The sequence below is a fragment of the Streptomyces sp. M92 genome (assembly GCF_028473745.1).
GTDB lineage: Bacteria > Actinomycetota > Actinomycetes > Streptomycetales > Streptomycetaceae > Streptomyces.
This window is the reverse complement of sequence record NZ_CP101137.1, coordinates 3866738-3924208: the sequence shown is the minus strand read 5'-3', so window position 1 is coordinate 3924208 and position 57471 is coordinate 3866738. Positions and strand designations below refer to the sequence as shown.

Annotated in this window: 44 protein-coding genes, 2 pseudogenes and 1 riboswitch (2 of these 47 only partly in view); of the genes and pseudogenes, 13 read left to right on the top strand and 33 right to left on the bottom strand. The window is 73.9% G+C overall.

Annotated features, from left to right (window positions below; translation table 11 throughout):
* Together M6G08_RS17790 and M6G08_RS17785 are read right to left on the bottom strand one after the other, a co-directional pair.
* Window positions 1-2163, bottom strand: partial view of a bifunctional salicylyl-CoA 5-hydroxylase/oxidoreductase gene (locus tag M6G08_RS17790; protein WP_272588137.1) — the 5' portion only. 243 nt of this gene lie to the left of the window's left edge; 2163 of the gene's 2406 nt are visible here — the first part of the coding sequence; its start codon is at window positions 2161-2163; its stop codon lies beyond the left edge, outside the window.
* A gap of 3 nt (window positions 2164-2166) precedes the next feature.
* Window positions 2167-2994, bottom strand: coding sequence for an enoyl-CoA hydratase family protein (locus M6G08_RS17785; RefSeq protein WP_272588136.1), 828 nt, complete (start codon window positions 2992-2994; stop codon window positions 2167-2169).
* Between the two features lie 182 nt (window positions 2995-3176).
* Here M6G08_RS17785 and M6G08_RS17780 point away from each other — a divergent pair, with 182 nt between their 5' ends.
* The gene (locus tag M6G08_RS17780; RefSeq protein WP_272588135.1) at window positions 3177-3617 is read left to right on the top strand and encodes an ATP-binding protein; all 441 of its coding nucleotides are present in this window, start codon (window positions 3177-3179) and stop codon (window positions 3615-3617) included.
* Here M6G08_RS17780 and M6G08_RS17775 read toward each other — a convergent pair.
* The 4 genes from M6G08_RS17775 to M6G08_RS17760 all read right to left on the bottom strand — a co-directional run bounded on the left by M6G08_RS17775 (window position 3574) and on the right by M6G08_RS17760 (window position 8386).
* Window positions 3574-5022 carry an amino acid permease gene (locus M6G08_RS17775; protein ID WP_272588134.1) on the bottom strand — a complete coding sequence of 483 codons (1449 nt, stop codon included), beginning with the start codon at window positions 5020-5022 and terminating at the stop codon, window positions 3574-3576. The genes M6G08_RS17780 and M6G08_RS17775 overlap by 44 nt on opposite strands.
* A 106-nt stretch (window positions 5023-5128) precedes the next feature.
* Window positions 5129-6136 (bottom strand): ornithine carbamoyltransferase, encoded by a 1008-nt coding sequence (argF, locus tag M6G08_RS17770; RefSeq protein ID WP_272588133.1) that lies wholly within the window; start codon window positions 6134-6136, stop codon window positions 5129-5131.
* Window positions 6137-6198: 62 nt separating this feature from the next.
* Window positions 6199-7422, bottom strand: coding sequence for an arginine deiminase (locus M6G08_RS17765; RefSeq protein WP_272588132.1), 1224 nt, complete (start codon window positions 7420-7422; stop codon window positions 6199-6201).
* A gap of 73 nt (window positions 7423-7495) precedes the next feature.
* On the bottom strand, window positions 7496-8386 hold the full coding sequence (locus tag M6G08_RS17760) for a hypothetical protein (RefSeq protein WP_272588131.1): 891 nt from the start codon (window positions 8384-8386) through the stop codon (window positions 7496-7498).
* Between the two features lie 176 nt (window positions 8387-8562).
* Between M6G08_RS17760 and M6G08_RS17755 the strand changes: the two genes are divergently transcribed.
* Window positions 8563-9879, top strand: a complete 1317-nt coding sequence (locus M6G08_RS17755; RefSeq protein WP_272588130.1) for a cation:proton antiporter — start codon at window positions 8563-8565, stop codon at window positions 9877-9879.
* A 343-nt stretch (window positions 9880-10222) separates the two neighbouring features.
* Here M6G08_RS17755 and M6G08_RS17750 read toward each other — a convergent pair.
* From M6G08_RS17750 to M6G08_RS17735, 4 genes and pseudogenes are all read right to left on the bottom strand, one after another.
* A pseudogene (locus M6G08_RS17750) lies at window positions 10223-11016 on the bottom strand (IS481 family transposase); the annotation flags it as partial.
* Window positions 11017-11117: 101 nt separating this feature from the next.
* Complete coding sequence (locus M6G08_RS17745) at window positions 11118-13715, bottom strand: polynucleotide kinase-phosphatase (RefSeq protein ID WP_272588129.1); 2598 nt, start codon at window positions 13713-13715, stop codon at window positions 11118-11120.
* Window positions 13712-15208, bottom strand: a complete 1497-nt coding sequence (locus tag M6G08_RS17740) for a 3' terminal RNA ribose 2'-O-methyltransferase Hen1 (protein ID WP_272588128.1) — start codon at window positions 15206-15208, stop codon at window positions 13712-13714. The genes M6G08_RS17745 and M6G08_RS17740 overlap by 4 nt, the downstream gene beginning before the upstream one ends.
* Before the next feature lie 149 nt (window positions 15209-15357).
* Window positions 15358-16281 (bottom strand): LLM class F420-dependent oxidoreductase, encoded by a 924-nt coding sequence (locus M6G08_RS17735; protein ID WP_272588127.1) that lies wholly within the window; start codon window positions 16279-16281, stop codon window positions 15358-15360.
* 248 nt (window positions 16282-16529) lie between these two features.
* Between M6G08_RS17735 and M6G08_RS17730 the strand changes: the two genes are divergently transcribed.
* Entirely contained in the window at window positions 16530-16706 is a 177-nt protein-coding gene (locus M6G08_RS17730) for a hypothetical protein (RefSeq protein WP_272588126.1), read from the top strand.
* A 40-nt stretch (window positions 16707-16746) separates the two neighbouring features.
* On the opposite strand, the gene M6G08_RS17725 is transcribed toward M6G08_RS17730, so the two are convergent.
* The 4 genes from M6G08_RS17725 to M6G08_RS17710 all read right to left on the bottom strand — a co-directional run bounded on the left by M6G08_RS17725 (window position 16747) and on the right by M6G08_RS17710 (window position 19387).
* Window positions 16747-17217, bottom strand: a complete 471-nt coding sequence (locus M6G08_RS17725; protein ID WP_272588125.1) for a DUF6099 family protein — start codon at window positions 17215-17217, stop codon at window positions 16747-16749.
* 185 nt (window positions 17218-17402) lie between these two features.
* Window positions 17403-17747 carry a nucleotide pyrophosphohydrolase gene (locus M6G08_RS17720; protein ID WP_272588124.1) on the bottom strand — a complete coding sequence of 115 codons (345 nt, stop codon included), beginning with the start codon at window positions 17745-17747 and terminating at the stop codon, window positions 17403-17405.
* Entirely contained in the window at window positions 17744-18898 is a 1155-nt protein-coding gene (locus M6G08_RS17715) for an AAA family ATPase (protein WP_272588123.1), read from the bottom strand. Before M6G08_RS17715 ends, M6G08_RS17720 begins: the two co-directional genes overlap by 4 nt.
* A 96-nt stretch (window positions 18899-18994) precedes the next feature.
* Window positions 18995-19387: a cell division protein SepF gene (locus tag M6G08_RS17710; RefSeq protein ID WP_272588122.1), complete on the bottom strand. Its 393-nt coding sequence runs from the start codon at window positions 19385-19387 to the stop codon at window positions 18995-18997.
* Window positions 19388-19583: 196 nt separating this feature from the next.
* Here M6G08_RS17710 and M6G08_RS17705 point away from each other — a divergent pair, with 196 nt between their 5' ends.
* Entirely contained in the window at window positions 19584-22715 is a 3132-nt protein-coding gene (locus M6G08_RS17705; RefSeq protein ID WP_272588121.1) for an FAD-binding and (Fe-S)-binding domain-containing protein, read from the top strand.
* A 95-nt stretch (window positions 22716-22810) separates the two neighbouring features.
* On the opposite strand, the gene M6G08_RS17700 is transcribed toward M6G08_RS17705, so the two are convergent.
* Window positions 22811-23260: a DUF7144 family membrane protein gene (locus M6G08_RS17700; protein WP_272588120.1), complete on the bottom strand. Its 450-nt coding sequence runs from the start codon at window positions 23258-23260 to the stop codon at window positions 22811-22813.
* A 265-nt stretch (window positions 23261-23525) separates the two neighbouring features.
* Between M6G08_RS17700 and M6G08_RS17695 the strand changes: the two genes are divergently transcribed.
* The 6 genes from M6G08_RS17695 (at window position 23526) to M6G08_RS17670 (ending at window position 28375) form a co-directional block, all read left to right on the top strand.
* Entirely contained in the window at window positions 23526-24929 is a 1404-nt protein-coding gene (locus tag M6G08_RS17695; RefSeq protein WP_272588119.1) for a chloride channel protein, read from the top strand.
* 26 nt (window positions 24930-24955) lie between these two features.
* Window positions 24956-25468, top strand: coding sequence for a potassium channel family protein (locus tag M6G08_RS17690; RefSeq protein ID WP_272588118.1), 513 nt, complete (start codon window positions 24956-24958; stop codon window positions 25466-25468).
* Window positions 25469-25524: 56 nt separating this feature from the next.
* Window positions 25525-25710, top strand: a riboswitch (cobalamin riboswitch).
* A gap of 30 nt (window positions 25711-25740) precedes the next feature.
* Entirely contained in the window at window positions 25741-26454 is a 714-nt protein-coding gene (locus M6G08_RS17685; RefSeq protein WP_272588117.1) for an energy-coupling factor ABC transporter permease, read from the top strand.
* Window positions 26451-26792 carry an energy-coupling factor ABC transporter substrate-binding protein gene (locus M6G08_RS17680; protein ID WP_272588116.1) on the top strand — a complete coding sequence of 114 codons (342 nt, stop codon included), beginning with the start codon at window positions 26451-26453 and terminating at the stop codon, window positions 26790-26792. Before M6G08_RS17685 ends, M6G08_RS17680 begins: the two co-directional genes overlap by 4 nt.
* Window positions 26793-27542: a cobalt ECF transporter T component CbiQ gene (gene cbiQ, locus M6G08_RS17675; protein ID WP_272588115.1), complete on the top strand. Its 750-nt coding sequence runs from the start codon at window positions 26793-26795 to the stop codon at window positions 27540-27542.
* Window positions 27539-28375, top strand: a complete 837-nt coding sequence (locus M6G08_RS17670; protein ID WP_272588114.1) for an energy-coupling factor ABC transporter ATP-binding protein, CbiO family — start codon at window positions 27539-27541, stop codon at window positions 28373-28375. The genes cbiQ and M6G08_RS17670 overlap by 4 nt, the downstream gene beginning before the upstream one ends.
* A 16-nt stretch (window positions 28376-28391) precedes the next feature.
* On the opposite strand, the gene M6G08_RS17665 is transcribed toward M6G08_RS17670, so the two are convergent.
* The 3 genes from M6G08_RS17665 to M6G08_RS17655 all read right to left on the bottom strand — a co-directional run bounded on the left by M6G08_RS17665 (window position 28392) and on the right by M6G08_RS17655 (window position 32447).
* Window positions 28392-30002, bottom strand: coding sequence for an MFS transporter (locus M6G08_RS17665; protein WP_272588113.1), 1611 nt, complete (start codon window positions 30000-30002; stop codon window positions 28392-28394).
* Between the two features lie 233 nt (window positions 30003-30235).
* Entirely contained in the window at window positions 30236-30946 is a 711-nt protein-coding gene (locus tag M6G08_RS17660; RefSeq protein WP_272588112.1) for a TetR/AcrR family transcriptional regulator, read from the bottom strand.
* Between the two features lie 106 nt (window positions 30947-31052).
* The gene (locus M6G08_RS17655; RefSeq protein ID WP_272588111.1) at window positions 31053-32447 is read right to left on the bottom strand and encodes an APC family permease; all 1395 of its coding nucleotides are present in this window, start codon (window positions 32445-32447) and stop codon (window positions 31053-31055) included.
* A 169-nt stretch (window positions 32448-32616) separates the two neighbouring features.
* On the opposite strand from M6G08_RS17655, the gene M6G08_RS17650 reads away from it, so the two are divergent.
* Complete coding sequence (locus tag M6G08_RS17650; RefSeq protein ID WP_272588110.1) at window positions 32617-33585, top strand: threo-3-hydroxy-L-aspartate ammonia-lyase; 969 nt, start codon at window positions 32617-32619, stop codon at window positions 33583-33585.
* Window positions 33586-33608: 23 nt separating this feature from the next.
* Here the strand turns inward: M6G08_RS17650 and M6G08_RS17645 are convergent, their stop codons facing one another.
* The 4 genes and pseudogenes from M6G08_RS17645 to M6G08_RS17630 all read right to left on the bottom strand — a co-directional run bounded on the left by M6G08_RS17645 (window position 33609) and on the right by M6G08_RS17630 (window position 38623).
* Window positions 33609-34634: a MerR family transcriptional regulator gene (locus tag M6G08_RS17645; protein ID WP_272588109.1), complete on the bottom strand. Its 1026-nt coding sequence runs from the start codon at window positions 34632-34634 to the stop codon at window positions 33609-33611.
* Window positions 34635-34828: 194 nt separating this feature from the next.
* Window positions 34829-35560, bottom strand: a pseudogene (locus M6G08_RS17640) (HEAT repeat domain-containing protein); the annotation flags it as partial.
* A 1064-nt stretch (window positions 35561-36624) separates the two neighbouring features.
* Complete coding sequence (locus M6G08_RS17635) at window positions 36625-37380, bottom strand: HAD-IB family hydrolase (protein ID WP_272588108.1); 756 nt, start codon at window positions 37378-37380, stop codon at window positions 36625-36627.
* A complete protein-coding gene (locus tag M6G08_RS17630) occupies window positions 37370-38623 on the bottom strand; it encodes an acyl-CoA dehydrogenase family protein (protein ID WP_272588107.1) in 1254 nt (417 codons plus the stop codon). Before M6G08_RS17630 ends, M6G08_RS17635 begins: the two co-directional genes overlap by 11 nt.
* Before the next feature lie 98 nt (window positions 38624-38721).
* On the opposite strand from M6G08_RS17630, the gene M6G08_RS17625 reads away from it, so the two are divergent.
* The gene (locus M6G08_RS17625) at window positions 38722-39315 is read left to right on the top strand and encodes a TetR family transcriptional regulator (protein WP_272588106.1); all 594 of its coding nucleotides are present in this window, start codon (window positions 38722-38724) and stop codon (window positions 39313-39315) included.
* A gap of 46 nt (window positions 39316-39361) precedes the next feature.
* On the opposite strand, the gene M6G08_RS17620 is transcribed toward M6G08_RS17625, so the two are convergent.
* Entirely contained in the window at window positions 39362-40327 is a 966-nt protein-coding gene (locus tag M6G08_RS17620; RefSeq protein ID WP_272588105.1) for a ScbA/BarX family gamma-butyrolactone biosynthesis protein, read from the bottom strand.
* Between the two features lie 335 nt (window positions 40328-40662).
* On the opposite strand from M6G08_RS17620, the gene M6G08_RS17615 reads away from it, so the two are divergent.
* Complete coding sequence (locus tag M6G08_RS17615) at window positions 40663-41322, top strand: ScbR family autoregulator-binding transcription factor (RefSeq protein WP_272588104.1); 660 nt, start codon at window positions 40663-40665, stop codon at window positions 41320-41322.
* A gap of 56 nt (window positions 41323-41378) precedes the next feature.
* On the opposite strand, the gene M6G08_RS17610 is transcribed toward M6G08_RS17615, so the two are convergent.
* From M6G08_RS17610 to M6G08_RS17565, 10 genes are all read right to left on the bottom strand, one after another.
* Complete coding sequence (locus tag M6G08_RS17610) at window positions 41379-42932, bottom strand: MmgE/PrpD family protein (protein WP_272588103.1); 1554 nt, start codon at window positions 42930-42932, stop codon at window positions 41379-41381.
* 124 nt (window positions 42933-43056) lie between these two features.
* Window positions 43057-43425 (bottom strand): nuclear transport factor 2 family protein, encoded by a 369-nt coding sequence (locus tag M6G08_RS17605; RefSeq protein ID WP_272588102.1) that lies wholly within the window; start codon window positions 43423-43425, stop codon window positions 43057-43059.
* A gap of 82 nt (window positions 43426-43507) precedes the next feature.
* Window positions 43508-44473, bottom strand: a complete 966-nt coding sequence (locus M6G08_RS17600; protein WP_272588101.1) for a diacylglycerol/lipid kinase family protein — start codon at window positions 44471-44473, stop codon at window positions 43508-43510.
* Between the two features lie 476 nt (window positions 44474-44949).
* Window positions 44950-45780 (bottom strand): alpha/beta fold hydrolase, encoded by an 831-nt coding sequence (locus tag M6G08_RS17595; protein WP_272588100.1) that lies wholly within the window; start codon window positions 45778-45780, stop codon window positions 44950-44952.
* Window positions 45781-45810: 30 nt separating this feature from the next.
* Window positions 45811-47283: an MFS transporter gene (locus tag M6G08_RS17590; RefSeq protein WP_272588099.1), complete on the bottom strand. Its 1473-nt coding sequence runs from the start codon at window positions 47281-47283 to the stop codon at window positions 45811-45813.
* A gap of 60 nt (window positions 47284-47343) precedes the next feature.
* Complete coding sequence (locus M6G08_RS17585) at window positions 47344-48597, bottom strand: cytochrome P450 (protein ID WP_272588098.1); 1254 nt, start codon at window positions 48595-48597, stop codon at window positions 47344-47346.
* A gap of 285 nt (window positions 48598-48882) precedes the next feature.
* Window positions 48883-49650, bottom strand: a complete 768-nt coding sequence (locus M6G08_RS17580) for a thioesterase II family protein (protein ID WP_272591365.1) — start codon at window positions 49648-49650, stop codon at window positions 48883-48885.
* Window positions 49651-49694: 44 nt separating this feature from the next.
* Window positions 49695-50699 carry an LLM class flavin-dependent oxidoreductase gene (locus M6G08_RS17575; protein ID WP_272588097.1) on the bottom strand — a complete coding sequence of 335 codons (1005 nt, stop codon included), beginning with the start codon at window positions 50697-50699 and terminating at the stop codon, window positions 49695-49697.
* A gap of 38 nt (window positions 50700-50737) precedes the next feature.
* Window positions 50738-52348 (bottom strand): fatty acid--CoA ligase, encoded by a 1611-nt coding sequence (locus tag M6G08_RS17570; RefSeq protein ID WP_272588096.1) that lies wholly within the window; start codon window positions 52346-52348, stop codon window positions 50738-50740.
* An 18-nt stretch (window positions 52349-52366) separates the two neighbouring features.
* Window positions 52367-57471, bottom strand: partial view of a type I polyketide synthase gene (locus tag M6G08_RS17565; protein WP_272588095.1) — the 3' portion only. 604 nt of this gene lie beyond the right edge of the window; only the last 5105 of its 5709 coding nucleotides appear in the window; its start codon lies beyond the right edge, outside the window; it ends in the stop codon at window positions 52367-52369.

Below are 57471 nucleotides of genomic sequence, written 5' to 3'. Positions count from 1 at the left end.
CGCGCCGACGGCGATCACCGGGACACCCGCCTCGTGCCGGATGCGGTCGGCGTACGGGGCCTGGTACGAGCGCCCGAACTCCGGCCGCTCCTCGGCCACGACCTGCCCCGTGGACACGTCGACGGCGTCGGCGCCGTGCGCCGCGAAGGCGCGGGCGATGGCCACGGCCTCCTCGGGGCTCGTGCCGCCCTCGGCCCAGTCGGTCGCGGAGACGCGCACGGTCATGGGCCGGTCCTCTGGCCATTCGGCGCGTACGGCGTCGAAGACCTCCAACGGGAAGCGGAGCCGTTTCTCCGTTGAACCGCCGTAGGCGTCGGTGCGGCGGTTGGTGAGCGGGGAGAGGAACCCGGAGAGCAGGTAGCCGTGGGCGCAGTGCAGTTCGAGCAGGTCGAACCCGGCCCGTGCGGCGCGGCGGGCGGCGGCCGTGAACTGCTCGCGGACGTCCGTGAGCTGTGCCCGGGTCAGCTCGCGCGGGACCTGGCCGCCCGGCTTGTACGGCAGCGGGGAGGGGGCCACCAGGGGCCAGTTGCCCTCGGGGAGCGATTCGTCCATGCCCTCCCACATCAGCCGGGTCGAGCCCTTGCGGCCGCTGTGCCCGAGCTGCACCCCGATCGCGGTGCCGGGCGCCTGGGCGTGCACGAAGTCCGTGACCCGCCGCCACGCCTCCGCCTGGCGTCCGGTGTAGAGGCCCGCGCAGCCCGGGGTGATGCGGCCCTGCTCGCTGACGCACACCATCTCGGTCATCACCAGTCCGGCGCCGCCCAGCGCCCTCGCCCCCAGGTGGACCAGGTGGAAGTCGCCGGGGACGCCGTCGGTGGCCGAGTACATGTCCATCGGGGAGACGACGACGCGGTTGCGCAGGGTCAGCCCACGCAGCCGGAACGGGGTGAACATCGGGGGTGTGCCGGGCGGGCAGCCGAACTCACGCTCGACGGACTCGGTGAAGCGGGCGTCGCGCAGCCGCAGGTTGTCGTGGGTGACGCGGCGGCTGCGGGTGAGCAGGTTGAAGGCGAAGCGGCGGGGCGGCTGGTCCAGGTACCGGGACACGTCCTCGAACCACTCCAGGCTGGCCTTGGCCGCCCGCTGGGTGGAGGCGACGACGGGGCGCCGCTCCTCCTCGTAGGCGGTGAGCGCCTTTCCGAGCGTGGGCTGTTCCTCCAGGCAGGCGGCGAGCGCGAGGGCGTCCTCGACGGCGAGCTTGGTGCCGGAGCCGATGGAGAAGTGGGCGGTGTGGGCGGCGTCGCCGAGGAGGACGACGTTGCCGTGCGACCAGTGTCCGTTGACGACCGTGCGGAAGGTGGTCCAGGCCGACTTGTTGGACTTCAGCGGGCGGCCGCCGAGGGCGTCGGCGAAGATCTTGGCGCAGCGGGCGGTGGACTCGGCCTCGTCGAGCCCGTCGAAGCCGGCCGCCTTCCAGACCTCCTCGCGCATCTCGACGATGACGGTGGAGGCGTCGGGGGCGTAGGGGTAGCCGTGCAGCTGCATCACGCCGTGCTCGGTCTCGGCGATGTCGAAGCGGAAGGCGTCGAAGGCGAAGTCGGCGGCCAGCCAGATGTAGCGGCAGCGGTGGGGGGCCAGGCGGGGCCGGAACACGTCGCGGTAGGTGTCGCGGGTGGTGCTGTGTACGCCGTCGGCGGCGACGACCAGGTCGTACTCCCGCGCCAGCCGGTCCGGGTGCGGGGCCTCGGTACGGAAGCGCAGGTCGACGCCGAGGGAGCGGCAGCGGTCGTGCAGGATCTCCAGGAGGCGGCGGCGGCCGAGGGCGGCGAAGCCGTGTCCTGTGGAGGTTTGCCGGGTGCCTCGGTGGGTGATGTGGACGTCGTCCCAGCGGACGAAGTCCTGACGCAGGGCCGCGTAGACGACCGGGTCGGCGTGTTCGATGCCGCCCAGGGTCTCGTCGGAGAGGACCACGCCGAAGCCGAAGGTGTCGTCGGGGGCGTTGCGTTCCCAGACGGTGACCTCGCGGTCGGGGGCGAGGCGTTTGAGGAGGGCGGCGGTGTAGAGGCCGCCGGGGCCTCCGCCGATGATCGCGGTGCGCAGGGGGTGGCTTGTCGTCGCGGGCGGGTGCGGCTTCGTTGTGGTTGCTCGCGCCCCGCGGCGGAGCCGCGGATCGGCACTGCCCCGCGCCCCTGAGACCGGCACGCCCCCCTGCGTTGAGGACATGCCCTACCTCCCTTGCCACTTCGGGGGGCGCTTTTCCGTGAAGGCCGCGTGGAACTCGGCGTAGTCCTCGCCGTTCATCAGGAGGGCCTGGGTCGAGGCGTCCAGCTCCACCGCTGCCGCGAGCGGCATGTCCAGCTCTGCCGTGAGGAGGGCCTTGGTCTGGGCGTGGGCGAGGGCCGGGCCGTCGGCCAGGCGGCGGGCGAGGCTCTGGGCGGTCTCGTCGGCGCGGCCCTCGTCGGTCAGCTCGCTGATCAGGCCGATCCGCTCGGCCTCCGGCGCCCGCACCGCGTCGCCGAGCATCAGCAGCCGGGTCGCGTGGCCGAGGCCCACCACCCTGGGCAGAAGGTACGCCGCGCCCATGTCGCCGCCGGAGAGGCCGACGCGGGTGAAGAGGAAGGCGAAGCGGGCGGACGGGTCGGCGACGCGGAAGTCGGCGGCCAGCGCGAGGACCGCACCCGCCCCGGCGGCGACGCCGTGCAGGGCGGCGATCACCGGGAACGGGCACTCCCGTACCGCCCGCACCACCTGGCCCGTCATGCGGTTGAAGTCGAGGAGCTGGGCGGTGTCCATGGAGAGCGTGGCGCCGATGATCTCGTCGACGTCACCGCCGGAGCAGAAACCGCGCCCCTCCCCCGCCAGCACCAGCGCCCGCACGGACCGCTGTCGGGACAGCTCGGCGAGCAGGTCGCGCAGGTCGGCGTAGGCCTCGAAGGTGAGCGCGTTGAGCTTGTCGGGGCGGGCGAGGGTGACGGTGGCGACGCCGTCGGTGAGATCGACGCGCAGGTGCCGCCAGTCGGGGGTGGGGGCGGCGGAGCCGGTGAAGGGACTCATGACACTCGAAGTTATCACCGTTCTGTGACTGTCGTCACGGGTGCGCGATAGAGACGGCGGGCCCGTGAGTGCCGGGCCGAAGGTCCCGTTCGGTGCCCGTCGAACGGCTCTGCCGGTGGCGCCGTACCATTCATAAGGTTGAAAGCAGGACAGGACCGCCTGCTCCACGAAACGGACCCGCCGTGCACGATCACCCTTCCGCCCCCACCTCCTGGCGCATCGCGCTGCCGCACTCCGCCGCGGCCGTGCCGGTGGCCCGTGCCCTGGTGCGTACGGCGCTGGCCGAGCGGGAGCACACGGCCGACGGCGACACCGCGGAGCTGCTCACGGCGGAGCTGGTGGCGAACGCCGTCGAGCACACCGCGGGCGGGTCGCCGATCGAGCTGGTCGTGGAGCTGATGCCGACCAGCTGCCAGGTGGAGGTCCACGACCCGGATCCGTCGCCGCCCGGCGACCTCACCCGGCCCGGCATGGAGCCGCCCGATCCCTGGCAGGAGCACGGGCGCGGTCTGCTGCTGATCCGCGCCCTCAGCTCGTCCTGCGGTCACCGGCCCACCGGGGCGGGCAAGGCGGTCTGGTTCAGGCTTCCTGCGATACCCGCTCAGCGGGGTCCCGCGGAGTGACGTCCGCGTCCGTCCGGGCCAGGCGGGAGTGCCGGCGCCCGTAGGCGGCGTACACCAGCAGGCCCACGGCGAGGAACACCGCGAACTGGAGCCAGGTCGCGGCGCCCGTCTCGTAGATCAGGTACAGGCAGAAGCCGACGCCGAGCAGCGGCGTCACCGGGTACAGCGGCACGCGGAAGGTGCGGGCGAGGCCCGGCTCGCGGCGGCGCAGCGCGATCACGGCGACGTTGACGGCGGCCATGGTGGCCAGCGTGCCGATGGTGCAGAGGTTGACCACCGCGTCGAGCGGGGCGAAGGCCGCGGGGAGGGCGAAGAGCACGCCGACGATGAGCGTGCCGGCGACGGGGGTCGCGGTGCGCGGCGAGACCTTCTCGAAGACGCGCGGGATCAGGCCGTCCCGGGACATGGACATCAGGATGCGGGTCTGGCCGTACATGACCGCGAGCACGACCGAGGCGATGGCGACGACCGCGCCGAAGGCGACCACGCCGCCGCCGACGGTGGAGCCGGTGACCTCGTTCACGACGTAGGAGAGGGCCGCGGGCCGGTCGCCGACCTGGTCGCCGCCGACGGCGCCGATCGCGGCCACGGCGACCGCGCAGTACAGCAGGGTGACCAGGCCGATGCAGACCAGGATGGCGACGGGGATGTCCCGGCGCGGGTTCTTGGCCTCCTCGCCGGCCGTGGTGATCGCGTCGAAGCCGATGTACGAGAAGAAGGCGGCCGTGGTGCCGGCGCCGATGCCGCCGAGACCGGCCGGGGAGAACGGGCTGAGGTTGCCGTCCTTGAAGGCGTGGAAGCCGATGGCGCAGAAGGCGATCAGGACGGCCAGCTTGAGCACGGCCATCGCGGCCGTGGCGCGGGCGCTCTCCCGTACCCCGCGCACCAGGAGCACGCAGGCCAGCGCGATGACGATCACCGCGGGGAGGTTCACCGCGCCGCCGTCGCCGGGGCCGGCGGAGAGGGCGTGCGGGAGCTGGAGGCCCAGGACGCTGTCGAGCAGCTCGTTGACGTACTGGCTCCAGCCGACGGCGACCGCGGAGACGGAGACTCCGTACTCCAGGAGCAGGCACCAGCCGACGAGGAAGGCGGTGCGCTCGCCGAGTCCGGCGTAGGCGAAGGAGTACGAGGAGCCGGAGACCGGGATCGCGCCGCCCAGCTCGGCGAAGGCGAAGGCGGTGAAGACGCAGGTGATCGCGGCGAGGACGAAGGAGACGACGACTGCGGGGCCGGCCTCGGCGACCGAGTCGGACAGCCCGACGAAGATGCCGGTGCCGACGATGGCGCCGACGCCGAAGCAGACGAGCTGGAACAGGCCCATCGTGCGCTTGAGCCCGTGGCCTTCGCGGTCGGCGCCGGATTCGGCCACCAGGAGGTGGGGGGACTTGATGCGGGAAGCGGGCATTGCGGGTGGTGCTCGTTTCTGGTGGTGCGGGGGGCGCGACGGTGGTCGCGGCCGGTGGCGCCGGAAGGGGTGGCTCCGGGGCCGCCGGTCAGGATAACGGTCCTGGTCAGGCCAGCGTGGCGACGAGGACCGCCTTGATGGTGTGCAGCCGGTTCTCCGCCTCGTCGAAGACGACCGAGTGCGCGGACTCGAAGACCTCGTCCGTGACCTCCAGGGAGTCGAGCCCGTGGGCCTCGAAGATCTCCTGGCCGACCTTGGTGCCCAGGTCGTGGAAGGCGGGCAGGCAGTGCAGGAACTTCACGTCCGGGTTGCCGGTGGCGCGCAGGACGTCCATGGTCACCGCGTACGGGGCGAGGGCCTTGATCCGCTCGGCCCAGACGTCCTTGGGCTCGCCCATGGAGACCCAGACGTCGGTGACGACGAAGTCGGCGCCGCGCACACCCTCGTCCACGGTCTCGGTGAGGGTGACGCGCGCCCCGCTCGACTCGGCGAGCGCCGTCGCCCGGTCGACGACCTCCTGGGCGGGCCAGTAGGCCTTCGGGGCGACGATGCGCACGTCCATGCCGAGCAGGGCGCCGGTGACCAGGTAGGAGTTGCCCATGTTGAAGCGGGCGTCACCGAGGTAGGCGAAGGCGGTCTCGTGCAGCGGCTTGTCGCTGTGCTCGGTCATCGTGAGCACGTCGGCGAGCATCTGGGTGGGGTGCCAGTCGTCGGTCAGGCCGTTGTAGACGGGGACGCCGGCGAAGGCGGCCAGTTCCTCGACCTTCTGCTGGCTGTCGCCCCGGTACTCGATCCCGTCGAACATGCGCCCCAGCACCCGCGCGGTGTCCTTCACGGACTCCTTGTGCCCGATCTGCGAACCGGCCGGGTCGAGGTAGGTCGTCGAGGCGCCCTGGTCGGCGGCGGCGACCTCGAACGCGCACCGCGTGCGTGTCGAGGTCTTCTCGAAGATCAGCGCGATGTTCCGGCCCTGGAGATGGCGTGTCTCGGCCCCGGCCCGCTTGGCCGCCTTCAGCTCCGCGGCCAGCTCGACCAGGCCGCGGAACTCGTCCGGGGTGAAGTCGAGCTCCTTGAGGAAGTGGCGGCCGGCGAGGGCGATCGGGACTGTCGCCATGGGGTGCTCCAGAAAGTACGGTGGACGGGACTCAATGGAACAGTATACGAGAGATTGAATTCTTATACGGACTGCCGTTCCACCGGGCAGCTCATGCAGCGCGGGCCGCCCCTGCCCCGGCCCAGTTCGCTGCCCGGGATCTCGATCACCTCGATGCCCTGTTTGCGCAGGTGGGTGTTTGTGGTGGCGTTCCGCTCGTAGGCGACGACGACGCCGGGTTCGACGGCCAGCACGTTGCAGCCGTCGTCCCACTGCTCGCGCTCGGCGGCGTGCACGTCCTGCGTCGCGGTCAGCACCCGGATCTCGTTGAGGCCGAGACCGGCGGCGATCGCGCGGTGCATGTGCTCCGGCGGGTGGTCGGTGACCTTCAGCTCCTTGTCCCCCGCGCCCGGCTCGATGGTGTAGGAGCGGAGCATGCCGAGCCCCGCGTACTGGGTGAAGGTGTCGCCGTCGACCATCGTCATCACGGTGTCCAGGTGCATGACGGCCCGTCTCTTCGGCATGTCCAGGGCCACGATGGTGCGGGCGGAGCCCGCCGCGAACAGCTTGTGCGCGAGCATCTCGACGGCCTGGGGCGTGGTCCGCTCGCTCATGCCGATGAGGACGGCGCCGTTGCCGATGACGAGGACGTCGCCGCCCTCGATGGTGGAGGGATAGTCGGCCTGGCCCTCGGACCAGAGGTGGAAGGTCTCGTCGCGGAAGAGGGGGTGGTGCCGGTAGATCGCCTCGAAGTGCACCGTCTCGCGCTGCCGGGCGGGCCAGCGCATGGCGTTGATGGAGACGCCGTCGTAGATCCAGGCCGAGGTGTCCCGGGTGAAGAGGTGGTTGGGCAGCGGTCCGAGCAGGAAGTCGTCCAGTTCCATGACGTGGAAGCGCACGGAGGTCGGCTCCGGGTGCGCCTCCAGGTACTCCCGCTTGGTCATGCCGCCGACCAGGGCCTCGGCGAGCTCGCGGGCGGGCAGCGTCTCGAAGGCGGCCCGGAGGTGGTCCGTGGCCAGCACTCCGTACTCCTTCTCGTCGAAGACCCGGTCCAGGACGAGGCGGCGGGCGGCCGGGACGTCAAGGGTCTCGGTGAGCAGGTCGCCGAAGAGGTGCACCGCCACCCCGCGGTCGCGGAGCACGTCGGCGAACCCGTCGTGCTCGGCGCGCGCCCGGCGCACCCACAGCACGTCGTCGAAGAGGAGGGCGTCCTTGTTGCTGGGGGTGAGCCTTTTGAGCTCGAGATCCGGCCGGTGCAGTATGACGCGGGTGAGCCGCCCGGCCTCGGAGTCGACTTGGAATCCCATGACTCCATCCTGACCATTCGGGCGCCTGTTCACCCCCTGCTTGCGTGGAACCGTGTCCTCGTGTCCGCCCCTGTCAGCCGCCGGGCCCGGACCGGTGCGGCTCCGGGCGGACCAAGGGCCGCCGGGTGGCGCGCCCCGGGTCCAGGGCCGCGCGGGCGACGATCCAGCCGGAGAGCGCGTGCGGGTCGGCGGGGTCGTGGGCCAGGTCCTTGGCGTAGCCGTCCAGCGCGGTGGCCGGGGCGCCGGCGGCGAGGTGCTCGTCGGCGGTGCGCGGTACGGCGGGGCGGACGGCGAAGGCGTGGGTGCGCACGTCGGGCCGGAAGCCGCTCCGTCCCGCGGGCGGGTGCCCCGAGGGCTGCGGCGAGCCGGCCGGCGACGGCGACCGGGGTGGCGCCGACGGGCACGAGGGGCGCGTCCGAGTCGAGGGGGCCGGCGACGACCCGGGCGGTCGGACAGCGGGACGGGCCTCGGCGAGGCCGTCCGGGGCGAGGGAGGCGGCCGCGGCGGCGAGCAGCGGGTGGGCCGCCAGGTCGGCGGTGGCTCGGGCCAGGCCGGGCCCCAGCCCGGCCGCCGGTCCGTCGCCCTCGGCGGCGAGGGCGACCAGCCGGGTCCGCAGGCGCTGGCCCGGTGGCAGGAAGCCGGGCGGCAGTTCCGCGGCCGGGGGCGAACCGGCGGCGGCGAGCGCCAGTTCGGCGTACGGGTCGGCGTAGAGGGCCGCCCAGCCGGTGGTGTCGTCGTCGCCGGGGGCGTCCGCCGCGAGCGGGCCCCGGCGGCCGGTGCCCGAGGCGGGAGGCAGGCTCGCTCCGCCCGCGGCCAGCGTGGCTCCGTGCTCGCCGTCCCAGTAGTACGGGACGACGCGCAGGCCGTCGCGCAGTGCCGTCACTCCGGCGGAGAAGCGCCCCGCGAGCGCAGAGAAGCCCGGTGCACGCACTCGCGTGCCGTGGATGAAGACGACCGCCGTCATGTGCCCCACGTGACCCTGGTCGTTCCCCGTGTACGACTTTCGATGACCCGTCAGATCGCTTTTATTCTGGCCGAGTTGAGCGCGCCCACGGGTACGCCTCGAACGCGGGGCCGCCGAACAGCGGACCGCCGGACATGTCTGCGGGCCGGACGGCCACCGGACCAACGGGGGACAGGATGAGCCCTGACGCGCTGATCACGCACTTCGTGGGGGCATCGGCCCTCGTCCTGGTGGCGGCCCACACGGCGGGCTGGCTGGCCCGGAGGCTGAAGCAGCCCTACATCGTGGGCCAGTTGTCGGCGGGCATCGCGCTCGGCCCCTCCCTGCTCGGCGCGGTGGCTCCGGACGCGTACGCGACGCTGTTCCCCGCGGAGATCGGGCCCGCGCTGACCGGCTTCGCGCAGTTCGCGCTGGTGGTCTTCCTGTTCGCGGTGGGCTACGAGCTGGATCTTAAGATCCTCGGCGACCGGGCCCGCACCTCGCTGACCGTGGCCCTGGCCTCCTTCGTGGTGCCGATGGCGGTGGGCTGCGGGGGCGCGCTGCTCTTCCGGGAGCAGCTGCACGGCCTGGGCATGCCCCGTGATCCGTCCCCCGCCGTGGTGGTGTTCGCCGGCATCGCCCTGTCGATAACGGCGGTGCCCGTGCTGACCGCCATCGTGCGGGAGAACGAGCTGTCCCGGTCCGTTCCCGGGGTGGTGGCGGTGTCCGCGGCCGGGGTGCTGGACGCGGTCTGCTGGACGGTGCTGGCCGCGGCGCTGATGGACGGCGCCGAGGCGACGGCGCTGGACTGGCCGTGGCGGGTGGCGCTGGCCGTCGGCTTCGTCACCGTGATGCTGCTGGCGGCCCGGCCGGTACTGCGCCGGCTGCTGTGGCGGACCCGGCTGGAGCCCTCGCTGCGGCTGGCGCTGCTCATCGGGTTCGCCCTCGGGTCGGCCTGGGTGACGCACTCCCTGGGCCTGCACGTGATCTTCGGCGCGCTGCTCGCGGGGGTGGTGGTGCCCCGCGAGGAGGGCGGCACGCTCGATCCGGACCTGCTGCGTCCGCTGCACGAGGTCAGCTCGCTGCTGCTGCCGTTCTTCTTCGTGCTCTCGGGTCAGTCGGTGACGCTGAACGGCATGGACGGCACGGGCTGGGGCGTCCTGCTGGTGGTGACGGTGCTGGCGGTGGTGACGAAGGTGGGCGGCGGGACGCTTGCCGCCCGGCTGGGCGGACTGGACCGGCACGACGCGCGGACCGTCGGCGTGCTCCTCAGCGCGCGGGGCCTCACCGAGCTGATCGCCCTCGACGCGGGCCTGCGAGCGGGCCTGCTCTCCCCCGCGCTGTACACGGTGCTGGTCATCATGGCCCTCGCCACCACCCTGTTCACCCAGCCGCTGCTGCTCCTGACCCGGCGCCTGGCCGAACGCGACCGCGCCCGCCGGCCTCCCCCGCCCCGCCCCACGTCCCCGCCCTCCCAGGACGGCACGACCACAGCACCGGCGGACCTGGGCTGAGCCGCTGCCCCGCACCGGGGGCAGCGCCCGCTTCTCCGGAACGCATGGCATCAACCACGTACCGCCGGACACCACGCTGCCGGGCGGGCCCGGCAACGGCGCGCACCCACCGCCGAACCGCGGCGCACTCCGCCCGCTGCCCGGCCGCACGCCGCGTCCCACGCCGGGCCCGGCACCGCCGCCCAGCCGCCGGGGGCCACAGCGGCATCGGAGCGATTCGCACTCGCTGCGCCGGTGGCGGCGTGCGGCGGTGAGCCAGGGGCGGTCGGCGGGTCCGGTCGAAGTCCCGCCGGACATGGGCGTGTTGGCCTCTCCCGTGACGGTGGTCAGCGTGGTGATGTGGCAGGGTGCGGTTGTAGCGTTCGACGTTGCCGTTGGTCTGCGGCCGGTAGGCGCGGGTGAGTTCACCGGCCGCGCCGAGGCCGGTCAGGGCGTTGCGTCAGGCGAAGCTCTTGCGGTAGGGCCAGACGTTGCCGGTCAGGACTCGTTCGACGCGGTCGATGCCGCGGGCGGTGAGGAAGGCGGCGGCCCGGCGGAGGAAGGCGGCGCAGGTGGAGGCCTTCTCGTCGCCGTGGACCTCGCTGTAGGCGAGACGGGTGTGGTCGTCGACGGCGGAGTGGATGTAGTCGAAGCCCATGTTGCCGCGGGTGGCGCGGCCGACTTGGCGGCCCAGGGCCTTGTGGCCGCCGCCGTCGGGGATCCGGCGGGTTTCCTGACGTCGACGTGGACGAGTTCGCCGGGCCGGTCGCGTGCGTAGCGGCGGATGGTCTCTCCGGTGGGCCGGTCCAGGAAGGCCAGACGGTTCAGCCCGTGGCGGGTCAGGATCCGGTGGGTGGTCGAGGCGGGCAGGCCCAGGACCGGGCCGAGGCGTGCTGGCCCGAGCTTGCGGTCCCGGCGGAGCCGGCATACCTGGGCCTCGGTCGCCGCCGGGGTGCGGTGCGGTGTCGTCAGGGGCCGGCTCGAGCGGTCGTGCAGCCCTTGCTCGCCTTCGGGCCTCCAGCGGTGAACCCACCTGTGGGCCGTGACGCGCGAGATGCCCGTCCCGACTGCGACGTGCGCGACGGGACGGCCAGTGCGGACACGCTCGACGAGCAGTCGCCTGCCATGAACAGTCAGCCGGGCATTACGGTGGGACACGAAGACCTCCGTGCGGTGCAGTCCTGGACAGCTCCACCACACCGGAGGTCTTCGCCATGATCAAGCCTCGCCGGCGTTGACAACGCTCGTGATCGATACAGCTAGAGCCTCGGGTCGACGGGCTCCGACTCCAGCGCCAGCACCCCGAACACCGCCTCGTGCACCCGCCACAGCGGCTCGCCGTCCGCCATGCGGTCCAGGGCCTCCAGGCCGAGGGCGTACTCGCGGATCGCCAGGGACCGCTTGTGGCCCAGGAACCGCTGGCGCAGCCGGGCGAGGTTGTCCGGGCGCGTGTACTCGGGGCCGTAGATGATCCGCAGGTACTCCCGGCCCCGGCACTTGATGCCGGGCTGCACCAGACGGCCCTTGCCGTCCCGCACCAGCGCGCCGACCGGCTTGACGACCATGCCCTCGCCGCCGCGGCCGGTCATCTCCAGCCACCAGTCGACGCCGGCGCGCACCGACTCGGGGTCGGCGGTGTCGACGTACAGCCGCCGGGTGGTGCGCAGCAGGCCGCTGCCGTCGTGCTCGACCATCCGGTCGATCAGGGCCAGCTGCTCGTCGTGCGGCACGGCGGCCAGGCTGCGGCCCTGGACGGCGAGGATCTGGAACGGGGCCAGGTGGACGCCGTCCAGGCCGTCGGTGGGCCAGCAGTAGCGCCGGTAGGCGTCGGTGAACGCGGCGGCGTCGGCCGCCCGTTCGCGCTGGCGGTCGAGGAGGTCCTTCACCTCGACGCCGCGCGCGGCGGCGCCCTCCAGGGCGGCCAGCGCACCCGGGAACACCGCGCCGGAGGCGGCGCCCACGGCGGCGTACTGGGAGCGGAGCAGCCCGGCGGCCTTCAGCGACCAGGGCATCAGCTCGGTGTCGAGGAGCAGCCAGTCGGTGGCCAGTTCGTCCCACAGGCCGGCCTCGCCGATCGCGGTGCGCAGCCGGTCCAGAATCGCCTCGGTGACCGGGGCGTCGTCGAGGAAGGGACGGCCGGTACGGGTGTAGAGGGAGCCGGTGGGGCCTCCCCCACTCTCGGCTGCGCTCGAGCGGGAGCTACCCCCACCGCCGAAGCGGGTGCGGGCCGCCTCCGCGTCGCGGCAGACCAGCGCCACCGCCCGCGATCCCATGTGCTTCTCCTCGCACACGACCCGCGCCACACCGTCCGCCGCGTACTGCGCGAAGGCCTCCTCGGGGTGCTCCAGGTAGCCGTCCACGCCGGAGGTGGCGGTCGGCGCCATGGTCGGCGGGAGGTACGGCAGCAGCCGGGGGTCGGTCGCGAAGCGGCTCATCACCTCCAGGGCAGCAGCCGCGTTCTCCTCGCGCACGGTGATCCGGCCCGCGTGCCGGGTCTCCACCACCCGGCGGCCGTGCACGTCGGCCAGGTCGAGCGGGCGGCCGTCGTGTCCGCCGGGCGCCTCGGTGCGCAGCGGCTTGGCCGGCTCGTACCAGACCCGCTCGGCCGGTACGTCGACCAGCTCGCGCTCCGGCCAGCGCAGCGCGGTGAGCTTGCCGCCGAAGACGGCGCCGGTGTCCAGGCAGATGGTGTTGTTGAGCCAGGTCGCCTCGGGGACCGGGGTGTGGCCGTAGACGACGGCGGCGCGGCCCCGGTAGTCCTCGGCCCACGGATAGCGCACCGGCAGCCCGAACTCGTCGGTCTCGCCGGTGGTGTCGCCGTACAGGGCGTGGCTGCGGACCCGGCCGGAGGTGCGGCCGTGGTACTTCTCGGGCAGGCCCGCGTGGCAGACCACCAGCTTGCCGCCGTCGAGGACGTAGTGGCTGACCAGGCCGTCGATGAACTCGCGCACCTCGGTGCGGAACTCCTCGCTCTCGCCCTCCATCTGCGCGATCGTCTCGGCGAGTCCGTGGGTGTGCTGGACCTTGCGGCCGCGCAGGTGGCGGCCGTACTTGTTCTCGTGGTTGCCGGGTACGCACAGGGCGTTGCCCGACTTGACCATGGACATCACACGGCGCAGGACGCCGGGGCTGTCCGGGCCGCGGTCGACCAGGTCGCCGACGAAGACGGCGGTGCGGCCCTCGGGGTGGACGCCGTCGGTGTAGCCGAGCCTGCCGAGCAGGGTCTCCAGCTCGGACGCGCAGCCGTGGATGTCGCCGACGATGTCGAAGGGGCCGGTGAGGTGGGTGAGGTCGTTGTACCGCTTCTCGGTGACGACGGTGGCGTGCTCGACGTCCTCGGCACCGCGCAGCACGTGCACCTTGCGGAAGCCCTCGCGCTCCAGGTGGCGCAGGGAGCGGCGGAGTTCGCGGGTGTGGCGCTGGATGACCCGGCGGGGCATGTCGGCGCGGTCGGTGCGGGTGGCGTTGCGCTCGGCGCACACCTGCTCGGGGACGTCGAGGACGACGGCGATGGGCAGGACGTCGTGCGTGCGGGCCAGCTCGATCAGCTGGCGGCGGGCGTCCTGCTGCACGTTGGTCGCGTCGACGACGGTGCGGCGGCCGGCGGCGAGGCGCTTGCCTGCGATGTAGTGCAGGACGTCGAAGGCGTCCCGGCTGGCGCTCTGGTCGTTCTCGTCGTCGGAGACCAGGCCCCGGCAGAAGTCCGAGGAGATGACCTCGGTGGGCTTGAAGTGGCGCCGGGCGAAGGTGGACTTGCCGGAGCCGGAGGCGCCGATCAGCACGACGAGGGAGAGGTCGGTGACCGGCAGGGCACGGCCCCGGGCGGGGGTGGCGGTGGTGTCGCCGGTGGTGGTCATGCGGCCTTCGCCTCCTTCTCGGTCGAGCTCGCGGTGGTGGTCGCGGCGGTGGTCGTGGTCAGGGTGAAGAGGGCCAGCTGCGTGGGCGGGCCCACCTCGGGGTCGTCGGGGCCGACGGGGCGGAACTCGACGGCGTACCCGTAGCGTTCGGCGACCGCGCCCGCCCAGGTGCGGAACTCCTCGCGGGTCCACTCGAAGCGGTGGTCGCGGTGGCGGACGTGGCCGGCCGGGAGGGTCTCCCAGCGCACGTTGTACTCGACGTTGGGGGTGGTGACGACGACGGTGCGCGGGCGGGCGGAGCCGAAGACGGAGTACTCCAGGGCGGGCAGCCTCGGCAGGTCGAGGTGCTCGATCACCTCGCTGAGCACGGCGGCGTCGTAGCCTCCCAGGCGCTTGTCGGTGTAGGCGAGGGAGCCCTGGAAGAGCTGGACGCGCGCGGCCTGCCGCTCGCCCATGCGGTCCAGCTTGAGCCGCCGGGAGGCGATGGTGAGCGCGCGCACCGACACGTCCACGCCGACGACCTCCGTGAAACGCGGCTCCTTGAGCAGCTCGCGCACCAGGTGGCCCTCGCCGCAGCCGAGGTCGAGGACGCGGGCGGCGGCGCCGTCCCGCAGCGCGGTGAGGATCGCCTCGCGGCGCTGGACGGCGAGCGGGGTCGGCTTCTCCTCCTGCTCGGCCTCGGCCGCGACGGCGTTGTCGATCTCCTCGACGTCGCTGTCGTCGGTCTCGGCGAGCCGGAGCAGCTCCAGCCGGTCCATCGCCTCACGGGTCAGCGACCAGCGGCGGGACAGGTAGCGGCTGGTGATCAGCTTCTGCTCCGGGTGGCCCGGCAGCCAGCCCTCGCCGGCCCGCAGCAGCTTGTCGACCTCGTCCGGGGCGACCCAGTAGTGCTTGGCGTCGTCGAGCACCGGCAGCAGGACGTACAGGTGGCGCAGGGTCTCGGCGAGGGTGTTGGCCGCGGACTCCAGTTCGAGGCGGACGTAGCGGGAGTCGCCCCACTCGGGGAAATCGGTGTCCAGGGGGAGGGGCTCGACGGTGACCGTCCAGCCGAGCGGTTCGAACAGGCGCCGTACGAGGTCGGGGCCGCCGCGGGCAGGCAGCGCCGGGGTCTGGACGCGCAGCGGCAGCGGCTCGGCCGCGCGCTCGGGGCGGGACTTGCACACGCCGCGCATCGCGCTGGAGAAGACGTTGCTCAGCGCCACGGCGAGGAGCGAGGAGGCCGCGTACGGGCGGTCGTTGACGTACTGCGCGAGGGCCGCGTCCGGGGCGCCGCCGCGGCCCTTGCCCTTGCCGCGCCGGACCAGCGCCACCGCGTCGACCTCCAGCAGCAGCGCCGCCGTGCAGCGCTGCTCCTCCGCCTCCGGGTAGAGCACGTGGGCCGTGCCGAAGGAGGTGGAGAACGCCTGCGCCTTGTCGGGATGCTTGTGCAGCAGGAAACCGAGGTCGGTCGCGGGGCGGTCGGGAGTACCGGTGGTGGTGAGGGTCAGGAACATGCGGAGGGCCTCTCCGGCTGGGTGGATGTGAAAGAGCGTCCTACGTGCGGGAGCCCCCGGGCGGCTTTCCCCGGGGGCTCCGGCGGGACGACCGTCACACCATCGCACAGGGCGGGTGACCGGCGCCTTCGGTTATTCGGACGGCTGTCTCAGGCCAGCTGGGACTGGACCTGGGAGGAGATCAGCTCCAGGTGGTCCAGGTCGTCGAGGTCCAGGATCTGGAGGTAGATCCGCCGGGCGCCGACCGCCGCGTACCGGCCGATCTTGTCAACGACCTCGGCCGGGGAGCCCGCCAGTCCGTTGGCCTTCAGTTCGTCGACCTCGCGGCCGATGACGGCGGCGCGGCGGGCGACCTCGGCGTCGTCCTTGCCGACGCAGGCGACCAGGGCGTTGGAGTAGGTGAGGGCGTCGGCCGGGCGGCCGGCTTCCGCGGCGGCTGCCCGCACCCGGCCGAACTGGCGCTCGGTGTCCTCGACCGAGGCGAAGGGGATGTTGAACTCGTCGGCGTACCGCGCGGCGAGGCGCGGGGTGCGGGTGGCACCGTGGCCGCCGATGAGCACCGGAACCTTCGCCTGCGCGGGCTTGGGCAGCGCGGGCGACTCGGTGAGGTCGTAGAACTTGCCGTGGAAGTCGAAGGTCTTGCCCGTCTCGGTGCCCCACAGCCCGGTGACGATCTCCAGCTGCTCCTCCAGGCGCGCGAACTTCTCCTTCGGGAAGGGGATGCCGTACGCCTTGTGCTCCTCCTCGAACCAGCCCGCGCCCAGGCCCAGCTCGACGCGGCCGCCGGACATCTGGTCGACCTGGGCGACCTGGATGGCGAGGACACCGGGCAGCCGGAAGGTGCCGGCGGTCATGAGGGTGCCGAGCCGGATGCGCTTGGTCTCGCGGGCGAGGCCGGCCAGGGTGATCCAGGCGTCGGTGGGGCCGGGGAGGCCGTCCACGGAGCCCATGCGGAGGTAGTGGTCGCTGCGGAAGAAGGCGTCGAAGCCGAGGTCCTCGGTGGCCTTGGCGACGGTGAGCAAGGTGTCGTAGGTGGCCCCCTGCTGGGGCTCGGTGAAGATACGGAGATCCATGTCTCCATCCTGCCCGCTCGGCGCGGGTGCGCCGCACCGGCTCCGGGTACCCCGGGGGTGCTTCCCGGCCTCCGGGGGGTGAATTCGCGTCAACCGCGGGCCCGGTGCGCGGCAGGGCCAGTGACCGGGCCGGACGGTGATCGTTTGGCGGGGCGGAGCCGGATCGTCCGGCATCCGCGCCGGGGCGTGTGCGCCGGTGCGTCAACCGTGTCGGCCTCCCCGTGGGGGCTGGGGCCGAGGAGGCCGCCATGTCCGAAGAGACCGTGCCGCAGCAGAACGGGGCGGATTCCCCGCCCAAGGGGCTGCTCCAGCAGATGGAGGAACTCATGGCGGCGCTGAACGCGGACCTGTCGGCCCTGGACGCCGACCTCCAGTCGGCCGGGGACCCGGGGCGGCCGGCGGGCGAGGAGCGGCGCGCCGACTGAGCTGTACGCGGGTGCGAGGGGCGGGTGGCCGGCGGCGTGGCTAGCCCGCCTCCCGCTCCGGTAACTCCGCTTCCCCGTCCGCCAGCTTGCGCAGCATCTCCAGCACCCGGTCCCGGGACTCGTCCGCCGCGTCGATGGCCTCCATGCACTGCCAGTACGTGGCCTCGTCGTCCGCGGCGCAGGCCACGCCGACCAGGGCGATGCCGGTCTCGCCGAGCAGGGTGCCGAGGCGCATCAGCGCCTGGCGGGCGTCGCCCAGCTCGGTCAGCTGGGCGGCGCGCAGCTCGCCCGGCGCCAGCTCGGGGGTGCGCAGCACTCCGCAGCCCCGGCCCGCCAGCTCGGTCAGCCCGATCGCCTCGCCGCGCAGTTCCGGTGGTCCGTAGACCGCCAGCCGGCTGCCGATCGCCTGCGCCAGGGCCTGCACCTGCCATACCTCCGTCAGGACGTCCGGCACCTCACCGCCGGCCGCCAGGGCACGCCCACTCGTCACGATGAGCCGCACAGCGTCCATGCGCTGCCCCCGTCTTTGTCCGACGCGCCCAGGGCGCGTCCGCCCGAACTCCGTTGTCCACTACCCAGAGTGAAGGCGTGTGGGACGAAAAGCTAGAGGAAGGTGGAAATCTTCGGACAACAAATTGATTTCCGGCCCGTTCTTGACTCCGGAGAGTGATAGCGGAGTTGGACACTCCTCCTCGTTCAGCCTTCCGGTTCACCGCGCACCGGGAAGCGCAGCTCGTTCCGCTCGATCTTGGCCTCCAGCGCGGCCAGCGGATCGACGTCCAGCACCTCGCAGAACTGGAGCAGGTACGCCAGTACGTCGGCGACCTCGTCCCGCACCCGGTGGGCGGTGTCCGGGTCGCTCATGACGCGGGCCGACTGCTCGGGCGTCAGCCACTGGAAGATCTCGACGAGTTCGGAAGCCTCCACGCTGAGCGCGGCGGCCAGGTTCTTGGGGGTGTGGTACGGCTGCCACTGCCGCGCGGCCGCGAACTCGGCCAGCCTGCGCTGCAGTGCCGCGAGGTCCAGGGGGTGATCGGTCACGGCTCCAGGTGTACCACCGTGACACCGTCCGCCCCGGCCGCCCAGGAGGCGTCGGCGACCGCCGCGACGAGGCGGATGTGCCCGCGGTCGCACATCCGGGCCGCCAGCCGCAGCAGTTCCGCCCGCTGCCGCGGGTCCAGGCCGCGGTCGAAGCCGTCGGCGAGGACGGTGAGCGTCTGCAGGGCGGCGGGCACCTCGCCGGCCGGGTCGACCTCCAGCACGCCGGGTCCGGTGAACAGCACCAGCGCGAGGGCGAGGTAGCGCAGTTCGCCGTAGCCGAGGCGGGTGAGCCCGGTGCGGACGCCGTCGCCCCGGTCCAGCAGGGCGCGCACCACGCCGCCGACGACCGGCTCGGCCAGCACGTCCGCGACGGGGCCCGCGCAGCCGGCGCGTACCGCCGCGACGAACCGCGCGTGCCGCCGTGCGCACTCGGCGCGGGTGCGCCACAGCACGTCGGCGAGGTTGTCGCAGCCGCCGAGCAGGCGCCCGGAGCCGGTCGGCACGGGCTCCCGCATCCGGCCGGGCCGCGGATCGCAGGCGAAGACGGAACGCAGGGCGACCACCATCTGCTCGGCCGCGGCCAGCACCCTGCGCTGGCCGTCCGTCTTGCCGGCCACCCTGAGCGGCAGCAGCGGCGTGCCGAGCCGGTCGTCCGGCAGCGGGGCGCGGGTCACCGGCGCCGCCCCGGCCGTGTGCCAGGCGGCCTGCACGGCGCGACGGCCCGGGTCGCGCAGGGCCGTCTCCAGCAGCACGACCCCGTCGGCCGTCAGCCGTTCGCCCACGATGCGCAACTCGGGCTCCGCCTGCACGGCGACGTCCAGGCGGACCGGGCCCGCCGCCCCGTCGGCCGTGCAGCCGATGCGGAAGCCGCGGCGGTGCTGGGCGTCGGGCCGGGCCCGCTCGGGAACGCAGGCGACCGGGTCGGGGAACGCCACCGCGAGCTCGGCGCCGCCGCCGAGCCGCGCGAGAGCGTCGTACGCCCTGAGCGCGGTGGTCTTGCCGCAGCCGCTGGGGCCGGCGAGCACGGTGAGCGGCCCGAACGGCAGCACGGCGCGCCGGTGCCCGGCGAAGGCGGACAGCCGCAGCTCGGTGACCCGGGGCCGGTCCGGGAGCGGGGTGTCGGACGCCGTCGACGCGGGTGACGCTGCCATGTCCGGACCGTAGGACGGCACCGGTACGCCGAACCGTTTTGCCCGGAACGCGTTCCTACGATCGGGGGACGCGGCCGTCAGGACCGGGCGGGGCCGTCACACTCCGGGAACGTCCGCGGCGCCCTCCATCAGCCCGTTCACCTCGGTCCCGGCCGGGGTCAGCAGGAACACGTTGCGGTCCACCCGGTGCATCCCGCTGGCCAGGCCGAAGACGACGCCGGTGCTGAAGTCCAGGACCCGCTTGGCCACCTCGCCCTCGGCGCTGGTCAGGTCAAGGAGGACCGGGATGCCAGACATCAGGGTCTCGGCGACCTCACGGGCGTCCGCGAACACGTTGACCCGCAGGACGACGAACCGGCGACGGGTCTCGGTCACCGCCTCCGGCAGCGCCCGGTGCCCGACCGAGGACGGCCAGGCGTCGCGCCCGCGCAACGGAACGACCTGGGCGAGCCCCTCCCACTGTTCATCGGTGACGTCGTGGCTGTTCACCGGTCCCCCCGAAATCCACTCGCCTTCATTGCGTGCACCAGCCAATTCTTACGCCAAGTCACCCGTTCGGCCCAACACCGACACGGTTCGCGACGCTCCGTGTCCGGTGGTTGCCGCCGCGGGGGCCGGGGTACTCAGCGACGGCCGCGCCACCCGCGCGATGCCGTTGCCGCGCCGACCGCCGAAGGAGAGTTCCATGGGAGCGCTGGACCTGCCCGAACCCGTCGTCCGCGAGGGCGCGCCCGCGCCCGTCGACGTCCGAGGGCTCGAGGCCGCGCTGCGCGAACGGGTCGACGGGGAGGTCCGCTTCGACGCCGGGAGCCGGGCCGCGTACTCCACGGACGCCTCGAACTTCCGGCAGACGCCCATGGGAGTGGTCGTCCCGCGCACCCCCGAGGCCGGCGCGGAGGCGGTGGCCGTGGCGCGGGAGTACGGGGCGCCCTTGCTGTCGCGGGGCGGCGGGACGAGCCTGGCCGGGCAGTGCACCAACGCCGGGGTGGTGCTCGACTGGTCGAAGTACTGCACCCGCGTGGAGTCCGTGGACACCGACGCCCGCACCTGTGTGGTGCAGCCCGGCATCGTGCTGGACGACCTCAACCGGCAGCTCGCGCCGTACGGCCTGCGCTACGGGCCGGAGCCCGCCACCCACGCCAACTGCACCGTCGGCGGCATGATCGGCAACAACTCCTGCGGCGCCACCGCGCAGGCGTACGGCAAGGTCGTCGACAACATCGCCCGGCTGGAGGTGCTGCTCTACGACGGGACCCGCTTCTGGTGCGGGGAGACCGGCGACGAGGAGTACGCCGGGATCGAGCGGCAGGGCGACCTGCGGGCGACCGTCTACCGGCGGCTGCGCGCGCTGCGCGACACCTACGGGGACGAGATCCGCCGCCGGTTCCCACAGATCCCGCGCCGGGTGTCCGGCTACAACCTGGACTCGCTGCTGCCCGAGCACGGCTTCGACGTGGCCGGGCTGCTGGTGGGCAGCGAGTCCACGCTGGTCACCGTCCTGCGGGCGGAGCTGGAACTGGTGCCGGTGGTGAAGGAACGGGTGCTGGTGGTCCTCGGGTTCGACGTCATCGACAAGGCCGCCGACGCCGTGCCCGACATCCTGCCGCACGAACCGATCGCGCTGGAGGGCGTGGACGCCCGGCTGGTCCGGGACCAGCGGATCAAGCGCCTCAACGACAAGGCGCTCGCCGAGCTGCCCGACGGCAACGCCTACCTGATGGTGCAGTTCGGCGGCGACACCGTCGAGGAGGCGGGCGCGCAGGCGCACCGGATGCTGGAGGCGGTGCACCGCTCCGAGCACGACGCGGACTGCTCGTTCCTCGACGACCCGGCGAACGAGCAGGCGCTGTGGCAGGTCCGGGAGGCCGGGCTCGGCGCCACCGCCCACATCCCGGGCAAGCCCGACACCTTCGAGGGCTGGGAGGACTCGGCCGTCGCCCCCGAGAAGCTGGGCGACTACCTGCGGCGGCTGCGCGCGCTCTTCGAGGAGTTCGGCTACCTGAGCGACACCGGGCCCAGCCTGTACGGGCACTTCGGGCAGGGCTGCGTGCACACCCGGATCCCGTTCGACCTGTACACCGCCGACGGGGTGGCGACGTACCGGAGGTTCATGCAACGGGCGGCCGACCTCGTCGTGGAGTTCGGCGGGTCGCTGTCCGGGGAGCACGGCGACGGGCAGAGCCGGGGTGAGCTGCTGCCGCGGATGTTCGGGGACGAGCTGGTCGAGGCGTTCGGGCGGCTGAAGGCCGTCTTCGACCCGCTGGACCGGATGAACCCGGGGAAGGTCGTCGCACCCTACGGGCTGGACGAGAACCTGCGCCTGGGCGGTGACTGGGCCCCGTACGAGCCCCGCGACCTGCGTTTCCGCTTCCCGCACGACGGGGGGTCGTTCTCGCAGGCCGCCAACCGGTGCGTCGGGGTCGGCAAGTGCCGGCAGCACACCAGCGACGGCACGGTGATGTGCCCGTCGTACCAGGTGACCCACGAGGAGGAGCACTCGACGCGGGGTCGGGCCCGGCTGCTGTTCGAGATGCTCGACGGGCACGGGGACGGCGCCCTGCGGGACGGCTGGCGGTCGGAGGCGGTCAAGGACGCGCTCGATCTGTGCCTGGCCTGCAAGGGGTGCAAGAAGGACTGTCCGGCGGACGTGGACATGGCCACGTACAAGGCGGAGTTCCTGTCCCACCACTACGAGGGCCGGCCGTGGCGCAGGCCCCGCTCGGACTGGTCGATGGGCTGGCTGCCCGCGCTCGCGCGGATGGTGGGCCGCACCCGGCTCGCGCCGGTCGTCAACGCGCTCACCCACGCCCCGCTGCTGTCGAAGGCGGCCGTGCTGGCCGCCGGGGTGGCGGACCGGGAGGTGCCGCTGTTCGCGGAGCAGACGTTCGAGCAGTGGTTCGAGCGCCACGAACCGGAGGGCGACGGGCGGCGCGGGTCGGTGCTGCTGTGGCCGGACACCTTCACCAACCATTTCCACCCGCACATCGGACGGGCCGCGGTCCGGGTGCTGGAGCACGCCGGCTGGCGGGTGGAGCTGCCGTCCGAACCGCTGTGCTGCGGGCTGACCTGGATCTCCACCGGACAGCTCGGGACGGCGCAGAAGGTCCTCACCCGGACCGTGCGCGGCCTCGCCGAGCACGTGCGGGCGGGCGGCCTGGTGGTGGCGCTGGAGCCGAGCTGCACGGCGGTGTTCCGGGCGGACGCGGGCGAGATGTTCCCCGGCGACCAGGACGTGCGCCGGCTGGCGGAGCAGACGGTCACGCTGTCCGAGCTGCTGACCGAGCACTCCCCCGGTTACGAGCCGCCGCGGGTGCCCGAGCGGTCCGCGAAGGCGCTGGCCCAGGTGCACTGCCACCAGCACGCGGTCATGGGCTGGGAGGCCGACCGGGAACTGCTGCGCCGGGCCGGGGTCGACGCCGAGCGGCTGGACTCCGGCTGCTGCGGGCTGGCCGGCAACTTCGGTTTCGAGCGGGGCCACCTGGACGTCAGCGAGGCGTGCGCGGAGCGGGTGCTGCTGCCGCGGCTGCGGGAGGAGGACGAGGCGACGGTCGTCCTCGCCGACGGGTTCAGCTGCCGCACGCAGATCCACGAGTTCGACAGCGGCGGCCACGAGGGCGTGCACCTGGCGGAGCTGCTGGCCTCGGCGCTGCCCCGGCCCGCCGGGGACACCGACGTCCCGGGCAGCGCGTACGGCACCGCGCCGGGCGCCCGGCCCGCGGCGCCGGGGCGGCGGGCGAAGGCGCTGGCGGTGGCGGGCACGGGGCTGGCGGCCGTCGGTTCGGCGGTGGCCCTGGGCCGGGCCCTGCGGCACCGCTGACGGCCGCGCCCCGGCGTCCGGACGGCGGTGACCTCCGGAGGCCGGGGGCGGCTCCGGAGGTCACCGGCGGTGGACGGTTCCTTCTCGACGGTCCTTCAGGCGGCCTGGTCCTGGCGGCTGGCCAGGGCCCAGATGACGAAGACGTCGATCGCCATCATGATCACGGACCAGACGGGCGAGTACGGCAGGAACAGGAACTGGGCGATCAGGCTGAGCGAGGCGAGGAAGATGCCCGCGAAGCGTGCCCAGGCCATGTCCTTGAGCAGGCCGACCCCGGTGACGAGGACCAGTGCGCCCAGGATGACGTGGATGACGCCCCAGCCCGTCAGGTTCAGTTCGTAGACGTAGCTGCCGACGCGGGCGTACACGTCGTCCTCGGCGATGGCCGCGATGCCCTGCAGGACGGCGAGGGCGCCGTTCAGCAGCAGCAGTACGCCCGCGAAGACGACGCCGCCGGTCACCCAGCCGCTGGAACGGTCCGCGGACCGCGGGGTGCCGGTGCCGTGCGTCGGCCTGCCGGGAGAAGGTGCGGCGTGCTGGCTCATGAGCGGAGTCCTTTCTGCGTGTCCCCCGTACGGACCTGCGCCCGTCGGCACCCCGAGGCGCCGACAGGTCATTCGAGCCTGCGGCCACCCGCTCCGCCCGGCCATGCGGGCCCGCCGAACGGGTGAATACGACGCACGACCGCGCCCTGCCGCCCGGTCCCCGGGACGGACGGCGTGCGCGTGCGGGCCCGGGGCGCCTCGCGTTTACTGAGCCGCACATGCGAACGCTCGGGAGGGACCGGGCGCGGTGGACGGAGGAGGGCCCGTGACGACGCAGCCCGCGCCGGCCAACGCGGTGCCGGGCCGGGCCGAGCAGTCCCTGCGCCGCACCCTGCTCAGCCCCGGCTATCTGCGGCTGTTGCCGCTGTGCGTGCTGCTGGGGGTGCCCATCGCACTGGCCTGCTTCTTCTTCGTCGGGCTGCAGCACGAGCTCCAGCACTGGGTGTGGACGGCGCTGCCCGAGGCGGTGGGGTACGACGCCCCGCCCTGGTGGTGGCCACTGCCCGCGCTGGTGCTGGCGGGGCTGATCCTGGCGCCGATCGTGACCCGGATGCCGGGCGGCGGCGGTCATCTGCCGGTGAACGGGCTGGGCGGCGCGCCCGTCGGCCCTCGTGCGCTGCCCGGCGCCGTCCTGGCCGCGCTGGCCACGCTGCCGCTCGGGGTGGTGCTGGGACCGGAGGCGCCGCTGATGGCCGTGGGCAGCGGGCTCGCCCTGCTGGCGGTGCGGCGGGCGGGCGCGGCCGGGGACCCGAAGGCGAGCGCGGTCCTCGCCACGGCCGGCTCCACCGCCGCGATCTCCACCATTCTCGGCGGTCCGGTGGCCGCGGCCGTGCTGCTGATCGAGGGGGCCGGGCTCGGCGGCGCCCAGCTGGTCGCCCTGCTGCTGCCCTGTCTGCTGGCCAGCGCGACGGGCGCCCTGGTCTTCACCGGCTTCGGCCAGTGGACCGGTCTGAAGATCGGCGCCCTCACGCTGCACGACCTGCCGCCGGGCGCCAATCCGGACGCCGGGGACTTCCTCTGGGGCATCCCCACGGCGGCGCTGATCGCCGTGCTGATCACGCTGGGCCGCGGGCTGGGCCGGCGCACGGTCTCCTGGACGCGGGAGCGCACGGCCGTCCGCACCGTCGCCTGCGCCACGGCGGTCGGCGTCTGCGTCAGCGCGTACGCCCTGATCACCGGCCGCTCCCCGGCCGAGGCTGCGCTGTCCGGGCAGGCCACGCTCGCCGAGCTCGCCGCGCACCCGCACGCCTGGTCGGTGGGCGCGCTGGTGGCGCTGGTCGCGTGCAAGGGGCTGGCCTGGGGCATCGCGCTGGGCAGTCTGCGCGGCGGCCCGATCTTCCCGGCGGTGCTGCTGGGCACGGCGACGGCCCTGGCCTGCTCCGGCCTGCCCGGCTTCGGTACGACGCCGGCCCTCGCCCTCGGCATCTCCGCCGCGGCGGCCGCGGTGACGGGGCTGCCGCTGGCCAGCGCCGTGCTGGCGGTACTGCTGATGGGCGGCGACGCGCACGACCAGATGCCGCTGATCGTCACCGGGTCGGTGGTCGCCTTCATCGTCGCCCAGGTGGCCCGCCGGACCGAGCCGGGCGCGGACACCGACGGCGGACCGGCGGCCGGAGCGGGCACGGGGACGGACACCGACGGCGGACCGGCGGCCGGAGCGGGGCGGTGAGGGGCCGGTCGGCAGGGTGGCGGGCGGTGCGGCCCTGGGGGGTGCGGGCCGGGGCCACGGCGGTCGTGGTCACGGCGTACTTCCTCCTCCCCCTCGACCGTCTGGGCCCGCAGCGCCCCCTGCTGAGCTGGCTGCTGTTCGCCCTGGTCCTGACGGTCGTGGCCGTGCTGCTGCTCCGGCAGATCCGGCACGTACTGGTCGACCGGCCGGACTCCCGGCCCGGCATGGTCCTCTCCCTGCTGATCGTCCTGTCCGTGCACGTCTTCTCGGCCACCTACTACGCCCTCGCCAAGCAGCCCGGCGAGTTCACCGGGCTGCACACCCGGGTCGACGCCCTGTACTTCACCGTCGTCACCCTGGCGACCGTCGGGTACGGCGACATCACCCCGCGGGGCCAGTCGGCGCGGATCGTGACGGTCCTGCAGATCGCGTACAGCTTCGTGTTCCTGACCGCCGCCGCGACCGCGCTGACGCAGCGGATGCGCGACACGGTGCTGCGGCGCACGGGCCGGGGCCGGTCCGGCTCGCAGGACGGCTGAGGGGTGCGCGCGCCCGCCGGGCGGGAGGCCCGCTTGTCACCACCCTCGTGGGAGCACTACCGTCGTCACGCCTTGGTGAACGGGAAATCCGGTGTGATGCCGGTGCGGCCCTCGCCACTGTGAATCGGGAAGTCCGGCTCCGGCCCTCGCGGGCAGCCACTGGATCGCTTGCGATCCGGGAAGGCGGAGCACGGGCGGTGGTACCCGTAAGCCAGGAGACCGGCCAAGGCGCGTCGTCCATCCACGAGGTGCTGGAGAGGGTCTGCCGAGTCATGCACATAGCCGAGGGCTTTCTGCCTCCGGCGCACGCGATCGCCTGGGGTGTCGCGTCCGCGCCGTTCGTCGTCCACGGAGTACGGTCACTCACCCGTGAGGTCAGGGAACACCCGGAGAGCACCTTGCTCCTCGGCGCCTCCGGGGCCTTCACGTTCGTCCTGTCGGCCCTGAAACTGCCGTCCGTCACCGGGAGTTGCTCCCATCCGACCGGCACCGGTCTGGGCGCGATCCTCTTCCGGCCGCCGGTCATGGCGGTGCTGGGCACCATCACCCTGCTCTTCCAGGCGCTGCTGCTCGCGCACGGCGGGCTGACCACGCTCGGCGCCAACGTCTTCTCCATGGCGGTCGTCGGCCCCTGGGCCGGGTACGGCGTCTACCGGCTGCTGCGCCGCTGCGACGTGCCGCTGATGGTCACCGTCTTCTGCGGGGCGTTCGTCGCCGACCTGTCCACGTACTGCGTCACGAGCGTGCAGCTGGCGCTGGCCTTCCCCGACCCGGGCAGTGGATTCCTGGGCTCGCTCGGCAAGTTCGGGTCCGTCTTCGCCGTCACGCAGATCCCGCTCGCGGTGAGCGAGGGCCTGCTCACGGTGCTCGTGATGCGGCTGCTGGTGCAGTCCAGCAAGGGGGAACTGACCCGGCTGGGCGTGCTGCCGACGAAGCCGGGGACCGCGGGGTCCGAGGAGACCGAGGGACAGGCGGTGGCCCGATGAGCCGGAACGCCAGGATCAACGCCCTGCTGCTGCTCGCCGTGGCGGCACTCGCGGTGCTGCCGCTGGCGCTGGGACTCGGCGACCACAAGGAGGAGCCGTTCGCCGGGGCCGACGCGGAGGCGGAGACGGCGATCACCGAGATCGAGCCGGAGTACGAGCCGTGGTTCTCGCCGCTGTACGAACCGCCCTCGGGGGAGGTCGAGTCGGCCCTGTTCGCCCTGCAGGCCGCGATCGGCGCGGGCGTGCTGGCGTACTACTTCGGGCTGCGCCGGGGGCGGCGGCAGGGCGCGGAGCGGGCGACCGCGGCGGCTGTGCGGGACGCTCCCGAGGGGGACTGAGTGCTGCCGATCGACGCGGCGGCGCACAGCAGTCGCTGGCGTCGCCGTCATCCCGTGGACAAGGCCGTGCTGGGGCTCGGGCTGACCGTGCTGGCGGTCACGCTGCCGCCCTGGCCGGGTGCGGCGCTGGTGGTGGTCACGGCGCTCGCCGTGCTGCTGGGGCCGGCGGGGGTGCCCGGGCGCGGGCTGTGGCGGGCGTACCGGGTGCCGCTGGGCTTCTGCGTGACGGGGGCGCTGCCGCTGCTCGTTCAGATCGGCGGTCCGGACGGGTTCCTGACGGCGGCGGACGGCGGGCCGGTGCGCGCCGGCGAGCTGCTGCTGCGCACCTCGGCGGCCTCGCTCGGGGTGCTGCTGTTCGCGTTCACCACGCCGATGTCCGACCTGCTGCCCCGGCTGGTGCGGGCCGGGGTGCCGGCGCCGGTGGTGGATGTGGCGCTGGTGACGTACCGCATGAGTTTCCTGCTGCTGGACTCCGTGCGCCGGGTGCGGCAGGCGCAGGCGGCGCGGCTGGGGCACACCACCCGGGCCGCGGCCTGGCGTTCGCTCGGCGGGCTCGGCGCCACGGCGTTCGTGCGGTCCTTCGACCGGGCGGCGCGGCTGCAGAGCGGGCTCGCCGGGCGCGGCTACGACGGCACCCTGCGGGTCCTGGTGCCCGAGGCCCGCGTCTCGGTGCCGTTCACCGCGGCGAGCGTGGCGCTGCTGGCGGCGCTGGCCGCCCTCACCCTCGTACTGGAAGGACCCCTGTCGTGAACGAGCCGGAGGCGGCCCTGGTGGCCCTGCGGGGCGTGTCCTTCGCCTACGAGGAGGGGCCGGACGTGCTGACCGGCCTGGACTTCGCGGTGCGCGAGGGGCGCGCGCTCGCGCTGCTGGGCCGCAACGGCAGCGGCAAGACCACGTTGATGCGGCTGCTCAGCGGCGGACTGAGGCCGCGCGCCGGGCGGTTGACGCTCGACGGGGAGCCGGTGGCGTACGACCGCCGGGGGCTCACCCGGCTGCGGACCACCGTGCAGCTGGTGGTGCAGGACCCGGACGACCAGCTCTTCGCGGCGTCCGTCGCGCAGGACGTGTCCTTCGGACCGCTGAATCTCGGACTGTCCGACGCTGATGTCCGCTCCCGGGTCGGGGAGGCGCTCGCCGCCCTGGACATCGCCCGGCTGGCCGACCGGCCCACCCATCTGCTGTCGTACGGGCAGCGCAAGCGGGCCGCGATCGCCGGAGCCGTGGCGATGCGGCCGCGGGTGCTGATCCTCGACGAGCCGACCGCCGGGCTCGATCCGGACGGGCAGGAGCGGCTGCTCGCCACCCTGGACCGGCTCCGCGCGGGCGGCACGACGGTGGTGATGGCCACCCACGACGTCGACCTCGCCCTGCGCTGGTCGGACGACGCCGCGCTGCTCACGCCCGCCGGTGTGCACACCGGCCCGACGGCCGCGACGCTGGCCCGCACGGAACTGCTGCGGCAGGCCGGGCTGCGCCTGCCGTGGGGCGTCGCGGCGGCTCGCGTGCTGCGCGCGCGGGGGCTGCTGGCGGACTCGGCGACGGGTCCCCGTACCGCGGAGGAGCTGGCGGCGCTGACCGAGTGACGCGAGCTGCCCGGGGTCAGTGTGACGCGTCGCAGAAGGCCGCGTCCGGTGTCTCGGCCGGCCTCTCCCCGGGGCGCTGCCGGGCGCGGCGGCCGGGCAGCACCGCGAGGACGATCAGGGTGCCGGCGGCCATGATGACGCCGCCGGCGAGGCTGGTCACCGACACTCCGTGGGCGAAGGCCTGGTTCACCGCGTCAGCCATGGTCCGGGCCTGCTCGGGTCCGGCTTCCGGACTGGTCGCGAGCCGCTCGGCGACGGCCAGCCCGCCGCCCACGGAGTCCTGGGCGGTGTCCAGGGCGGCGGCCGGGAGGCGGTCGCCCACCAGGCCGGCGAGTTCGTCGCGGTAGGCGGTGCCGAGCAGGGAGCCCAGCACGGCGATGCCCAGCGAGCCGCCCAGCTCCAGCGCGGTGTCGTTGGCGCCGCCGCCGACACCCAGCTCGCTCTCCGGGAAGGAGCCCATGATGGTGTCGGTGGCCGGGGAGACGCTCAGTCCGATCGCGAGGCCGAGCAGCAGCATCGGGGCGAGGAAGTCGGCGTAGCCGGAGTCCTTCTCGATGAGGACCAGCAGGAAGACACCGACGGTGCCGATCACCATGCCGGAGCCCACCATCGCCTTGACGCCCAGCCTCGGGGTCAGCTTGCCGGTCAGCGCTGCGCCGGCGAAGACGGCGCCCGCCAGCGGCAGCAGCCGTACGCCGGTCTCCAGCGCGCCGTAGCCGAGGACGAACTGCAGGAACTGCGTGGCGTAGTAGATGGCGCCGTAGGTGCCGAAGAAGAAGAACAGCACGGCGAGCATGGAGCCGCTGAAGGGGCGCAGCAGGAACCTGCGCACGTCCAGCATCGGGTGCGGGTGGCGCAGCTCCCAGAGCACGAAGGCCACCAGGCCGACGCCTGCGGCGACGGCCGCGGTGACCGGACCGGCACCCCAGCCGAAGTGCGGGCCTTCGATGGTCGCGTAGACGAGGCTGCCGACGGAGACGATGGACAGCAGCCCGCCGACGTAGTCGATCCGGCCCATGCCGGCCGCCCTGGACGGTGGGACGAGGGCGAGCGCGCCGAGGACGGCGACGACGGCGATGGGGACATTGACCAGGAAGGTGGAGCCCCAGGCGTGGTCCTCCAGGAGCCGGCCCGCGACCAGCGGGCCGACCGCGATGGCGAGCCCCGAGGTGGCGGTCCAGGCCGTGATGGCGCGGGCCCGCTCCCCCTTGGGGAAGACCGCGACCAGCAGGGACAGTGTGGCCGGCATGACGACGGCGGCACCGACGCCCATGATCGCCCGCGCCGCGATGACCAGCCCGGTCTCGTCCACCAGGCTGCCCATCACCGAGCCGCCCGCGAAGACCAGCAGACCGGTGACGAGGGCGCCGCGGCGGCTGTACTTGTCGCCGATCGCGCCGAGGACCAGCATCAGCGCGGCGTAGGGGACGGTGTAGCCGTCGATGACCCACTGCAGGTCGCTGCTGCTCAGGCCCAGGTCGGCCGTCATGTCCGGGGCCGCCACGATCAGCGACGTGTTGGCCATGACGACGATCAGCAGGCTCAGGCAGAGCACCAGGAGGGCCCACCAGCGCCGTCGGTAGGGACCGGTCATCTTCTCGACAGGTGTGGTGAGCAGGAGGGACATGGCTGGGGCTCCCGGATGGCGAGGGCGGCGCGAACCGGCGGAGCCGGTTAATTGCCCATCGGTGTGCAGATTGAGGTCAGCGTATTTTGTTGCACAGCGATGAGCAAATAGGGCGAGGGCCGCGTCGGGCCGGGAGGGGCGAGGACGGTTGATCCGGTGGAGCGGGGCGACTGGTGAGCGGGGGGGATCTGGTGAGCGGGGGGATGGGGAGTGGGAACTGGGGCGGCGGGCGGTCACTCGCCGCGGCCGGGCTCCCGCGGCTCGTGCGGCTCCGCGACCTCCGCGACCTCCGCGGCTTCCGCGGCTTCCGCGGTCAACGTCGTGGCGACGTCCCGGACCACGGCCCGGGCCCGCCCCTCCGGCACGCCGGCCGCGATGAGCGTGGCCGTGGCGGCGCGGGTGCCGTCGTCCTCCAGTGCCCCGGTGTTGACCTGCTCCAGCAGGGCGACGGTCATCGCCTCCAGCCCGGCGCTCAGCACCGCGGGCGGCAGGTGCGCGGGGAAGGCCCCGTCCCGCTGCCCGCGCTCCAGAACAGCGGTCACCTCGGCGCGGGCCGGCGCCAGGATCTCGGCCACCCGCTCCGCGCCCAGGTCGTGCCGGGCCAGCGCGAGCAGCATGCGGTAGCGGTCGCCGACCGGCCACATGAGCAGGTTGAAGTGGGCCAGCGCGCGCTCGGCCGGTTCGGCGGTCCCGCCCCGCTCCGTCCAGGCGGCCATGGCTCCGCGCAGCGCCCCGGACGCCTCTTCGGCGAGCGCCTCCAGCAGCGCCGTGCGGCCCGGGAAGTGACCGAAGAGGGTCCGCCGTACGACACCGGCGGCCCGGGCCAGCTCCTCCAGCGTGGTGTCCGGGTTCCGCCCCAGCTCCCGGCGGGCCGTGGCGAGGATGCGTGCCCGGTTGGACCGGGCGTTGCGCCGCTGCGGCTCACGGGCGACGGGCTTGGGCACGGGAACCTCTGGGACCGGGGTGGCTGGGGACACGGGAGCGTCCATTCTGGCACGCGGGCGGGCCACCGGCCGGGCCGGTGGCCCGCCCCGTGGCCGTCCTGGCCGGTCAGCTCGGTGTCGTCCGCCCGCGTCCGGACCGGTGACGGTCGTCGTCCTCGTCCCGGCCGTCCCCCCGCGCCCGCCCGGACCGCCGGACGGCGGCGAGCGCGGCGAGCACCGTCCCGACGGCCATCACCAGCAGCCCGCGCAGCCACACCTCGGCCTCGATCTGCGTGGCGAGGGCGACGCAGGACGCTGCGCCCAGCACGGGCAGCACGGTGGGGGCGCGGAAGTGACCGGCCTCGCCGGGGTCGCGGCGCAGGACCAGTACGGCCGTGTTGACCATGAGGAAGACCACGAGCAGCAGCAGGACCAGGGTGGACGCCAGGGTGGCGACGCTGCCGGTCAGCGCGAGCAGCATCGACAGCAGGGTCGTGAGCGCGATCGCGGCCCACGGAGTGCGCCGGCCGGGCAGCACCCTGGTCAGCGCGGCGGGCAGCAGGCCGTCGCGGGCCATGCCGTAGGCGAGGCGGGAGGACATGATGCCGGTGAGCAGCGCGCCGTTCGCCACGGCGACGAGGGCGACGGCGCTGAACAGCCGGGTCGGCACTCCACCGGCCTCCTCGACCACCTCCAGGAGCGGCCCGCTCGACTCGGCCAGCCGGGCCGTCGGGACGGCGACGGAGGCGGCGAGGCCCACCAGGACGTACACGGCGCCGGCGGTGGCCAGGGCGCCGAACAGGGCGCGCGGGTAGGAACGGCGTGGGTCGCGGGTCTCCTCTGCCACGTTGACCGAGGTCTCGAAACCGACGAAGGAGTAGTACGCCAGCACGGAACCGCTCAGTACTGCCGCCGCTGCCCCCTTCTCCGGGGTGCCGAGCTGTCCCAGCCGGCCTGCGTCGCCGTCGCCGCGCAGCAGCAGCCAGCCACCGAGGGCGACGATGACCAGGAGGCCGCCGACCTCGACGACGGTGGCGGCGACGTTGGCGCGGGTGGACTCCTTGATGCCGCGCGCGTTGACCAGCGCGAGGACGGCGAGGAACACGACCGCGACGAGTCCCACGGGCAGGGTCACGAACGCCGACAGGTAGTCGCCGCCGAAGCCGCGGGCCAGTGCGGCCACGGAGACGATGCCGGCGGCCAGCATGCAGAAGCCGGCGACGAACCCCGCGAAGGGTCCGAAGGCACGGGTGGCATAGTGCGAGGCGCCGCCCGCGCGGGGGTACTTCGTGGCCAGCTCGGCGTAGGAGGCGGCGGTCAGCATCGCCAGGAGCAGCGCGACGCCCAACGGCACCCAGACCGCGCCCCCGGCGTCGGCGGCCACCTGTCCCACCAGGACGTAGACGCCGGCGCCGAGGACGTCGCCGAGGATGAAGAAGTACAGCAGCGGGGTGGTCAGCGCGCGCTTGAGCGCCGGGCTGCCGGGGGTGTCCGCCGGTCGTCGTGTCGCGAGTCTCGCCATGGCGCCTCAGGTTTCCCGTTGACCGCGGAACAAGCCCTGAACACCGGGGTCGGTGGCGGGCGGGCCGGTGGAGGAACCCCGGAACGGGACGTTACGTTGACTCGCGCGCGACGCCACGCGGGCGGCCGGGGCCGACCTGGTCGCAGTTCTCCAGGAGGGACCTCGCACCATGACCACCGCACCGCCCGTCACCTTCGCCGACGTCCGGGACGCCGCCGCGCGTCTCGACGGCGTCGCGAACCGCACCCCGCACCTCACCTCCCGCACGCTCGACGCCCTGGTCGGCGCCGAGGTGTTCGTGAAGTGCGAGAACTTCCAGCGGGTCGGCGCCTTCAAGTTCCGCGGCGCCTACAACGCGGCCTCCCGGCTGTCCGCCGGGCAGCTCGCGAAGGGCATCGCCGCCTACTCCTCCGGCAACCACGCCCAGGCCGTGGCGCTGGCCGCCCGGGAGCTGGGCACCACCGCCGTCATCCTCATGCCCGAGGACGCCCCGCGCTCCAAGCGGGAGGCCACCGCCGGCTACGGCGCCGAGATCGTCACCTACGACCGCTACACCCAGGACCGCACCGCCCTCGGGGAAGCCCTCGCCGAGGAGCGCGGGCTCGCCCTCGTCCCGCCGTACGACCATCCGCACGTCATCGCCGGCCAGGGCACCGCCGCCCTCGAACTCCTCGAGGAGACCGGTGCGCTCGACGCCCTCGTGGTCCCCGTCGGCGGCGGTGGACTCGTCGCCGGCAGCGCCACCGCCGCCAAGGCCCTGCAGCCCGGAATCCGGGTGGTCGGCGTGGAGCCGGCGGCGGGCGACGACACCAAGCGGTCCCTGGACAGCGGCGAACGCGTCACCATTCCCGTCCCCCGGACCATCGCCGACGGGCAGGCCCTGCCCACCCCGGGCGAGATCACCTTCTCCGTCAACCGGCGCCTGGTCGACGCGATCGCCCTGGTCAGCGACGACGAGATCGTCACGGCCATGCGCTTCGCCTTCGAGCGCCTGAAGATCGTCCTCGAGCCCAGCGGCGCCACCGCCCTGGCCGCCCTCATGGCCGGGCGCCTGGAGCACCGCCCGCGCCGGATCGGCGTCATCGCCTCGGGAGGCAACGTCGACGCGGGGCGGTTCGCGGAGCTGGTCGGCCGCTGAGGGGCGCGTCCGCGAGCGGTGGGTCAAGCGGGTCCGCCGGAGGCCCGCTGCTCCACCACCCCGGCGAAGGCCGACGCGACGAGGGCGACGGCACGGTCGTCGTCCCGGGACAGCCGGCGCAGTACCGCCAGCGGGGCGTCCCCTGACAGCTCGACCAGGGCCTGGGCCAGCCGTATCCGCGTCGCCGGGTCCGCGGTGGGCGCCGCCAGTTCGCCGTCCACGGCGGCCATGATCCGCTCCGCGCACCCGGGCGTCCGGGACAGCGTCCCCAGGACCTCCGCCGCCTCCACGTCGTTGGCCCCCTCGACCACCATGCCGACCAGTGTCGGTACCGCCGCTTCCTCGCCACGCCTGCCCAGCGCCAGCGCGGCGTGCCCGCGCACCGTCCGGTCCGCGTCCCCGAGGGCGTCCGCCAGCGCCTCGGCCGTCCCGGGGACCTCGGGCAGCTCGGCGATGGCCAGCACCGCGCGCCGCCGCACGCCGGTGTCGTCCGAGCGCAGACCGGCCGCGAGGGCCGTGAGGCCGTCCCCGTCCGACCGGGCGAGCGCCCAGCGCAGGGCGCCCGCGACGACCGGGTCGGACTCGGACAGGACTGCCCCGGCCAGCAGCTCGGGCGGAACGGCGGCACCCTCCGGCCGGACCAGCACGGTCTGCTGCCTGCGCGCGGCGCTGGCCGAGTCGAGTCCCTGCATGAGGGCGACGACGTCCAGGACGTCCTGCCAGTCGGCGGGTGCCGACGCGTCGATCGCGCGGAGCCGCTCCAGCAGCTCCCGTTCCCGCTCCAGGCGCTCCCGCGTCCACCGGATGAGGTCGCCGACCAGGGCGGACGGCGAGAAGGCGGGATCCTCCAGCGCGCGCCCGATCTGCTTGAGCGAGAGCCCGAGGGACCGCAGGCTCTCCACGTGGAAGATCCTGCGGACGTCCTCGGCCGAGTACTCGCGGTAGCCGCCGACGGTGCGACCGGTCGGCCGCACCAGCCCGAGGGCGTCGTAGTGCCGCAGCATGCGGGGGCTCACCCCCGAGCGGCGGGCCACTTCGCCGATCAGCACCCCGTGCTCTCCCTGATCTCCCCGGTCTGCGCGGTCTCCCCGGTCTGCGCGGTCTCCCTGGTCTGCCAGGTCTCTCTGGTCTGCGCCGCCTCTCTGGTCTGTGCGGTCTCGCTGGTTTGCGCGGTCTCGCTGGTTTGCGCGGTCTCGCTGGTTTGCGCGGTCTCGCTGGTCTGCGCGGTCTCGCTGGTCTGCATGGTCTCGCTGGTCTGCGTGGTGTCCGCCCCGGCCGTCGCGGCGGCACAGGCGGCAGCTCGTTCGGGGCCGAGTGCGACCATGCGCCTCGCCTCCTCCACGGCCGCGTCGAAACCGGCCTCGGGGTCGCGCCGGAGCAGCTCCGTGGCGTGGGCGTGCGCGGCCACCGCCGGGTCGGGGCCGGCCGCGGCCTTCTCCAGGGCCGGCCCGGTCACGTCCCCGAGGTCGATGAGGGCCCGGCTCAGGCTCAGCCGCACGTGGCGGTCGCCGCGGCCGAGCTGTCCGGCCAGTTCGCCGGCCAGGTCCGCCTTCTCCTCCTCGGGCACGAGGGCGACGGCGACGCGCCACGCGGTCCGCGCGACCTCGTCGTCGGCGTCGCGCAGCATGCCGCGCGTGATCCAGGCCCACGCGCTCCGGTCGCCGATCTTGGAGAGCGTGTGCAGCGCCTGGCTGCGGGCCCGGGTGCGCTCGGAGCCGAGTTCGCGGCGGACACGGGGCAGGGTGACCTCCGGCGGCAGGCGGGTCAGCGCCCAGGACAGCATGTCCCGTACGAAGAAGTCCGGCTCGACGGCGCACCGCTCGACGAGCGGCTCCAGGAAGCCCGGGTCGGGCCGGGTGCCGGCCGCCAGGGCGGCCTGGAGCCGGACCGAGCCGTCCTCGGCACTCAGGGCCCGGGCCACGCGGGTGTTGCGGTCGGTTCCGTCCGTGGTGTTGATCGGGACCACCTCCTGCACCCAGGGCACACCTTAACAACGTGTCAAGGTCAAGCCGCGCCCGTCGTGAGCGGCCGCGCAACGCTCACCGCGACCATTCGCGTACCGCTGTTCGAACGTCTCGGGGACCTGTACGGCCACCGCCGGATGCTCCGGATGGCGCTGGTCTGCGTGGCGGCCGGCTCCCTGCTGGTGGCCCTTGCCCGGACTCCGGCGCTGCGGTGGACCGGGCGGGCGCTGCGGGGCCGCGCTCGCCGCGCTCCTGGCTCTGGGGTCCGCTCTGGTCCGGGGCCGGCTGTCGGTGCCCGACACCCGCCGGGCCATCGCCCGGCTGGTCGGCGCGCTCACCGTCGGCGGACTGCTCGGCGCGGGCCCTGATGGGTGCGGCGGCCGGCGCCCTCGGCGACGTCCGGACCCCACTGCCGGCCCGCCGGACGGCGGAGGCGGACGGTCACGTTTCCCGATGACGGCGAGACGGCGAGACATGATCGGCTTGCTGTACACGTGGGCGGGCACGAGGGGCCGGCGGCTGCGCCCCGACGACGCCGGTGCCGCCCGCCCTCGGTGACCGTCCAGCCCTGTTCCCGCAGCCGGGCGGCGACGGTCCCGGCGGTGCGGAAGTCCTGGTGAGGAGCCGTCTCGACGGATCGGCGAGCGGCGCCGTCCGTGACCCGCGGGGCGACGAGTGCGCCACGGCCCACCGCTCAGTCCGGCGCCGGGTGCGCCCGCACGACCGGGCCCGACGGCGGGGTGCGCGTCCCGACCGGGGCGCGCGACCGGTGCCTCGTCCAGACACCGCGGTCACCTCGCCGGCCCGCCGCACACTGCGCGCTGCCGCGGTCCACGATCCCGATTCCGTGGCCGCCCTCGCCACCCTGTGAGACCGTCACGCCCACGGTGGCGGGCCGGTTCCCGGCCGCCGTTCGCAGATCAGCACGTCCTCGTCGCGCGGGCACGCGGGCACGCGGGCACGCAAAGGAAGGGGCGCCGTCGCACCCGTTTCGGGATGCGACGGCGCCCTCTTCAAGGGCCGTCCCCCGGATGGCACCTTCAGGCGCCCTGCCCCGGCCGACGGCCCGCCGCGGTCATCCGTCTCCGCCGGTTCCCCGGGCGTGCGGTGCCACGGTGGTGTGGGTCCCGTCCGGGGCGACCATCACCGCGTGCCCCACGCTGTGCAGCATGGGCAGGTCGGAGGGATGGTCCCCGTAGGCCGAGCAGTCGGCCGGATCGATGTCGGGGTGGCGGGCGAGGAGCCGGCGCACCAGGGTGCGCTTGCCCTGGCCGATGGCCGGGGGGCCGATCAGTTCGCCGGTGAGCAGTGGCCCGCAGCGTTCGAGTTTCGCCCCGAGGGCGAACCGCGCCCCGACCGCCTCGGCGATGACGGCCAGCAGCGGGGGGAAGGTGCCGGAGACCAGGGCGACGGACGCGCCCTCGGCGCGGTGCCGGCGCAGCGCGGCCAGTGTGGTGGGGAGATAGAACCCGTCGGCCCGGCTGTGTTCCTCGTACCACCGGCGGGCCGCCGCCTCGACCTCCGCGGCCCGGCAGCCCCGGAAGGCCCGGTGGAAACGGCGGTTGGCCTCCGCGCGGGGCAGGCCGGCCAGTGCACCGAGCAGTTCGCCGGCCCGGCGCGCTCCGTCCGCGCCGTGTGTCCGCACGAAGTGGTCGCGGAGGAAGTCCGGGCCGCTCTTGCGGCCGATCAGCGTCTCGTCGACGTCGAAGAACACCAGCCGCCGGGGGCCTGCGGGGCGTGCCGGTGCAGCGGGCCGGGAGGGTGCGGGACGGGAAAGCGGCGTCGCGGATCGCGGGAACCGGTCGCGCTCGCTGCGGGTGTCAGTGGACACCGGCGACCACCTCCGCCGGTGCGGAGTGCGCCATGAGCCGGGGCGCTGGGACCGCGCCCGCCGGATCGGCCGCCGGCTCGGGACGGTCCTCGAAGTCGGCGAACACCGAGTCGGCGTACAGGGCCGCCGCGGTCTCCCGGCGCACGGCCTGGTGCGCGGCCAGCACGTGGACGTCACGCCAGGTGCGTTCCAGCGGCCCGGGGCCGCATGCGTGGGTTCCGGCCGCGCGGAACAGCCTCTCCACGGCGGCCACCAGGTGCTGTGCGGCGGCCGCCGCGACCCGGCGGTTGCGGGCCACGTCCCGCTCGGCGCGGGTGCCCGAGTCGGCCCGCAGCGCCGCGTCGCGGAGCAGCAGTTCGGCGGTCTCGATGTCGTCGGCCGACTGCGCCAGTGTCAGCTGGAGCGTGGCGCGCTCCGAGGGCCGGCCTGCTCCTCTGCGCGCGGCCCACGCGGTCCACTCCCGCAGGGCGTGGCGGGCCGCCCCGAGGGCGGGCGCGCACAGCAGCAGTCCTGTCCCCAGGTGCGCCGGCGCGGTGTGGCAGCGGGAGCGTCCGGGCCCGGGAGAGCCCGCCAGTACGTCCGAAAGCGAGCAGGTACGGTGGTCGGGGACCACCACCGGGCCGTCGAGAATCGCGGTGTGGCTTCCGGTGCCGCGCATTCCGGTGCTGCGCCACGTCTCCCGTACGTGGATCTCGGCGGCGGGGACGGCGAAGAGCCGGCACTGGCCGCCGGGTAACCGCGGTTCGTCCGGTTCCCGGGCCGCGAGCAGCAGCCAGTGCGCGTCCGCGACCCCGCTGACGCACTCCCAGGTGCCGCTGAGCAGCCAGCCTCCGGAGCAGCGGACGGCCGAGCCGGAGGGCCGCAGTCCGGCGGCGATCCGCACGTCGGGCGATCGGCTCCACAGGTCGGACTGTCCTTCCAGGGGCAGGTGGGCGGCGTATCTGCCGTGGGTCGCCCACAGGACGGCGCACCACGCGGCGGACGCGCACCCCTCGCCGACGGCCGTCACCCCGGCGAGGAGGTCGCTGAAGGTTCCCTCGGTACCGTTCCAGACCGCGGGCACGAAGTGCCCGGCGAAGCCGCCACGGGTCAGCAGCGCGACGGTCTCCGCGGACAGCCGGCCGGTGGCGTCCGCCGACGACGCGTGTGCCGCGGCGGAGGCCACGGCGCCCGCCAGCTGTCCGCGCGCCTGCGGCGCGCCACCCTGTGCCCCCTGGCCTGTGCAGATTTGACGCCGGTTCACCTATCGCTCTCCTTTACTCCAAGACTAGAATTCGTTCGTGAACGAATCTTTCTCGGCCGGTCCTTCACCACCGGGCCGGGGTGAAGGAGGTGATCAGCATGGTCAAGCAGGCGCGTGCCCTTCGGACGCACGATCGCGTCCTGGACGCCGCCGCGTACGAGTTCGCACGCTACGGCTACGTGAACGCGAACCTGCAGCGCATCGCCGACCGGATCGGGTTGACCAAGGGCGCCCTGTACGGGCACTTCTCCAGCAAGGAGAAGCTGGCCGCCGCGCTGACGGAACACCTGACCCGAAGCGTGCGGACGCTGCTGGACGAGGCCAGGACCTCGCCCGAGCCGGCCACGAGCCGACTGGACGCCCTGGTGCTCGGACTCGGCAAGCTCTTCGAGACCGACCACAGGGCGCAGGCTGCCCTGCGGCTGGAGGTGGACGCGGCTCGGGCGGCCGACACGGTGGCTCCTCTCTTGCGCGACACCCATGACATCACGCTCGAACTCGTGAGTGAGGTGCAGCGGGGACGGCACCGGGACGCGGCACCGCCGGCCGACACCTTGGCCGATCTCATCGTCGCGGTGTTCTGCACCGCGCTGTGGACCGGCGTCTGCGCGGGCCCGGACCGCCCCGGGCCCAGCGTCGCCGCCATGTGGGGCGTGCTGACGCGCGTCATGGAGGCCCGCGCCCCCGCCTGAGCCCCGGCGACCACGCGGCCCCGGGGCCCGGGCCGACGGGCCGCCGCTACCAGGAGGCAGGGACGGCCGCCACCCGGCGGGTGCCCACGCAGGCCCAGGAGGTCCGCGCGCGGGCCAGCACGGTCTCGCCCTGGACCGCCGAGACGGTCAGCTGGAACGTTTCCCCGGGGCGGGCGCCCGAGGCGCACTCCTCGACCACCAGCCGGGTGGGCCGATGGAACTCGCCGAACGCCAGGCACTGCACCGTGGTCCGGGCCAGCGCGAAGGACAGGTCGGCGAACGGGCCGTCGCACGCCTCGTGCACCTTGAGGTGGCCGAGCTGGCGGAAGCCCTCCAGCATCACCATCATCGGGATGTGGTCGGTGGGATGGTCGAAGAGCACCGCGTGGTCGCGGTCGACGCGCAACCGCCACTCGCCGGGCCCCGCGGCCTCTTCGAGGACGCAGTCCCGCCAGCGCAGCCGCCCCACCCGGTGCGGGGGCGTGCGCGGCGTCCCGGAAGCGGCCGTCCGCACCGGTGCGGTGCCCGGCTCGTCCGCGGCACCGCCGCCGAGCCGGCGCAGCAGGCGGTAGCGCCGCTCGTCCACCATCAGCATGCTGATGGTGCCCCAGCCCCACACTCGGCCGCCGACGACGAGCCGGAAGTCCATGCGGGCCCCGTTCCTGCCCCGCGCGTCGTCGCCCTCCCAGGTCCACTCGCCGACCAGGAACACCGAGAGCGGTACACCCTCGACCCGCAGGGCGGCGGGATCGGTGATCTCGAAGTCGATGTCGCGGCCGACGAAGCGCCGGCCGAGCGGCACACCGCGGTGCCGGTGGGCGACGTAGACCATCCCCTGACGCATGGTCTCCGCGAACAGCAGGGGATCACTCAGACCGTTCTCGTCCGGGTGGTAGAGCGCGTGGTCGCGCGGCCACTGGGCGGCGAGGACGAACTCACGGTCACCGACGGGGATGGCGTCGGTGACGAAGACCTCCGCGACGGAGCTGCGGTGCACCAGCTCACGTGCCACGGGACGTGCGAAGCTCAACGAATCGCAGGCGTGGGCCATTGCTGACGCCTGAGAGTTGCTGGGAAGATTGAGCACGACTGACATCCGGGATTCGCCTCCCCCGAAGTGGAAGAACCAGGACCATGCGAACTAGCAGACGTGCTGTGCCCTTCGGCACGAAATTAATATACCTTCGGGAAGGTATATTGCAAGGCTCGGGCGGAACGCAGCGGACGATTGGCCATCCCCGCTGGTCAGAGGGGGCGAAACCCGCGAGACGTCCGCACGTGACCCGGCCCGGTCGCCTCACGAACCGGCCACGGAAAGCAGCGGACGGCACGGCACGAATGGACGTCATGAGCGATCACAGCGACACGGCACAGACCTCGCACATCTCCACCAACACCTCGGCCGACGACACCTCGCACCTCAAGCAGGAGCGCGCCATCCGTACCCGGCGCACCATCCTCGACGCGGCCGCGGAGGTCTTCGCCCGGCATGGCTACCCGAACGTCACCATCAAGGACATCGCCGACGGCGCGGAGATGACCAAGGGCGCGGTGTACTTCCACTTCTCCAACAAGGAGGCCCTCGCGGTCGCCGTGACGGACGAGTTCTACCGCAGACTCAACGAGATCGTCTCCCCCGCGCTCGAGGGCGACCACTCCTCGCCCTCGACGGTGGCGGACGTGCTGCTGCGCACCGCGGGCGGGTTCCGCGACGACGTCTACGTCAAGGCGGGGGCGCGCCTGCAGATCGAACGCCCCTACATCAAGGCGGAGATGCCGGTCCCGTACGTCGGTTTCACGTCACTGGTCGTCGAACTCCTCGAGAAGTGCCGGGCCGCGGGCCGGCTGCCGAAGAGCGCGGCGCCCGAGGCCCTGGGCAGGGCCCTGGTCTCCGCCCTGTTCGGCGCCCAGCACATCTCCTGGGTGCAGAACAACCGGACCGACATCGTGGAGCGGGTCGAGGAGATCATCGACGCCTTCGGCCTGCTGTCGGCGCCGGCGCGGTAGGACGGTGCGGCCGGGAGGCGCACCGGCAGCGGGGAACCGCTCCGGTCGCCGCACGTTCAGTCCAGGAAGGCGGCCTCCACCCAGCGGCGCAGGGCTCCCGGACGCATGCGGTGCAGCCGGTCCACACTGTCGGACACCTCGTGCGGGCCGCCGACCGACAGGAACTTCTCCCGCACCAGGTCCGCGTGCAGTACCCGGGTCTCAGGACCGGCCGCACCGACCGGAATCAGCCGGGTGCGCGACACCGTACGGCCGTCGGTCAGCCGGACGGTGACCCGGGCACCGGTGGCCTTCGTGGCGCGGGAGAAGTCACGGTCGTCGGCGCTGAGCTGCCCCAGCAGGTCGACCAGCTCGTCCCCGCCGAAGCCGCGCAGCCACGGCACCGCGCGGTCCCCCGCCTCCCGTACCGCCTCGCCGAACGGGGCGTCGGACAGGAAGAGTTCGCGCGTCATCTCGGTGTCGTGCTCCAGGCGCACCCGCCGCGCCAGCGTCCAGCGGGCCGGGTCGTCCAGGTGCGGGGAGGAGAAGTCGTCCACGGTGAACTCGCCCGTGAGCAGGGTGGTCGCGACGGGGTAGGGCACGTCGAGGACGAGGGCGCCGAGCGGGGAGCCCGGACCGTTGACGTACCGGGCGGCGCGCTCACCGGCGAAGAGGGTGTACAGGGACGCCTCGACGACCACTTCGGCCACGTCCTCGGGCCGCAGGCCACCCAGCTCCCGGTGGATCTCGGCGGCGCAGTCCACCGCCGCGTCGATGCCCGGCCCGCCGGGGTGCATCTTGAAGGAAAGCGTGTCGGTGTGCCAGCGCCGGCCCAGTCCCTTGGCCACCGCCTGCGGCAGCGGCACGGTGGCGAACCGGGCGAGGAAGCCGTCCTCGTGCTCGACGATGTCGGGGGCGCCGCGCAGCCCCGCGTACGCCGCGTCGCAGGCGTCCATGGCGGTGCGTACCGGGGTGAAGGTGTTGAACAGACGGGCGTCGCTGGCCAGGAAGGCACGCATCAGGGGCCAGTTGGGCATGGCGAAGGCCAGCCCGAAGGCGTTCTCCCAGAGCCCGGCCGGGGCGCGGTCGCAGTGCAGTCGGCCGGCCACCGCGCCCGCCAGGTGCGTGTGCACGGCGCTCTGGCCGCGCAGCGGGCCGAGAGTGGCCGAGGCGGTGATGCGGGCCGCGCACTCGTTGGCCGCGACGACGGCGGTCAGCAGGGACAGCCCGTCGAGCCGCCGGGCGTAGGCGAAGGCGAGCGGTACCGCGACGGTGGAGTTCGACAGGTGTCCGGCGTAGGCGGTGTCGTCGAGGTTGAGCCAGGACCCGAGGGCGGCGAAGACGCCCGCGGCGGTGCGCGGGTCGCGCTGCATGGGGTGTCCGAAGGCCGCCACCAGCCGCCGCCCCAGCGGGTGCTGGAGCCCGGCCCTGATGGACGCGGCCTGCGAGAGGACCTGACTGGCGGCGAGCTTCAGCACCCGGCACGGGATGTGCTCGGGTCGCAGCGTCGCCGCCCACTGGGACAGTTCACGCAGCGGGGTGTCGGCGGGCCGGCGAGGACGCCTGGGCGCCGTGCTCCCCCAGTCGTCGCACAGCGCCCTGGCCACGCTCTCACCGAGTACTGCCGTCATGGCACGAGGCACCTCTCTTGCCGTACGCCGGCCGGGCGTGCCGTGCCGGCGGCCGGGCGCTCCGGGCGGGGGAAGCGGCTGCGGGAGCACCGTCGGCCGGTGCTCCCGCAGCCGCGGGAGGGGTTCAGGCGGCCGGCACCTTGTCCAGGAAGCCGTAGACGGCCTTGACGCGGCCCGCCTCGTCGGCGACCAGGACGTCGAAACCGATGGCGATCGGCTCGGCGCCGGGCTCGGTGACCAGGCCCCACTGGAACCGGGCCTGGTTGTGGTGGGCGTCGACCGTGCCGTGCAGTTCGAAGGTCAGGCCCTTGAACTGCTCACGGGCGCCCGCCACCACCGCGGCGAAGCCCTCGTGGCCCTCGACTGCGGCGAGCGGGTCGATGTACGGGGCGTCGCTGGTGAACAGCTCGGCGATGGCCGCCGCGCGCTTGTCGGCGTCTGCCTCGTTCCAGATGGCCAGGTAGCGGTCGACGGTGGTGGTCAGGTCGCTCATGCGTGTTCTCCTTGTTTCCGTTGGTGCGGCTGACCCGACGTGCCGCCGCCAGGCGCGCGGAACGACGGGGGTTCTGGATGTCTCAGGGGGTCTCGGGGAGGTCCGCGGCCGGAGCCCACACGGGGAGGGCACCGGGGAGGACCTCGAAGGTGGCCGTGGAGCCGATGCCGTGCTGGTACTCGCCGTCGTGCTCCAGCGGCAGCCGGCGGCCGTCGGTGCGCTCCACGATGATGGTCCGGCCGCGCGCGTACCGCGTGGCGGGGTGGCCGATGTGGGCGGCGGTCAGGGTCAGCCGCGGCACGTCGGCCGCGGCGATCCCGTCACCTATGACGCAGACGTCGAGCAGGCCGTCGTCGAGCAGCGAGTCGGGCAGGACGTTGAACCGGCCGCCGCGGTAGGGGCCGCCGCCGACGTTGGCCAGGACGGTCGGGCCCTCGTGCACGACCCGCCCGTCGACGGTGACCCGTCCCGGGTACGGCGCGTACCCCGCGGCGGTGTCGGCGAAGGCGCGGGCGTACCGCTCGCGGCCGGTCAGTGGCAGGTCGCGGGCGGTGATCAGCGCGTCGGCGATCACCCCGGAGCAGGCGCCCAGGTAGACGTACTGACGGGTCTCGGCGAGACGGGCCAGGTCCAGGCGGCGCGGGCGGGCGCTGCCGCCGATGCCGGAGTCGGTGAGGATCGCTTTGAGGGACTCCGTCCAGGGGCGGTCGCCCCACAGCATCTTGTAGCCGGAGTTGCCGGTGCCGCCGGGCACCACCGCGAGCGTGGCGTGCCCGGAGGCGGGCACCAGGCCCTGGACGGCCTCCCGGACGGTGCCGTCGCCGCCGATGACGACGACCAGGTCGGGGGCGTCGGTGTGCCGTTCGAGGGCCCTGCGCACCGCGACGGTGGCGTCACCCGGTCCGGTGGTCGGGTGCACCTCGGTGCGCTCCAGGTACGAGTCGCACACCTGGCGCACCTGTTCCACCAGTTCCGGGCTGTGGCTGCCGGAGGCCGGGTTGGCCAGGACCAGTGCCCGGGTCGGAACCGGGGCTGCTGTATCTGCCATGTGGGCGTACTCCTTCATCGGACGGCGCCGGCGGGTCCGGATCCGGGGCCGCGCCTGCGGCTCCGGACCCACGACGTCGACTCTGCCGCCGACCGCTGTCACGGCGCTGACGTGCGGCTGACGCCGGCGGGGCGCACGAGTGCGGGCAGACGGGGCCGGGCGGGGACACGCCGCACACGCGCACGCGAGGCGGGGCGAGGACACGACTCACACGCGCACGCGAGGCCCAGGCACGCCCGGCGCGCCGCCGGGCGTCCGCGGTGCGCCGGGCGAGGCGCCACAGCTCCCTCGGCGGGACGGTGGGCGCCGCGCCCGAAGTCGCGGCCCAGGCGCCCCGGTCCGGCGGCCGCGGACGCCCGGCGGCAGGTGTGCGCGCCGCGGAGCGAGGGGAGGGCGGGTCACGGGCCGGGCGGTGTGCCCGGCCCGTGACCCGCCAGGGCCGGGCGGCGGCCACGCGAAAGGCGCCGCCCTCGCGGTCACTGCTTGGCGAAGGCCAGCAGGTCCGCGTTGAGACGGTCGGCGTGGGTGGCGAACAGGCCGTGGGCCGCGCCCTCGTACGTCAGCAGGGTGCTGCCGGGAACGAGCTCCGCGGTGCGGGGACCGCACAGCGGATACGGCGCCCCGAGGTCGGCGGTGCCGTGGACGACCAGGGTGGGCACCCGGACGGCCGCCGTCTCCGCTCGCTGGTCGGTGGTGAACAGCGTGCGGTAGATCTCCGTGGCGGCCCGCGGCGAGGTGTCCATGGCCAGGTCCGTCAGCCACTCGGCCAGCCGGGGCGAGAGCGGCGTGCTCGCCGGATCCGCCTCGGGGCCGGCGAAGAACGGCCAGGTCAGTGATCTCAGCCAGGCGGCCCGGTCGGTCCGGATGGCCTGCTCGATCTCCTCGAACAGCGCCATCTCCAGGCCGTCCGGGTTGTCCGGGGCGCGCAGCAGGAACGGCGTGGTCGAGGCGACCAGCGCCAGCTTCCCCACCCGTGCGGCGCCGTACCGGGACAGGTAGCGCACGGCCTCACCGCCGCCCGCCGCGTAGCCGACCAGCAGGACGTCCCGCAGGTCGAGCTGGTCGAGCAGGTCGGCGAGGTCCGAGGCGAGGGTGTCGTAGTCGTAGCCGCTCCAGGGGACGTCCGAGCGCCCGGTGCCGCGCCGGTCGTAGGTGACGCAGCGCAGCCCCTGACCGGCCAGGAACGGCGCCTGGAACTCCCACATCCGCGAGTCCGCCATGGCGGCGCTGAGCAGCACCACGGGACGGCCTTCGCCCCAGTCGGTGCAGTGGAGCCGGGTTCCGTCCCGGGTGGTGACGTACGGCATGACGCCTGCCTTCCTCGGTGGTGGGGACCCTCAGCGCCGTGCGGTGCGGCCCGGTGCCGCCAGCACCAGGGCGGAGGCGAGGAGTCCCAGGACGATGAGCGGGACGAGCGTGACGGCGAACGCGTGCGGGTAGGCGCCCGCCGAGCCGCCGGCGTCGGCCAGGGCGGGGAAGAAGACCGCGCCGGCGATCGCCACGCCGACGGCCGCGCCGCCCTCCTGGGCGGTGTTCAGCAGTCCGGACGCGGAGGCCGCGTGCTCGGGCACGGCCGCGCCCAGCACCAGGTTGGTCAGCGGGCCGGTGGTCAGGCCCATGCCGAGCCCGGCGACGAGGAGTGCGGGCAGCAGCCACAGCACGTGTCCGGTCGTGTCGAGGCGCTCGGCGGTCAGGGCGACCGCCGCGTAGCCGATCGCGAGGGTCAGCGGGCCGACGGCCACCCTGCGGGCGGTGACCGAGGCGGCCTTGCGCGACGACACCACCGAGGCGCCGAAGTAGCCCGCGCCCAGGGCCAGGAAGACGGACCCGGACTCCAGGGGCGACAGGCCTCGGCCCAGTTGCAGGTAGAGGGCCAGCACGAAGAAGAAGGAGCCCATCGCGAGGAAGTAGACCACCGTCGCGGTCAGCCCCACCGAGAACACCCGGCCCTTGAACAGGGCGGGTTCGATCAGCGGGCCCCGGTCGGCCGCCGCCCGTCGGCGCAGGTGCCAGACGGTCACCGCCAGCAGGACGGCCGCACCGGCCAGCGCCTCCCACACCCACAGCGGCCAGCCGCTCTCCTGGCCCTCCAACAGCGCGAAGACGATGATGCCCAGGGACGCCGTGACCAGCAGGGCGCCCACGAGGTCCAGCCGGGTGCCGCCCTCGCCGCGCGACTCGGGGATCGTGCGGCCGACGAAGGCCAGGGAGACCAGGCACAGCGGGACGTTGATCAGGAAGATGGTCCGCCAGCTCAGTCCCGCGATGTCGACCGTGATCAGGGCACCGCCGATGAACTGGCCGAAGACGCCGGCGAGTCCGATGACCAGGCCGTAGGCGTTGAAGGCGCGGTCGCGGGCGGCGCCGGTGTACACCGTGCCGATGATGCCGAGCACCTGCGGCACCATCAGCGCGGCGGCGGCGCCCTGGGCGATGCGGGCGACGACCAGGACGGTCGCCGTGGGTGCCAGGCTGCACGCGGCCGAAGCCAGCATGAACAGCACCATGCCGAGCGTGAACATCCGCCGGCGGCCGAAGAGGTCGCCGAGCCTGCCGCCGGTGATCAGCCCCGCGGTGAAGGCGACGCCGTAGCCCACGACGAACATCTGGGCCTGGGCGGCGCTGGCGCCCAGGTCGGCCTTGATGGCGGGGACGGCCACGTTGGCGATGAAGAAGTCCAGCACCGTGATGAACGTGCCCACGAGCACCACCAGGAGGGCACCGGCCGAGGGGGCGGCGGCCGGTGCGGCGCCGGGGGGCGTCGGCGCACGCCCCTCGACGACGGCTTCCGTGCTTGTCTCAGAAGTCATGACGACTCCGTTTCTCGATCATTTCGGGTGGTTGGCCGGTGGTGCCGGTACCGTGGCCGGTCACCAGGTCACGGGAAGGTGTGTCACCCCGTGGAAGACGGTGCCGCGGCGGAAGACCGTGCGCGGGTCGGCCACCAGCCGCAGGTTCGGGAAGCGCCGCAGCAGGGAGCGCAGCGACAGCTCCATCTCCAGCCGCGCCAGCGGGGCCCCCTGGCAGTAGTGCGGGCCGAAGCCCCACTGCAGGTGGCCGCTGGTGTCGCGGTTCGGGTCGATCCGGTGCGGGCAGGCGAAGACCGACTGGTCGTGGTTGCCGGCGGGGACGGAGATGACGACGGCGTCGCCCTTGGAGACGGCCACACCGCCGAGTTCGAGGTCCTCCACCGCCAGCCGGACCATCGCGTCCTGGGAGATCGACCAGTAGCGCATCGACTCCTCGATGAAGTTCGGTATGAGCGCGCCGTCGTCGGCGGCCACCCGCGCCCGCAGGTCGTCGTCGCGCAGCAGTGCCAGGATGTTCAGGGCGATCTGGTTGGTGGTGGTCTCGTGTCCGGCCACCAGGACCAGCCGGGCGATGCCGACCAGCTCGTCCAGGGTGATGGCCCCCGTCGCGTGGTGGTTGGCGGCGAGGCGGCTGATCAGGTCGTCGCCCGGGCTCTCCAGCTTCCGCAGCGCCAGTTTGGCCAGGTACTCGGACATCTCCTCGTAGGCGGCCAGGGAGACCTCCGGATCCTCCTGAGAGATGGTGACGCGGGTCTTCTCGATGAAGAACGCGGAGTCTTGCTCCGGAACGCCCAGCAGCCGTGCGATGACAAGGGTCGGCAGCGCGCGGGAGAACACGGCGTGCAGGTCGGCCGGCCGGGGCTGTGCCTCCAGTTCGTCCAGCAGTTCGTCCACCAGCCGCTGGACCGGTTCGCGCAGCCGCTTCACCCGGCGCGCGGTGAACTCGGTCTGGATCATGGAGCGGAGCCGGGCGTGCTCGGGGTCGTCCAGACGCAGGAAGGAACTCGGGTTGCCGCCGGGCGGGACCTGGATGCGCACCGGTGCGCCGGGCAGCCGTTCGTCGGCGCTGAGCCGGGGGTCGCCCAGTGCCTGCCGCACGTCGGCGTACCGGGTCACCAGCCAGGCCAGGCGGGACTCGGCGGCTCCCGCCGGGATGCGTACCACGCAGGGGGGCGCGTTGCGCAGTTCCGCCAGGATGGGCGGCGGGTCTCCGTCCTCGGTGCGGGCGAAGGGCCAGTCCAGGACGTCGGTGTGATCCGCGAGCGGCACGTCGGCCTCCAGGGGTGAGGGGGCAGGCAGGTGGATCCCGGGCACCGGCTCTCTCCGTGGTCGGACTCGGACGCGCTGACGCCGCCGGGGCGGAGGGACATGGGTGGTGTCCCGTCCAAAGCCGCGGACGGTTGTGCGTCACTGTCGCGCACTCCGCTGACATGGAGCTGACACGAGTGCCGGTCGGGCTGTGGAACCCGCGGCACTCGTGTGGGGGGGGTGCCGGGGGCGTGGTGCAGACCGGGAAGGCGCCGGAGCGGGGCGCCTTCCCGGTGCCGCGCTGGTGCTGTGGCCGGAAAGGCCGGCAGGTCGACCTCTCCGGTCGCGGCGCTAGCGCGCGCGTTGGGCGGCGATCCGCTGCAGGCGGTGCGCGAAGTGGGCGGTGACGGCCTGGGCGTGGGTGTCGATGTAGAAGTGGCCGCCGGAGTACTCGTTGTGGCCGAGGTAGGCGGGGGTGCGCCCGGCCCAGTGGGTCATGGCGTCCGGCTCTTCCTGCAGGGGGTCGGAGCGCCCGCCGTAGGAGGCGAGCGGGCAGGCGACGCCGGCGCCGTCGTCGGCGTACTGGGCGGCGACCCTGAGGTCGGCGCGGAGCGCGGGGACCACGAGGGCGAGCATCTCGGGGTTGTCGTAGATCTCGGCCGGGAAGGAGCCCAGCTTCTTGATCCACTCGACCAGCTCGGACTCGGGCATCCGGCTCTGCTCCTCGGTGGGCTGGAAGAACCCCACGGGCGACCAGCCGGACATGCCGACCATGGCGGGCGCCGGGCCGCCCTCCTCCTCCATGCGGATGGCCAGCCGGAACGCCAGCTGGGCGCCGAGGCAGTGCCCGAAGAAGGCGAACGGCCGGTCGTCCAGGTCGTCGAGCACGGCCTCGTGCAGCGCTTCGAGCAGCGGCCAGAACTCCTCGTAGGTCGGCTCTTCCCGGCGGTTGTGACGGCCCGGCAGGGTCACCGCCTGCGGAGCGATGTCGGGCGGCAGCAGGCTCTCCCAGTCCCGGTAGATGATGGCGCCGCTGCCCGCGTGCGGGAGCAGGAACAACCGGATCGATGCCTCGGGCGAGGGCTCCACCGGGTGGAACCACTGGCCCGCACGGGACATCCGGCTGCCGGCGGCGACGGTGTCCGCGGCGTTGGTGGTACTGGTCACGACTGTGCACTCCCCACGGTGGTGGACGGGCCGAGGGCGCGTACCGCGGGCAGCAGCACCTCGGCGATCTCCTTCAACTGCGGTTCCGGGTCGAGCGATCCGATCCTCAGCACCAGGTGGCGGGCGCCGGCCCGGACGTAGTCGCCGAGCCACTCGGCGCACTTCTCGGCGCTGCCCCAGGCGTAGGCCTGGATGGTGCGCATCTGGTCGAGGGAACGGCCGTAGTAGTGGCTGATGTAGTGCTCAAGTTCGGCCTCGGCCGCCCGCTCGTCGCGGTTCACCGTGATCGTCGCGTACAGGGCGGGGGTGACGGCGCCGGCGGGACGGCCCGCCTCCTCGGCGAGCTCGGCGATCCGGCGGCGGGCCCGGCCGTAGGCGTCGGGGTCGGGCAGGAAGGGCAGCCAGCCGTCGTAGCGGGTGGCGGCGCGGGCGAGCACCTTGGGGGTGTCGCTGCCGGCCAGCCACAGCGGCGGGCCGCCGGCGGTGGCCGGGGAGGGCAGCCGGTCGAGGCGGTCGGCCTGCCAGTACCTGCCCTGGAAGTCGGCCGGTTCGCCCTCCCGTCCGGCGCGCCAGGCCGTGCGCCACAGGGCGGTGATCTCGTCGAGGCGTCCGACGCGGCCGGTGAAGCCGGCGCCGACGGAGGCGAACTCCTCCTCCGTCTCGGGCATGGGGAAGCCGGAGCCGAGCCCGAGGACCAGCCGCCCCGCGGCCACGTGGCTGAGGCTCGCGACCATGTTGGCGCCGATCAGCGGGTGGCGCAGGGCCGGGGTCAGGGCGGCGGTGCCGACGGTGATCCGCTCGGTGGCGGCGGCAGCGGCGGCCAGGACGACGAGCGGGTCCAGGCGGGGGCGGGCGGTGAGCGAGTCGCCCGCCCAGAGGGAGTCGAATCCCAGGGCCTCGGCCTGCCGGGCGAAGCCCAGCAGCGGGGCAGCCGCGTAGGTGCCGTTGATGGCCTGTTCCCGGGTGGGCAGCAGGATGCCGACGTGCAGGGGCCCGTTCATGGGCGACGACCTTTCTCTCCGTGATGGCTGACGCCGTGTCATGCGACCGTGCCGACCGGCGAGGCCGGTGCCGTCAGCCGCTCCCGCACCGCGCGGCGCAGGATCTTGCCGGAGGGGTTGCGGGGCAGGGAGTCGGTGAAGTGGTAGGCGGTGGGGATCTTGTAGTCGGCGAGCCGGCCGCGCAGGGAGAGCAGCAGCTCGCGCGGGTGCGCCTCGGCTCCGGGGCGCAGCACGACGACCGCGTGCACGCTCTCGCCCCAGTGCTCGTCGGGCAGGCCGACGACGGCGGCGTCCGCCACGGCCGGGTGCGCGGCGAGCGCCTTCTCGACCTCGGCCGGGTAGATGTTCTGCCCGGCGACGATGATCGTGTCGTTGATCCGGTCGCACAGGTGGAGGTGGCCGTCCTCGTCGAGGTAGCCGGCGTCCCCCATGTGCAGCCACTCCCCCACCAGGGTGCGCGCGGTGGCCTCGGGCAGGTTCCAGTAGCCGAGCATCCGGGACGGGGCGCGCACGCAGATCTGGCCGATCTCCCCGGGCGGGAGGGGGTCGCCGTCGGGGCCGATCACCTTGACCTCGTTGCCGGGGCACGGCCTGCCGACCGAGTCCAGCACCGGGCTGCCCGGGTGGTGCGCCTCGGGCGGCAGGCACACCGCCACACTGCCGGTCTCGGTGCTGGCGTAGATCTGCGCGAACTCGCAGTCGTAGGTCTCCAGGCACTGCTTGAGCAGGGTCTCGGACATGGGCGCGGCGCCGTAGGCGATCTTGCGCAGGGAGGTGAACGCCTCCGGTCCCGCGCCGCGTTCGGCGGCCATCATCTGCAGCATGGCGGGGGCCGCGAAGGTGGTGCTGACCTTGTGGGCGCGGATCAGCCGGACCGCTTCCTGCGGGTCGAACTGCGGCATGATCACGTTGGTGCCGCCCGCGTTGAAGGTGTGCAGGAACCAGCCGATGCCCGCGACGCCGAAACCCGGCAGCGAGATGAGGCTGACGTCGTCGGGCAGCCAGTCGATCCAGGCGACGCCGTGCTCGCGCATCGCGTGCGGCAGGGTGAAGAAGCTGCGGTGGGCGAGGACGGCGCCCTTGGGCAGTCCGGTGGTACCGCTGGTGTAGATCTGCACCACGGCGTCGTCGGGGCCGGTGCCCGGCACCGGCTCGGAGTCGGGCTGATCGGCGGCCCAGGCGGGCAGGCCCGCGCCGCGGGCGGGTTCGCCGTCGGCGTCGGTGCCGTCGACGCGGATCACCCGCCGCAGACCGGGCAGTTGCCGGCGCACCGCGGCGACGGTGTCCCAGAACTCGTCGTCGACGAAGATCAGGGCGGCACCGGAGTCGCGCAGGATGTGGTCCACCTCGGTCGGGGTGAGCCGCCAGTTGACCGGCACCAGGACCGCGCCCGACTTGGCGCAGGCGAGCATCACCACGTAGTAGTTCTCCGACTCGCGCCCCAGGTAGGCGACCCGGTCGCCGCGCCGCACGCCGCCGGCGCGCAGGGCGTGCGCGGCGCGGTTGCTGTCGCGGTGCAGCTTCTCGTAGGTGGTGACGCGGTCCTCGCAGATGATGGCCGGGTGGTCCGGACGGCTGCCGGCGTGGGCCCGTGAGGAGTGGGTGAGCGTCCAGCGCTCCCTCGGTATGCCGCTGGGTGTGTCAGTCATGATCCGTCCTTGTGGGCGTCAGGCGGCCGGCACCGGCTCGAGCTGCCCGCAGAGGAACTGGGCCAGCTGCCGCACGGTCGGGTGGTCGTGGGTGAGCGAGGCCGGCAGGGGCAGCCGGAACGCCTGCTCCAGGGCGGCCTTGACCTGCTGGGCCATCAGCGAGTCCAGGCCCAGGGAGACGAACTCGGTGTTCGGGTTCAGTTCGTCGCCCTCCTCCAGGTGCAGGACGGCGGCGACCTTCTCGCGGACGACCCCGGTCACGACGCCGGTCCGCTCGGCCGGCGGGAGGGCGGCGAGCGCGGTGAGGTCGAGGCCGGTGTCGTCGTCGGAGGCGTGGCGGGCGAGCCGGTCGTAGAACAGGTCGCCGGTGACGCTGCCCGCGACGTAGCGGTCCCAGTCGAACTCGCCGACCACCCGCTGGGTGCGGGGGCGTCCCCAGAGCCTGGCGAGGGTGTCCAGGGCTCGGGTCGGGGAGAAGAAGCGCACACCGCTGCGTTCGATCTCCTGGCTGAGGTGGTCCTCCAGGCGGGCCGACATGCCGACCCGTGCCCAGGCGCCCCAGTTCACCGACAGGCCGGGCATGCCCCGCCGGCCGCGCCACTCGGCGAGGGCGTCGAGGGCGGCGCTGGCCGCGGCGTAGTGGCCCTGGGTGGCGCCGCCGAGGACCGAGGCGATCGAGGAGTAGGTGACGAAGAAGTCCAGTTCCGGGAAGGAGGACTGGGCGGCCTCGTGCAGCAGCCAGCCGCCGTACGCCTTGGCCTCCAGCTGGGCGTCGATGGCCTCCCAGGTCAGCTCGGCGATGAGCCTCTTGTCGTAGGCGCCCGCGGCGTGCACGATCCCGCCCACCGGGTGCGGGCCCGCCGCCAGGTGCCGCACCAGCCGCCGCACGTCCTCGGCGCGGCCGACGTCGGCCCGGACCAGGTCGAGTTCGGCGTGCTCGGCGAGGTCGGCGAGGACGGGGGCGGCCTCCTCGGTGGGCCGTCCACTGCGGCTGATCAGCGTCAGGTGGCGGGCGCCGAGGGCGATCAGCTTGCGGGCGGTGACCAGGCCGAGGCCGCCCAGACCGCCGGTGACGAGGTAGGTGCGGTCCGGGCGCAGGGCGGCCGGGACCTCCTCGGCGGGGGCGGCGGGCTCCGCCTCGGGGGCGTCCGGGAGGGTCACCCAGGACTGTCCCGACGGGTCCGACAGGGCCGTCCGCAGGGCTTCGCCGGTCTCGTCGAGGCGGAAGCGCCGGGCGTCGTCGTCCTCTTCGGCGGGCGGGGCGTGCACCACGGCCGCCGCCGGGACGGTGAGCGTGGAGCGGAAGGTGCCGTCGTGGCGTACGAGGACGTCGTCGCCCGGCGCGAACCCGGTGCCCTCCGCCGCGGCGAGGACCGTGCCGGTGGCCGCGGTACCGAGCAGCGGCGGGGGTTCCTCCTGCGCGCCGAGCAGTTCCTCGCGTTCCGCGCGGCCGGTGTCCAGGGCGGTGCGGGCGTCGTCGGTGGTCAGGCCGACCGAGCGGACGCGGATCTGGACCTGGTCGGCCCCGGGGGGCACGTCCGCGGCGGCGACCAGCGCGAGGTCGGACAGGTCGCCCGAGTCGGGGGCGCGCAGTTCGAAGCCGCCGGACCAGGTGAGCGGGGCGTCGCCGGAGAGGAGCCGGCGCACGTAGCGGCGGCCCGGACGATGGGCGACCTGGTACTCGCCCGGGGGTTCGGCGTGCCACTCCTCCAGCAGCGGGGCCAGGCCGCTGCCGGGGGCGATGTCGACCAGGGTGGCCCGGTACTGGGGGTACTCGGTGAGCAGCACCCGGCCGAAGCCCCAGAGGGTGGCGGCGGCCAGGTGTCCGCCGTCGCCGGCCGGATCGCCGGGCAGCCACTGGGCCCCCTCGGTCACCAGCCACAGGCGGGGCGGCCGGGGGGTGTCGGCGGCGTCCAGCGCGGTGACCAGGGCGAGCAGTTCGCGGTAGTTCTCCTCGCACTCGGCGCGCAGCCGGTCGGCGGACATGGCCTGCGGGAGCTGCCGCCAGACGCGGCAGACGTCGGTGACGGTCGGGTCCTCCAGGGCCGCCTTGAGTTCGGTGAGGCCGTCGCCCCTGGTGACCTTGAGGCCGGGCCGTCCGGCGAGGTCGGCGGCGCGGGCGGGCGGCGGGTCGAGCAGCACGACGTGCCGGGCGGGGGTGGTGGTCTGCGGTGCGGGCAGGGCGCGGCGGACCCACTCGGGGCGGTGCAGGAACCGGCGGCGGCCGGTGCTGCCCTCGGGGCGGGCCAGCCGGACGCCGAGCAGTTCGGCGACCGGGTCGCCGTTCTCCAGGAGCAGCACGTCGGCAGTGCGGCGGTCCTGGTCGCCGTGGACCCGGGCGAGGACGCGCAGCTCCTCGCCGCGTGGCTTGCGGAAGTGGCGGACCGAGGCGACGCCGCGGGGCACGAACACCGGACCCTCGGGGTCGAGGACGACGCAGGCCTGGACGGCGGCCTCCACGAGCTCAGCCGGCACGTGTTCGACGGCGGAGGCGTTCCGGCCGGTCAGCTCCCCGGTGACCAGGCCGTCGGCGTGCCGGGCGGCGCGCAGCAGCAGCCGCATCCGGGGGCCGTGCGGGCGGCCGACGGAGGCGAGGTCGGTGTAGATGTCCTCGTCGTCGATGTGTGTTCCGGCGGGGGCGAGGCCCGCGTCCAGTTCGGCCAGCTCGGAGACGGGGACCACCGGTTCGGGGTCGGCGGCGATCACCGCGGTGGCGTGCACCTCCTCCTCCCCGCCGACGACCGTGAAGACCGACACCTCGGCACCCCCGCCCGGCACCGGCCGCCAGCGGGTGGTCAGGGCGGTCCCGGTCTCGGCGGGAACGTCGAGCGGCGCGAGCAGCCGGAGGTCGCGCACGGCTGACCGGGCGTGGCCCAGGACCGCGTCCTGGACCGCGAACAGCAGGTCGACGTAGGCGCCGGCGGGCAGGGTGGTGCGTCCGCCGTCGGCGAGGTCGGCGAGCGGGCCGAGGTCGTCGGCGGTGAACTCGGCGGTGAACTCCCGTACCCCCGAGGCGAAGCGCTCCTCGGTGCCGAGCAGCGGATGGCGGGCGGCGCCGCCCGCGGCACCGCGGCGGGGGCCGGCGGCCGGCAGCCAGTGGCGCTTGCGCTGGAAGGGGTAGGTGGGCAGGTCCGCCTTGGCCGGCACGGTGTGCCCGGCGTGGTAGCCGGGCCAGGAGACGGAGAGTCCGGCGGCCCAGTACTCGGCGAGTGCGTTCAGGGTGGTGGTGGCCGTCCGGTCCCGGCGCCGCAGGCTGGCCAGCCACAGGTGGTCCTCTGCGGCGACGCCGCGCCGGGCAAGCGCGGTCAGCGCGGCCTGCGGGCCGATCTCGATCACGGCGTGCCGGCCGCGCCGGGCCACGGCGCGGATGCCGTCCAGGAAGCGCACGGGTTCGCCGATGTGCCGCACCCAGTATTCGGGGGTGGCGATGTCGCGGAACCGGGCGAGTCGTCCGGTCACGTTGGAGATCAGGCTGATGGCCGGCTCGTGGAACTCGATGCCGTCGAGTGCGGCGCGGAAGTCGTCGTAGACCTCGGCCATCTGCGGGGAGTGGAAGGCGTGCGAGACCGCGAGCCGGTCGACGCGCACGCCGCGCCCCTGCAGGATGCCGCAGACCTCGTCCAGGGCGTGGCGGGCGCCGGATACGACGCACTGGTCGGGGGCGTTGACCGCGGCCAGGGCGAGGTCGGGGCGGCTCTCCAGGAGCGGTTCGACCTCCTCGGCGGCGGCGGCGACCGCGGCCATGCCGCCCTCGGCGCGCACCGCCTGCATCAGCCGGGCCCGCGCGGCGACCAGCCGCACGGCGTCGGAGAGGCTGAACAGACCGGCGACCGCGGCGGCGACGACCTCGCCGATGCTGTGCCCGACGAGCACGTTGGGGCGCACGCCCCAGGCCATCCACTGCCGGGCGAGGGCGTATTCGAGGGTGAACAGGGCGGGCTGGGTGTACTCGGTGCGGTCGATCGCCTCGGGGTCCTCAGCCGTGCCGAGCAGCAGATCGCGCACGGAGCGGTCCAGGTGGGCCGCGAACAGCCGGTCGCACGCGTCGACGTGGGAACGGAACTCCGGGAGGGCCTCGTAGAGGGCGGCGCCCATGCCGGCGTACTGGGAGCCCTGGCCGGTGAACATGAAGGCCGTCTTGCGGATGCCGCTCGGACCCTCGTGGTCCTGGTCGGCCGCCCGGTCCAGGAGCCGGGCCAGGGCGGCGCGGTCGGCGACCGGGGCGGCGACGCGGTAGGGGTGGTGAGTGCGGGCGACGTTGGCGGTGTGACAGAGGGCCTCGAGGGGGAGGTCGGGCCGCTCGTCGAGGAGCCGCCGGTGATTCGCGGCCTGCTCGCGCAGGGCGGTCGAGCTCTTGGCGGAGAGGGTGAACAGCGGGGCGGCGGGCGTGCCTGAGGACTGCGGCGCGGGGCTCGCCTCCGGTGCCTGCTCCAGGACCACCGCGCCGATGGTGCCGGCGAAGCCGAAGCTGTTGACCACCGCGCGGCGCACCTCGGCCCGCCACGGCTCGCAGGCGGTGGGCACGCGCAGCGGGTAGAGGTCCCAGGGAATGCGCCCGGACGGGGTGGTGAGGTTCAGGTGCGGGTAGACGGTGGCGGAGCGCAGCTGCAGCACCGTCTTGATGACGCCGACGATGCCGGAGGCCGGTTCCATGTGGCCCAGGTTGGTCTTCACCGACGCGGTGAGCACGGGGGCGTCGGCGGTGTGCGACTCGGCGAACACGTCCCCGATGGCGCCGAACTCGATCGGGTCGCCGAGCGGGGTGCCGGTGCCGTGCGCCTCCACGTACTGGATGTCCTCCGGGGCGAGGCGGGCCGTGGCCAGCGCGGCGCGGATCACCTTCTCCTGCGCCGGGCCGTTGGGCACGGTCAGTCCGGCGCTGTCGCCGTCCTGGCCGACGGCGGTGCCGCGCACCAGGGCGAGCACCCGGTCGCCGTCCCGCTCGGCGTCGGAAAGCAGCTTGAGGACCAGGACGCCGCAGCCCTCGGCGCGCGCGTAGCCGTCGGCCGACTCGTCGAAGGTCTTGCACTGCCCGTCCGGGGCGAGCATCTGCGCGTTGGAGAACATCACCGGGATGCGCGGGTGGTGCAGGGCGTTGACGCCGCCGCACAGCGCGATGTCGG

Excerpts from the sequence above, each read along its gene's own strand:
- M6G08_RS17785 (WP_272588136.1), bottom strand. The coding sequence starts at position 2,994 with ATGAGTCCCTTCACCGGCTCCGCCGCCCCCACCCCCGACTGGCGGCAC.
- M6G08_RS17775 (WP_272588134.1), bottom strand. The coding sequence starts at position 5,022 with ATGCCCGCTTCCCGCATCAAGTCCCCCCACCTCCTGGTGGCCGAATCC.
- argF (WP_272588133.1), bottom strand. The coding sequence starts at position 6,136 with ATGGCGACAGTCCCGATCGCCCTCGCCGGCCGCCACTTCCTCAAGGAG.
- M6G08_RS17765 (WP_272588132.1), bottom strand. The coding sequence starts at position 7,422 with ATGGGATTCCAAGTCGACTCCGAGGCCGGGCGGCTCACCCGCGTCATA.
- M6G08_RS17760 (WP_272588131.1), bottom strand. The coding sequence starts at position 8,386 with ATGACGGCGGTCGTCTTCATCCACGGCACGCGAGTGCGTGCACCGGGC.
- M6G08_RS17755 (WP_272588130.1), top strand. The coding sequence starts at position 8,563 with ATGAGCCCTGACGCGCTGATCACGCACTTCGTGGGGGCATCGGCCCTC.
- M6G08_RS17745 (WP_272588129.1), bottom strand. The coding sequence starts at position 13,715 with ATGACCACCACCGGCGACACCACCGCCACCCCCGCCCGGGGCCGTGCC.
- M6G08_RS17740 (WP_272588128.1), bottom strand. The coding sequence starts at position 15,208 with ATGTTCCTGACCCTCACCACCACCGGTACTCCCGACCGCCCCGCGACC.
- M6G08_RS17735 (WP_272588127.1), bottom strand. The coding sequence starts at position 16,281 with ATGGATCTCCGTATCTTCACCGAGCCCCAGCAGGGGGCCACCTACGAC.
- M6G08_RS17730 (WP_272588126.1), top strand. The coding sequence starts at position 16,530 with ATGTCCGAAGAGACCGTGCCGCAGCAGAACGGGGCGGATTCCCCGCCC.
- M6G08_RS17725 (WP_272588125.1), bottom strand. The coding sequence starts at position 17,217 with ATGGACGCTGTGCGGCTCATCGTGACGAGTGGGCGTGCCCTGGCGGCC.
- M6G08_RS17715 (WP_272588123.1), bottom strand. The coding sequence starts at position 18,898 with ATGGCAGCGTCACCCGCGTCGACGGCGTCCGACACCCCGCTCCCGGAC.
- M6G08_RS17705 (WP_272588121.1), top strand. The coding sequence starts at position 19,584 with ATGGGAGCGCTGGACCTGCCCGAACCCGTCGTCCGCGAGGGCGCGCCC.
- M6G08_RS17700 (WP_272588120.1), bottom strand. The coding sequence starts at position 23,260 with ATGAGCCAGCACGCCGCACCTTCTCCCGGCAGGCCGACGCACGGCACC.
- M6G08_RS17685 (WP_272588117.1), top strand. The coding sequence starts at position 25,741 with ATGCACATAGCCGAGGGCTTTCTGCCTCCGGCGCACGCGATCGCCTGG.
- M6G08_RS17680 (WP_272588116.1), top strand. The coding sequence starts at position 26,451 with ATGAGCCGGAACGCCAGGATCAACGCCCTGCTGCTGCTCGCCGTGGCG.
- M6G08_RS17665 (WP_272588113.1), bottom strand. The coding sequence starts at position 30,002 with ATGTCCCTCCTGCTCACCACACCTGTCGAGAAGATGACCGGTCCCTAC.
- M6G08_RS17655 (WP_272588111.1), bottom strand. The coding sequence starts at position 32,447 with ATGGCGAGACTCGCGACACGACGACCGGCGGACACCCCCGGCAGCCCG.
- M6G08_RS17650 (WP_272588110.1), top strand. The coding sequence starts at position 32,617 with ATGACCACCGCACCGCCCGTCACCTTCGCCGACGTCCGGGACGCCGCC.
- M6G08_RS17625 (WP_272588106.1), top strand. The coding sequence starts at position 38,722 with ATGGTCAAGCAGGCGCGTGCCCTTCGGACGCACGATCGCGTCCTGGAC.
- M6G08_RS17615 (WP_272588104.1), top strand. The coding sequence starts at position 40,663 with ATGAGCGATCACAGCGACACGGCACAGACCTCGCACATCTCCACCAAC.
- M6G08_RS17610 (WP_272588103.1), bottom strand. The coding sequence starts at position 42,932 with ATGACGGCAGTACTCGGTGAGAGCGTGGCCAGGGCGCTGTGCGACGAC.
- M6G08_RS17605 (WP_272588102.1), bottom strand. The coding sequence starts at position 43,425 with ATGAGCGACCTGACCACCACCGTCGACCGCTACCTGGCCATCTGGAAC.
- M6G08_RS17600 (WP_272588101.1), bottom strand. The coding sequence starts at position 44,473 with ATGGCAGATACAGCAGCCCCGGTTCCGACCCGGGCACTGGTCCTGGCC.
- M6G08_RS17595 (WP_272588100.1), bottom strand. The coding sequence starts at position 45,780 with ATGCCGTACGTCACCACCCGGGACGGAACCCGGCTCCACTGCACCGAC.
- M6G08_RS17590 (WP_272588099.1), bottom strand. The coding sequence starts at position 47,283 with ATGACTTCTGAGACAAGCACGGAAGCCGTCGTCGAGGGGCGTGCGCCG.
- M6G08_RS17580 (WP_272591365.1), bottom strand. The coding sequence starts at position 49,650 with ATGTCCCGTGCGGGCCAGTGGTTCCACCCGGTGGAGCCCTCGCCCGAG.
- M6G08_RS17575 (WP_272588097.1), bottom strand. The coding sequence starts at position 50,699 with ATGAACGGGCCCCTGCACGTCGGCATCCTGCTGCCCACCCGGGAACAG.
- M6G08_RS17570 (WP_272588096.1), bottom strand. The coding sequence starts at position 52,348 with ATGACTGACACACCCAGCGGCATACCGAGGGAGCGCTGGACGCTCACC.